Raw genomic sequence first — 50,177 nt, 5'->3', positions numbered from 1 at the left:
CACCCCCACCACCCGCCAACCCACATACCGGTTTGTTTCACTGGTCTTCCGTGGTGTGCTTTACCTAACACCCACAGCTGCGCGGGCCCCGGCATTTCCCCGGGGCCCCCTCTCTGCTCGCTTCCTCCGCCTCGCTCAGCTCCGGTTCAGCTCGAACCAGACCACCTTGCCGGTGCTCAGCCGCGTGGCGCCCCAGCGCCGGGCAAGGCGATTCACCAGATACAGGCCGCGCCCGCCCTCGTCGGTGGCCCGGGCCTGCCGCAGCCGGGGCAGCTGCGGCACGTCGTCCCCGACCTCGCAGCGCAGCACGTCGGTCCGCAGCAACCGCAGGGTGACCGGCCGGGTGGCGTAGCGCACCGCGTTCGTGACGACCTCGCTGACCAGCAGCTCGACCGAGTCGGTCATGTCCTCCAGACCCCAGCGGGACAGCGCCCGGCGCGCCAGCCGACGGGCCCGCCCGGGTGCCGCGTCCTCCGGTTCGAGGAACCAATACGCCACGTCGCTGGGCGCGATCCCGTCGAACCGGGCGGCGAGCAGCGCGATGTCGTCGTCCCGGTCGCCCGGGCCGAGCATGTCGAGCACCTCGTCGCACAGGGCCTCGAGGGGCGGCGGATGGTCGGGGCCGGTGAGCTGGGCGGTCGCGGCCAGCTTCTCCCGCAGCTGCTCTATACCGGTCGCCACGTCCCGCAGCCGGGACTCGACCAGGCCGTCGGTGTACAGCAGCAGCGTCCCCCCGGCCGGGGCGTCGAGCTCCACCGCCTCGAAGTCGACCCCGCCGACGCCGATCGGCGCGCCCGGCGGCACCCGCAGCACCTCGGCGTGGCCGCCCAGGTGCAGCAGAATGGGCGGGGGATGGCCCGCGTTGGCGATGGTGATGCGGTGCGAGACCGGGTCGTAGACCGCGTACAGGCAGGTCGCCATGCGGTCCGTGCCCAGCCGCTGGGCCTGCTCGTCGAGGTGGTGCAGGACCTCCTGCGGGGGCAGGTCGAGACCGGCCAGGGTCTGGGCCGTCGTGCGCAGCTGTCCCATGATGGCCGCCGACGTCATGGAGTGCCCCATGACGTCGCCCACCACCAGCGCCACCCGGCTGCCGGGCAGCGGGATGGCGTCGTACCAGTCGCCGCCGACCCGCGCGGTCTCGGCCGCGGGCAGATACCGGGACGCCAGCCGTACGCCCGTGGGACGCGGCAGGGTCTCCGGCAGCATCGTGCGCTGCAACTCGTCGGCGATGTACGCCTCACGGTCGTACAGCACCGCCTTGTCGATGCCCAGGGCGCTGTGGGTGGCGAGCTGGGCGGCCACCAGCAGGTCGTCGTTCTCGAAGGGGATGCGTTCCGGGCGGCGCAGGAACACCGCGGCGCCGATCACCCGGCGCCGACCCCGCAACGGGGCCAGGACGGCCCGCTGGCCGTCCGGGATGACCAAGGTGCTGTCCTCGCCCAGGAGTTCGGGCAGCGCGGCGCGTGCGGCCGGGGCGTCGGCGAACACCGGACGCACCCCGCGCAACACCTCCGCGAGCGCCCCGCCGGGCCGCACCTCGCACAGTTCCGCGACCGCGGCCGACAACTCGGCGGTCAGCTCCCCCGGCTCCGGCGGCGGCAGGGCCAGCGCGGCGAAGCCGGTCTCGGTGTCCCGTTCCTCCGGGATGCGGTCGGTGCGCCGCAGCCGCAGCATGATGCGGTCCGCCGCGGGCCGCTCGTCGCCGACCGGCAGCGGGTCGCGCAGATAGACGAGGATCGCGTCGGAGAAGGTCGGCACGGTGGCCCGGCACAGCCCCATCACGATCTCGTCGAGGTCCAGGCCACGGGCGATCCGCCGGGTCGCGGCGCCCACGAAGCGCAGCCGGTCGCCGTCCCGCCGCATGGGCGTGGGCCGACCGGGTGTCACCGCGCTCCCGCCGCGCCGGTCCTGCGGGCCGGCAGCGCGCTCCGGGCGCGCTTCGGCGCCGCCCGGCTGGGCGGGGATGGACTCGGGCGCGGGACGCGGCCGATGCTCGCCCACGCTGGGCTTGGCTCGCGCGGGGGGCGCGCCCGTCGCTTCGTCGGACGCCGACGGCTGGGAGTGCTCGGTGTCGGAACCGGCCTCCGGACCGGCCGGGTCCTTTCCAGCGTTCCCCGCGTTCCCTGCGGCTCCCTGGCCGCCGCCCTGGCTGCCCTGGCCGCCCATGTCGCCCTTTCCGCCTTTGCCGCCCTTTCCGCGCGTCGTCGTGCCCGAGGTGTCGGGTGGTAAGGCGGACGCGCCCGGCGCGGGCGCCGGGGTATGCAGGAGTGCCCCACGGGGATCCGTGGGGTCGACGCCCTGGGGGCGTTCGTAGGAGGTGGGCTGCTCCGTCACGCGTGTCGAATCCGTCCGTCCGGGGCTGCGCGCCGCGCGCGCAGTTGGTCCCGCAGGAAACCCGATACCCGGAATACGTGTCCCCGGAACGGAATTCCCGCGTGGTCAGAGGTTGTTCCTGTGTCACGGGTGGACCTGACGCGACCCTGGGGGCCGACGTCGAACATCCCGCCGGTGTTGCCGTCGTGCCCCTCGCTCACGTCCTGCCGCCCCTCGGTGACGTTCGGTCAGACCCGGCGTCTGCTCCGGGAGTTACTACCTGCGTGCCTTGCGGAGGACGATCCTACGTTTGTTGCCCGGGGGCGCATCAAGGGTCTCACGTGGACAGGTGCGCGGGGGTGCGGTCCCAGTCCTCCGGCAGCAACGGTACGGCCCAGGACGGATCCGGGCGCCAGTGCTGCCAGCTCTCGTTGTACGGAGGCCCCCAGGCGCGGATCACTTCGACCGCTTTGCGGCCCGCTTCCCGCACCTGCGCGGCCACCGTCGCCTCCATCAGTCCGTCCTGCTGGGCCTGCGCGAACTCGTCCTCGTCGCGCCAGCCCCAACTGCGGTCCGGATAGACGCAGATGTCCAGGAAGTGGTCCTCGGAGTCCACCCCGCCGTCCCAACGGGCCAGCGGTTCCTCCAGGTTGACGTACCAGTTCTTGAACTGCCAGCCCGGCTCCCAGAACAGCCACACCGACCAGGGCTCACCGGGCCGGGCCAGCTTCAGCACGCCGGTGCCGAACCAGTGGCCGCGCCGCACGGTCCGCGGCTTGGTGTATCGGGTGCGCAGCGGTTCCTGGTGCGGTGAGGTGCCGTCCGCGAGCACCGGCTTGACGCACTCCGTGCCCGGTGCCAGCCACACGGCGAGCAGCTCCTCGTCGTCCCGCACGACGGTGACCGGGCGGGCGATGTGGACATGCGCGCCGCCGTTCTCCCGGTAGCGCCACAGGATCCGGTCCCCGGGCTGCCAGAAAGCGGCCGTACCGCCCGTTCCTCCGCGTCTCACCGCTCCACCGTCTGCCATGCACAGATATTAGGTGCCATGGCCATACGACGCTGCGGCGCGCGTCACGGTTCTCACGTCGGGGCGCGAAGGTTTCGGCCGCGGTTACGGGTGCGTCATCCGCAGGACATCCAACGCCTCGTCGAGCTGCTGAACCGTCAGATCCCCGCGCTCCACGTACCCGCTCTCGAGCACGACCTGCCGGATCGTCTTCCGCTCCGACAGCGCCTTTTTGGCCACCTTCGCGGCCTCCTCGTACCCGATGTACTTGTTCAGCGGGGTGACGACGGACGGCGAGGACTCGGCGTACTCGCGGGCGCGCTCGCGGTGCGCGACGATGCCGTCGACCGTCCGGTCGGCGAGCAGCCGGGACACGTTGGCGAGCAGCCGGATCGACTCCAGCACGTTCTTCGCGATCACCGGCAGCATGACGTTGAGCTCGAAGTTGCCGGCCGCGCCCGCCGTGGCCACCGTCGCGTCGTTCCCGACGACCTGCGCGGCGACCATCAGGACGGCCTCCGGGATCACCGGGTTGACCTTGCCGGGCATGATCGAGGAGCCGGGCTGGAGATCGGGCAGGCTGATTTCGGCCAGTCCGGTGCGCGGTCCGGAGGCCATCCAGCGCAGATCGTTCGCGATCTTGGTCAGTCCGACGGCGATCGTCCGCAGCTGCCCGCTGGTCTCGACGATGCCGTCCCGCGCGCCCTGCGCCTCGAAGTGGTCGCGCGCCTCGGTCAGCGGCAGCCCGGTGGCCCGCGCGACCTCCTCGATGACGGCGGCGGAGAAACCGGGCGGCGTGTTGATGCCGGTGCCGACGGCGGTACCGCCCAGCGGCAGCTCGGCGAGCCGGGGGAGGGAGGCGGTCAGCCGCTCGACGCCGTACCGCACCTGGGCCGCGTATCCGCCGAACTCCTGGCCCAGGGTGACGGGCGTGGCGTCCATCAGATGGGTGCGCCCCGACTTCACGACGTCGGCGAACTCCGCCGCCTTGCGCTCCAGGGACGCGGCCAGATGCTCCAGCGCGGGGATCAGATCGCGTGTGACGGCGGCGGTGGCCGCGATGTGGATCGAGGAGGGGAAGACGTCGTTGGAGGACTGGGAGGCGTTGACGTGGTCGTTGGGGTGCACGTCCCGGCCCAGGCGCTCACCGGCCAGCGTGGCCACGACCTCGTTGGCGTTCATGTTGGACGACGTACCGGACCCGGTCTGGAACACGTCCACCGGGAAGTGCTCGTCCCACCGCCCCTCGGCGACCTCGGCGGCGGCCTCCTGGATGGCGTCCGCGATGTCCTTGTCGACCACCCCGAGCTGCGCGTTCACCTTCGCCGCGGCGCCCTTGACGCGCGCCAGGGCCTCGATGTGCGCGCGCTCCAGACGCTGCCCCGAGACCGGGAAGTTCTCCACGGCCCGCTGCGTCTGGGCCCGCCACTTGGCCTCCGCGGGAACGCGTACCTCGCCCATGGAGTCGTGCTCGATCCGGTATTCGCTCATGTCCCGTTCAGCGATCGCGGCGGCCGGAATGTTCCGGGATCCGGGCGGGTCAGCCGCACGAGTGACGCCCTGTGACCCAGGTCTCATCACGGCCGTGCAGCAGAAGCGGGCGTGTTCACGTCGAGGGGGTGACAGGAAGGGAGGAGCGTGTGGAGACGGACTTCCAGGAATTCGTGGCCGCTCGATCGACCGCGTTATTCCGGGGCGCGCTGGTCCTCACGGGAAACCGTGAGGCGGCGGAGGACCTGGTCCAGGAGACCCTGGAGAAGGCATGCCGCAAGTGGCGCATCATCGCAGCGAAGGACGCTCCGGACGCCTACGTCCGGCGGATCATGGTGAACCTGGCCAATGACCGCTGGCGGAGATTCCGCCGACTGACCACGACTCACCACCCCGAGGACGGCGACACCCCCGCCCCGGGAGACGAGTACGGGCAGGTCGACAGCAGGGACCAGTTGGTGCGCGCGTTGCAGCAACTGCCCATGCGGATGCGGACCGTGGTGGTACTGCGATACTTCGACGACCTCTCGGACAGCGAGATAGCGGCCGACCTCGGCATCACGCCGAGCACGGTCCGCTCCCAGCTGGCCCGGGGCATCGAGAAGCTCAGAAGTCAGTTCCCCGCACTCTCCGGCCCTTCACCGCAGCGGCACACGGAAGGAATCCGATGACCTCGTACGGCGATGCGCGGCCTTCCAGCTGCACACCTTTCGAAGAGGAACTGACAAACGCCATGAACCGATTCGCGAACTCCGCCGAGACCCCCGAATTCGACGCGCCGCAGATCCTGCGCCGCACCCGTCAGCGTCGGACCATCGGCATCGCTGCCGTCGCCGCCGCCCTCATCGCGGCGGGCGGTGGGACGGCCCTTGCCACCTCGGTCGCGAGCAAGAGCAGCTCGACCCCCGCGGCGACCAGCACGCCCGCCGCCAACGACGCCACCACCATCCTGTACGTCAACGGCAGCGTGACCATCCCGGTCGACTTCGCGGGCATGGACATGGTGCTCGCCAAGCCGCTCCTCGAGAAGACCCAGACGAAGCTCGGCATCGTCACCAAGAAGGCAGTCAAGGGCTGCAAGCCGGGCTCGGTGATCGAGGTGTCCCCGCACGCCCCGAAGACCGTCAAGAAGGGCGACGCGATCAACTTCGTCGTCTGCTCCGGCTGATCAGGTACTGATCCGACAGAACGCCCGCCCCTGCGTCAATCAGGGGCGGGCGTCCGTCACAGGATCGCACGCATCACACCAGACCCGGCCCCCGCACCGGAATCGACGTGAACGTCGGCGCGGGTGCCGGGTCCTGGAAGAAGTCGTTGCCCTTGTCGTCGACGACGACGAAGGCCGGGAAGTCCTCGACCTCGATCTTCCAGACGGCCTCCATGCCGAGCTCCTCGTACTCGACGACCTCGACCTTCTTGATGCAGTCCTGGGCGAGCCGGGCGGCGGGGCCGCCGATGGAGCCGAGGTAGAAGCCGCCGTGCGCATCGCACGCGTCGGTGACCTGCTTGCTGCGGTTGCCCTTGGCGAGCATCACCTTGGAGCCGCCCGCGGCCTGGAACTGCTCCACGTAGGAGTCCATACGGCCGGCGGTCGTCGGCCCGAAGGAGCCGGACGCGTAGCCCTCAGGGGTCTTCGCCGGACCGGCGTAGTACACCGGGTGGTCCTTCAGGTACTGCGGCATCTCCTCGCCCGCGTCGAGCCGTTCCTTGATCTTGGCATGCGCGATGTCGCGGGCCACGACCAGCGGGCCGGTGAGCGAGAGCCGCGTCTTGACCGGGTACTTCGTCAGCTCGGCGAGGATCGACTCCATCGGCTGGTTCAGGTCGATCTTCACGACGTCCGACGCCTCGTCGAGGTGCTCGTCCGTCGTCTCCGGCAGGAAGCGCGCCGGGTCGGTCTCCAACTGCTCCAGGAAGACCCCCTCGGCGGTGATCTTCGCGACGGCCTGGCGGTCGGCGGAGCAGGAGACGGCGATGGCGACCGGGCAGGACGCGCCGTGCCGCGGGAGACGCACCACGCGCACGTCGTGGCAGAAGTACTTGCCGCCGAACTGCGCGCCGATGCCGATCTTCTGCGTCAGCTCGAAGACCTTCTCCTCCAGCTCCTTGTCCCGGAAGCCGTGCCCGAGCGGTGAGCCCTCGGCCGGGATCTCGTCCAGGTAGTGCGCGGAGGCGTACTTCGCGGTCTTCAGCGCGTACTCGGCGGACGTGCCGCCGACCACGATCGCCAGGTGGTACGGCGGACAGGCGGCCGTGCCCAGCGAACGGATCTTCTCCTCCAGGAACTTCATCATGGAGGCCTCGTTCAGGACGGCCTTCGTCTCCTGGTAGAGGAACGACTTGTTGGCGGAGCCGCCGCCCTTCGCCATGAACAGGAACTTGTACGCGCCGCCGTCGGTGGCGTACAGCTCGATCTGCGCCGGGAGGTTGGAGCCGGTGTTCTTCTCGTCCCACATGGTCAGCGGGGCCATCTGCGAGTAGCGCAGGTTCAGGTTCAGGTAGGCGTCGTAGATGCCGCGGCTCAGGGCCGACTCGTCGCCGCCCTCGGTGAGCACGTTCTGCCCGCGCTTGCCCATGACGATCGCGGTGCCGGTGTCCTGACACATCGGCAGCACGCCGGCGGCCGCGATGTTCGCGTTCTTCAGCAGGTCGAGGGCCACGAACTTGTCGTTGGCCGAGGCCTCGGGGTCGTCGATGATGCGCCGCAGCTGCGCGAGGTGCGCGGGCCGCAGGTAGTGCTGGATGTCGTGGATCGCCTCCTCGGCGAGCTTGCGCAGCGCCTCCGGCTCCACCTTGAGGAACGTCCGCCCGTCGGCCTCGAAGGTGGAGACACCCTCGGAGGTCACCAGCCGGTAGGGGGTGGTGTCCTCTCCCATGGGGAGCAGATCGGTGTACGCGAACTCAGGCATCTCGCCCATTCCTCACTCGACAGACAGCGGCCGCCTCCATTGGCGGGCGCTCACCAGCGTAGGACCTGCTTCGGACGGCGAGCTTGTGAGGTATGGCTCAGTTCGACCGCGGACCATCCCTGCGGGGGCTATCGCGATCTATCGTGTTTGGGTACGCTGCTCCCGTGGACCTTCAGAAGCAGACCGCTGCCGCCCCCACACCGACGGCCGAGTTGCGCGCCTCGGACGCCGACCGTGACCGTATCGCCGACATGCTCCGCGAGGCGCTCGCGGAGGGCCGGCTCACCGCCGACGAGCATGCCGAGCGCGTCGAGGGCGTCCTGGCCGCCAAGACCGTCGGCGAGCTGGAGGTCTTCGTCCGGGACCTGCCCGCAGCCCACGAGCGGCGTGCGGCCCCCGGCCCCGGCCCCTCCTTCGCCTCCGCGCCCAGCCGGCCCACCCCCGGCGAGATACCCGCCGACCCCGACGACACCGTGGTCGCGGTCTTCAGCAGCGCCGTCCGCAGGGGTCGCTGGCGCGCGGGCCGCCGCCTCCACGCGTACGCGATCTTCGGCAGCGTCGAGATCGACCTCACCGAGGCGCTGTTCGAGTACCGGCAGGTCGTGATCAAGGCCTTCTCGGTCTTCGGCAGCGTGGAGGTCCGCGTTCCGGAGAACGTCTCGCTGCGGGGCACCGGCGGCGCGGTGCTCGGGAGCTTCGAGGTCGTCTCGCTCGATTCCCCGGAGCACGACGCCCCGGTGGTCTACGTCGACGGCTGGGCGGTGCTGGGCAGCATCGAGGGCCGACCGAAGCGCGGAAAGCTCGTCGCGGACATTCTCGATCGGGTTCAGCACAAGGTCGACAAGAGTTTGCGCAAACACCTGGACCGTTGACGGTAGTGAAGAGTGCGGGAGAGCCGGCGTGGCCGCGGCGGTTCGGAACTCAGTGCATAGGCACGCGCACAGCGGGTAGGCCTTGCTGCATCGTCTCTCGCTCGCGAAGCCGTCGTCAGGAGTAGACCCGTGCTGCAACCGCCGCATTCGTCCCTGCAGGTCGCCGCTGTACCGGCCCAGCGGGTGCCAGGTCGCGACAGGGACCAAGACGCTCCCTGGCATACCGAGGCGGTGTGCCGGCGCGACGAGGCAGGCCTGTTCTTCGCCCCCTCCAAGGAGCCCACAGCCGCCCGGCTCTCCCGCGAGGAAGCGGCGAAGCGGGTCTGTGCGCGCTGCCCCGTGATGGTGGAGTGCCGCGAACACGCGCTCCTGCAACCCGAGCCCTACGGCGTCTGGGGCGGCCTCACCGCCGCCGAGCGCCGAGTGGTCCTCGCCCGACGCCGCCGGCGCGACGTGGAACTCCAGAAGGCGGCCCGCACGACGGGCCGCATAGCGGCGGCGGGCTGACCGCCCCGGCGAAAAGGCCCCACCGCAAAGGCCCCACAGAAAAGGGGCGCCCCCTCCGCACCGGGGGCGCCCTGCTTCTTGTGGCTTGTGCAGCGGGGGCGCGCTACTTCGCCCGGTCGAAATCGACCGCGCTGTACGCCCGCAGCTTGCTCAGTCGATGCTCTGAGTCGATCCGCCGGACCGTCCCGGACTTCGACCGCATCACGATCGAGTCGGTGGTCGCGGTCTCCGACCGGTACCGCACCCCGCGCAGCAGCTCGCCGTCGGTGATCCCGGTGGCGACGAAGAACACGTTCTCCCCGGTCACCAGGTCCTCGGTGGCCAGCACCCGGCCGAGATCGTGCCCGGCGTCGATCGCCCGCTGCCGCTCCTCGTCGTCCTTGGGCCACAGCTTGCCCTGGATGACACCGCCCAGACACCGCACGGCGCAGGCCGAGATGATGCCCTCGGGCGTGCCGCCGATGCCGAGCAGCAGGTCGACGCCGGTGCCCTCGCGCAGGGCCAGGATCGAGCCGGCCACGTCACCGTCGGAGATCAGCTTGATCCGCGCACCGGTCGCCCGGATCTCCTCGATGATGCCCTCGTGCCGCGGCCGGTCCAGGATGACGACGGTGACGTCCTCGGGCGTGGCCCGCTTGGCCTTGGCGACGCGCCGGATGTTCACCGACACGGGAGCGTCGATGTCGACGAAGTCGGCGGCCTCGGGCCCGGTGACCAGCTTGTCCATGTAGAACACGGCCGACGGGTCGAACATCGCGCCCCGCTCGGTGGCCGCGAGGACGGCGATCGCGTTCGGCATGCCCTTTGCCGTCAGCGTGGTGCCGTCGATCGGGTCGACCGCGATGTCGACCTCGGGCCCGGTGCCGTCACCGACGCGCTCGCCGTTGAAGAGCATCGGGGCTTCGTCCTTCTCGCCCTCGCCGATGACGACCACGCCGTTCATCGACACGGTGGAGACGAGGGTCCGCATGGCGCGCACCGCGGCGCCGTCGGCGCCGTTCTTGTCACCGCGTCCCACCCAGCGGCCCGCGGCCATGGCGGCGGCTTCGGTCACCCGGACCAGTTCGAGGGCGAGGTTGCGGTCGGGGGCCTCGGAGGGAACATCGAGTTCGGACGGCAGTTGATGATGCTCGGTCATCGGAGCGCACCTTTCTGACTGATACGACGACGGCCGGATGAGGGTTCGATCCCGACTCTATCGTCAGTCCGACAAAATGAGCAGGGGACCCCACGGATGAGCGCACCGGGCACCTGCGACGATAGGGGGCGTGGCAGGTGTGAAAGGCAAGCAGAAGACGGCCCGGGACATGATCCTCTCCCTGGGCGTGATCATGATCGCGGCGGGAGTCATATACCTCTTCGTCCCGCACGACGATCGCGCTCCCGACGTCAAAAAGGTCGACTACCGCATCGAGCTCCTCACGGCGCGCCGTGCGGCGTCGTACCCGGTGGCCGCGCCCGAGGGCCTGCCCGACACCTGGAAGGCGACCTCGGTGCGCTTCAAGGGCGACGACTTCGACGCCTGGCACCTCGGTTTCCACGCCCCCGACGGGGAGTACGTGACGATCGAGCAGTCCACTCAGAAGCGCTCGCAGTTCATCGACCAGGCCAGCCAGGGCTCGACCGAGACCAAGGTCACCGAGCAGATCGGCGGCCGCACCTGGACCCGTTACACAGGCGGCCGCTACGACGCGCTCGTCCTGCAGGACGCCGAGGGCTCCACCACGGTGGTGGCGGGCACGGGCTCCTTCGAACAGCTGACGACGATGGCCGGCGCGCTGAAGCTGGCGTGAGCGTCGTGGCGCGCAGGTCGTGAGTGAGGCCCCCGGCGGGATCGCCGGGGGTCTCACTCGTGCGGCAGATGCGTCAGACGGTGGTGATGACGTCGTCGTACGCCAGGCGCGGGGAGCGCGGGTACGAGGCGGCCTCGCCCGGCTTGCCGATGTTGACGACCATCAGCGGGGTGTGGTCGTCGTCCAGGAACTCCTTGCGGACGCCCTCGAAGTCCAGACCGGTCATCGGACCTGCGGCGAGGCCCGCGGCGCGGACGCCGATGATGAAGTACGCGGCCTGGAGGGCGGCGTTGACCTTGGCGGAGCCCTCGCGGGCGGCGCGCTCGCCGAAGAACAGGTCCTTGGCCTGGGGGAAGGCCGGGAACAGGGTCGGCAGCTCCTCGTGGAACTCGTTGTCCGCGGAGAGGATCGCGACCAGCGGGGCGGTGGCGGTCTTGGCCTGGTTGCCCTCGGCCATGTGCTGCACCAGACGCTCGCGGGCCTCGGCGGAGCGGACCAGGGTGATGCGCAGCGGCGTCTGGTTGAACGCCGTCGGCCCGTACTTGACCAGGTCGTAGATCGCCTGGATCTGCTCGTCGGTCACCGGCTCGTCGGTGAAGGTGTTCGCGGTGCGGGCCTCGCGGAACAGCAGGTCCTGGGCGCCGGCGTCAAGAACGAGAGACATGCGTGGACTTCCTCTGGTGCGCGTCCGGATCCGGGCTGCCGGACCGGCTGACGTCCACGACGGTACGCGAGAGATGTTCAAAGTTCAACAAAACTCAGGTGTGCAGTGATCGCCCTCACAGCTGACGTCCCGCGCGCCTACTTGTCCCCGCTCTCCCCGCCCTCCCCTTCGGTCTCCTCCTCCGCGAGCGCCGCGTCCAGCCGGGCCCGCGCGCCCTCCAGCCAGCGTCGGCACACCTTGGCCAGCTCCTCACCGCGCTCCCAGAGGGCGAGGGACTCCTCCAGGGTCGTGCCCCCCGCCTCCAGTCGCCGTACGACCTCGATCAGCTCGTCACGCGCCTGCTCGTACCCGAGGGTTTCCTCGACCTTGCCCGTCATGCACCCCGTCCTAGTTGTCGTCGCCCTGGTTGGTCGTCAGCCCTGGTGGTTGCCGGCCCTGGTGGTCGTCAGCTCGGGTGGCCGTCAGCCGTGAATGTCACTGTCGACCCGAACAGTGAACTCGCCCTCGGCGACCCGCGCGCGCAGCGTCTCGTCCGCCGCCACCTCACCCGGATCCCGGACCACGTGCCCGTCGGCCTTCTGGAGCACCGCGTACCCCCGCTTCAGCGTCGCGGCCGGCGAGAGGGCCACCACGCGTGCGTGCGTGTGCGTCAGCTCCGAGTCGGCGCGGTCCAGGAGGTGCCCGACCGTGCGCCGGGAACGGCCGAGGAGCGAGGCGATGTGATCGGCCCGTTCGTCGATCATCCGGTGCGGATCCTGTATCGCGGGCCGCGCGAGGGCATGGGCGAGCCCGCGCTCCTCCCGTTCCACGAACGCCTCCGCGCACCGGCGCGCACGCCCGCGCAGCATCCGCACCCGCTCCAGCTCCTCGCCGACGTCCGGCACCACCTTCTTCGCGGCGTCGGTCGGCGTCGAGGCGCGCAGGTCGGCCACATGGTCGAGCAGCGGGTTGTCCGGCTCGTGCCCGATCGCCGAGACGACCGGCGTACGGCAGGCCGCGACGGCCCGGACCAACTGCTCGTCGGAGAACGGCAGCAGATCCTCCACGCTTCCGCCGCCCCGCGCGACGATGATCACGTCCACCGCCTCCAGGGCGTCCAGCTCCTTCACCGCCTGGACCACCTGCGTCACCGCGTGCACGCCCTGGACGGCCACGTTGCGCACCTCGAAGCGAACGGCGGGCCAGCGGTGCCGGGCGTTCTCCAGGACGTCCCGCTCGGCCGCGGAGGCCCGCCCGCACACCAGCCCGATGAGCTGCGGCAGGAAGGGCAGCGGCTTCTTGCGCGCAGGTGAGAAGAGCCCCTCCGCGGCCAGCGACTTCTTCAGCTGCTCCAGCCGCGCCAGCAGCTCGCCGACGCCGACCGGCTTTATCTCCACGGCCCGCAGCGACAGCTGCCCGCGCGGCGCGTACCACTCCGGCTTCGCGTGGACGACGACCCGCGCGCCCTCGCCCACGACGTCCGCGACCGCGTCGAACACCTGGCGGTAGCAGGTCACGCCCACGGAGATGTCGTGGGACGGGTCCCGCAGCGTCAGGAACACGACGCCGGCGCCCGGGCGCCGCGACAACTGGGTGATCTGCCCCTCGACCCACACCGCGCCGAGCCGGTCGATCCAGCTTCCGATGAGCCGCGAGACCTCGCCGACGGGCAACGGGGCGTCCGCGGACGTGTTCACAGCCATGCGAACGAGAGTATCGGCCCGCACTGACAACGCCGGTGAGGATGATCAGCCCGTCCGGGAGTCCGGGGGCGCAGCCCCCGGTGCACGCATCGCAAGGGCCGCGAGCGCCCTTACGATGGGACGCATGACTGCTTCGCCAGCCCGCCGCCGTGTCCTGCTCGCCGCTCCCCGGGGCTACTGCGCGGGCGTCGACCGTGCCGTGATCGCCGTCGAGAAGGCCCTGGAGCAGTACGGGGCCCCGGTCTACGTCCGGCACGAGATCGTCCACAACAAGTACGTCGTGCAGACCCTGGAGAAGAAGGGCGCCGTCTTCGTCGAGCGGACGGAGGAGGTCCCGCCCGGCAACATCGTGATGTTCTCGGCGCACGGCGTCGCCCCGGTCGTCCACGAGGAGGCCGCGCGCGGGCAGCTCGCCACGATCGACGCGACCTGTCCGCTGGTCACCAAGGTCCACAAGGAAGCCGTCCGCTTCGCAGGCGAGGACTACGACATCCTGCTGATCGGGCACGAGGGCCACGAGGAGGTCATCGGCACCTCCGGCGAGGCGCCCGACCACATCCAGCTCGTCGACGGCCCCGCGGACGTCGCCAAGGTCGAGGTCCGCGACCCGTCGAAGATCGTGTGGCTCTCCCAGACCACCCTCTCGGTCGACGAGACCATGGAGACGGTCGACGCCCTCAAGGAGAAGTTCCCGCAGCTCATCTCCCCGCCCAGCGACGACATCTGCTACGCCACGCAGAACCGTCAGCTCGCGGTGAAGCAGATGGGCGCGGAGGCGGAGCTGGTGATCGTGGTCGGCTCCCGCAACTCCTCCAACTCCAAGCGGCTCGTCGAGGTCGCCAAGCTGGCCGGCTCCCGCGAGGCCTACCTGGTGGACTTCGCGAGCGAGATCGACGAGGCCTGGCTGGAGGGCGTCACCACGGTGGGCGTCACCTCCGGGGCCTCCGTCCCGGAGATCCTCGTCGAGGAGGTCCTGGCCTGGCTCACCGAGCGCGGTTACGGGGACGTCGAGCTGGTCAAGGCCGCCGAGGAGCACATCACCTTCTCGCTGCCCAAGGAACTCCGCCGTGACCTGCGCGAAGAGGCTGCGGCGCTGGTCGCCGAGCGCGGCGGGAGCGGCGCCGCGGGTGCCTCGGCGCAGTGACTGTCAGTCGGTCGTCGTAACGTAGGGCCATGCAGATCTTCGGCGTGGACATCGGTGGATCCGGGATCAAGGGCGCCCCTGTGGACCTGGACAAAGGCGACCTGGCTCAGGAGCGCCTGAAAGTGCTCACCCCGCATCCGGCGACGCCCGAGAGCGTCGCCGACGGGGTGAAGCAGGTCGTGGACCACTTCGGCTGGACCGGCCCTGTGGGCCTGACCTTCCCCGGCGTGGTCACCGGCGGATCCACCATCCGTACGGCGGCCAACGTCGACAAGAGCTGGATCGACACGGACGCGCGCGCGTTGTTCGGCGAGCGCTTGGGCGACCTGCCGGTGACGATGGTCAACGACGCGGACGCGGCGGGTGTCGCCGAGATGGCCTTCGGCGCCGGCCGCGACCGCAGCGGCACGGTGATCCTGCTGACGTTCGGCACGGGCATCGGCAGCGCCCTCTTCGTGGACGGCGTGCTCATCCCCAACACCGAGCTGGGCCACCTGGAACTGCACGGCCACGACGCCGAGAAGCGCGCCAGCAGCAAGGCCAAGGAGGACGGCGAGCTGACGTGGGAGCACTGGGCGCACCGCGTCCAGAAGTACCTCGAACACGTCGAGATGCTCTTCTCGCCCGAACTGTTCATCATCGGCGGCGGCGTCAGCCGCAAGTCGGAGAAGTTCCTGCACTTCATCGAGGGCATCAAGGCAGAGATCGTCCCGGCCCAGCTGCAGAACAACGCGGGGATCGTGGGAGCGGCGATGCACGCGGCGAAGGGGAGCTAGGGGGCTTCTGATGGATCTCCGTGGGAGAAGGAGCGGCGTTCGGTGCGTGCTCTCGCCCGGTGCGGCGAGAGTGCGTGCCGGGCGTCGCGACGCCGCGGAGATCCATCAGAAGCCCCCTAGTGCCGCGGCCGAGCCCGCGCGGCCTGTCGGCGGGCCGCCGCTCGGCGCAGGCCGCGCGCCAGGATGGTCAGCGCGGCCAGGAGCGTTCCCCCGTACAGCCAGCCGACCTGGGTGGCCAGCGCCGTCACCAGTCCCATCAGCCGGGCCCCGAACCCGTGCCCGCCCTCGGCCACGGGCAGCAGTCCGACGGCGAAGGCGATCGGCACGACCACGGGTGCGGAGAGCAGGTCGCCGCCGCGCACCCACAGGCCGGTCAGCAGGCAGGCCGGCAGGAACAGCACGCTGTACACCGTCAGCGAGGCCCCGAACAGCAGCTGGTCCAGGCAGCCGAGCAGGAACATCAGCGCAGCGCTGAAGAGCCCGGCGCCGAGCCCGGTGAGCCGCGGATTGGGCACGCGCCGCCCGGCAAGCAGCACCAGGGGCCTTACGGGGGCGGGACCACTACGAGGCGCGGCAGGACGCGGCTGCCGTTCGCGCCCCCGCTCCTCCCGCCCACCGCCCTGAGGCGGAAGGGGCGGGACGGATGGGACGGACGGAAGAGGCGGCAGCGGGTCGCGTCGGGTGGCGCCTCGGCTCGGCGGACGGGTCCAGTGTTGCTCCACTGGACCAACTTAGGTCGTTTTATGTGCCGAATCGGGTGTCGGACACGCCGGGGGGCCGGGCTTGGCCATCCGTTCGACAGCTGCGCCGGGCCGCGCGCGGGCACGCCGTAAACTGGTGGACCGGTCGGCCCTCCGCCCCCTGGCCCTCGCCTCGAGGGAACCGGCCCCCTGGCCCTCTCACTACGGGAAGTCGCAACGTGTCGCTCACGATCGGAATCGTCGGCCTGCCGAATGTCGGCAAGTCGACCCTGTTCAACGCCCTGACCAAGAACGACGTGCTGGCGGCCAACTACCCGTTCGCCACGATCGAGCCGAACGTCGGGGTGGTCGGCGTCCCCGACGCGCGCCTCACGAAACTGGCCGAGATCTTCTCCTCCCAGCGCATCCTCCCGGCGACCGTCGACTTCGTCGACATCGCGGGCATCGTGCGCGGCGCGAGCGAGGGCGAGGGCCTGGGCAACAAGTTCCTCGCGAACATCCGGGAGTCCGACGCGATCTGCCAGGTCATCCGCGCCTTCAAGGATGAGAACGTCGTCCACGTCGACGGCAAGGTCTCGCCGAAGGACGACATCGAGACGATCAACACCGAGCTGATCCTCGCGGACCTCCAGACGATCGAGAAGGTCCTGCCCCGTCTCCAGAAGGAGTCGCGGATCAAGAAGGACGTCGTCCCGAAGGTCGCGGCCGTCAAGGCGGCGAAGGAGATCCTGGAGAAGGGCGACACCCTGTTCTCGGCGGGCATCGCCCAGGGCTCCGGCAAGGAGGAGCTCCTGCACGACCTGCACCTCCTGACCACCAAGCCGTTCCTCTACGTCTTCAACGTCGACGAGGACGAACTGGTCGACGAGGACTTCAAGACCGAGCAGCGCGCCCTGGTCGCCCCCGCCGAGGCGATCTTCCTCAACGCCAAGCTGGAGCAGGACCTCGCCGAGCTGGACGAGGAGGACGCGATGGAACTCCTGGAGTCGGTCGGCGCGGAGGAGCCCGGCCTGGCCACCCTCGCCCGCGTCGGCTTCAACACCCTCGGCCTCCAGACCTACCTCACGGCCGGCCCCAAGGAATCCCGCGCCTGGACCATCAAGAAGGGCGCCACCGCCCCCGAGGCCGCCGGCGTCATCCACACCGACTTCCAGAAGGGCTTCATCAAGGCGGAGGTCATCTCCTTCGCCGACCTGGTGGAAACCGGCTCGGTCGCGGAGGCCCGCGCGAAGGGCAAGGCCCGCATGGAGGGCAAGGAGTACGTGATGCAGGACGGGGACGTGGTGGAGTTCCGCTTCAACGTCTGATCGCGTACCTGGAGGCGGCCTGACCTGCGGCGATGCAGGTCAGGCCGTTGTGCTGTCCGCAGTAGTCCGCAGAACCTGGAGCGGCTACGTGTCGTAGACCGTGGAACGGTGTCCGACGTGTACGACCCACACCACCAGCTCCCCGTTGTCGATCGTGTAGACGACACGGTAGTCGCCGACCCGTAGGCGGCGGCGCTCGGGCTGGGATACGAGTGCGGTGGTGTTGAAGCCGAAGGGGTCGCTCTCCAGCTCTGTCAGTTTGGCCAGGATGCGAAGCGCCATGTCACGCGGGATCTTGCGCAGCTCCGCCTGGGCCTCGGGCCGGAACACCGTGCGGTAGTCACTCACTGCGTGCCAGCGTCTCCCTCATCACGTCCTCGATCGGGACGCCGACGGCCGGGTTTGCCATGCGCTCGTCGATGATGCGGTTGATCTCGCGCTCTTCCCACTCCTGGTACTTGCGCAGTACCTCGATCGAGACCACTGCGGCTACCTGCTTGCCGCGGCGGGTGATGACAGTGGGCACGTCGTCGCGGTCGGCCCGTTCGACGACTTCGGCCAAGTGAGCGCGTACGTCGCGGATGGACTCCATGGGCAGCGGCTGAGTCATGACCCCAGGGTACCGAGTGTGCCATGTGTACACAATGTCTGCGGTCCCGGTCGGTGCCAGGGGCACCGGTGGCAGTATGCGGGGACACAGCGAGAGGGGCCGGGGCGGGATGGGGCGCAGTGAGCGGGAGGCGGTTGCCGCGGGAGCGCGGCTGTACGAGGCGGCGCAGGCGGTGGCCGGTGACCACGGGCGGGCTGTCGAGGTAGTTCGGGCGGCGCTGAAGCCGATCTGCGATATGGCGGCGGAACAGGCGCTCGACGCCATCCCAGTGGCCCGGCTGAAGGAGATTACCGAGGGGCGGCTGAGGCTCGGGGAGGTCGAGAGGAGCGGGCTGCGGTCGGTCCGGCAGGTGCTTGACGCCGGGTCCTACCGTTTGCGGCAGATTCCCGGCGTGGGACAGCGGACCGCTGATCAAGTCATCGCGGCGGCACGCCAGATAGCCGACGCCGTTCGGGAGACCATTGCCGTCCACATCGACGTGGATCGGCCGGAGCCGCGAACCACCGCACTCGTCATGGCCCTGCATGTGCTGGTGGAAGCGGGCCCCGATGCGCGGCGAGCCGCCGACACGGCCGTGGCTCTCACGGAGCGGCTCGGTCCGCTGCTGGCCGAGGCCAAGCCGGCCGCCGGGCGGCTGCGGATGCTGCTGGTGGGGCAGCCCAAACGAGTTCGGGCGCTGGAGGCCGTCGCAGAGGTCCGCAGGCTGACCGAGGAAGCAACGCGGGGCGGTGTGCCGGAGCTGCTCGCACAGGCGTCGGTCGATCTGCTGCGCGGCACCCCTACCGAGGTTGCGGCCTGGGTCGACTTCGAGCTGCGTTCCGCCGAGTACTACAGCCTGCTCGCGGAGATCTCCGGCCGCAGACCTGATGCGGCCGCCGCCGAGGGGTTCCTGCCCGACGAAGTTGCCGAGCGGGTCCGCGACCAGATGCTTGATGACACTCACCGGCGGGTGTCGCTGCGGGGCTATCAAGCCTTCGGGGCTCGCTTCGCCCTGGCGCAACGCAAGGTGATCCTCGGCGACGAGATGGGGCTCGGCAAGACCATTCAGGCCATCGCCGCTCTGGCTCATCTCGCCGCCGAGGGGAATAGCCACTTCATGGTCGTCTGTCCGGCCAGCGTCCTGATCAACTGGACACGGGAGATCGAGGCCCGCAGCAAGCTGCGCGTGATGCCTCTTCACGGCCCCGACAGGCAGGAAGCGTTCGCCGACTGGAAGGGCCGGGGCGGCGTAGGTGTGACCACCTTCGACGCCTTGCGTGGTTTCCCGGCCCCCGAAGGCGGCGAGGTGGGGATGCTGGTCGTGGACGAGGCACACTACGTGAAGAATCCGAAGACCCGTCGCTCCCAGGCCGTGACCGAATGGTCCGGGCACTGCGAACGCGTTCTCTTCATGACCGGCACGCCCATGGAGAACCGAGTGGCCGAGTTTCGCAGCCTTGTGCAGATTCTCCAGCCGCACCTGGCAGGGGCTGTCGGTGACCGTGACGGAGTGGCCGGTTCCAAGGCATTTCGGAAGGCCGTCGCCCCGGTCTATCTGCGCCGAAACCAGCAGGACGTTCTGACGGAACTGCCCGCGCTCCAGCACACGGACGAGTGGGAGGAGCTGAGCGCGTCGGACGAAGACGCCTACCGCGAGGCCGTGCGCGCCGGCAACTTCATGGCGATGCGCAGAGCGGCGTACGCGCGCCCCGAGAAGTCGGCCAAGCTGAACCGGCTGCGCGAGATCGTCGAGGACGCCGCCGAGAACGGGTTGAAGGTGGTGGTGTTCTCCAACTTCAGAGACGTCCTTGGAACGGTGAAGGGCACGCTGGACGGCGCGTGGAGCGATGGCGGCGGTCAGGTGTTCGGTCCGATCTCGGGAAGCGTGCCGCCCGCGCGCCGTCAGCAGCTTGTGGACGAGTTCGCCGCCGTGCCGGGGCACGCGGTGCTGGTGGCGCAGATCGAGGCGGCGGGAGTGGGGCTCAACATGCAGGCCGCGTCCGTCGTGATCATCTGTGAGCCTCAGATCAAACCGACCATCGAGCACCAGGCGGTGGCGCGGGCCCACCGCATGGGGCAGGTGCGCTCGGTACGGGTGCACCGGCTGCTCGCCACCCGCGGGGTGGACGAGCGGATGGTGGAGACGCTGAAGAACAAGACCCGTCTGTTCGACGCGTACGCACGTCGCAGCGCGGTCGCCGAGTCGACGCCGGACGCGGTTGACGTTTCGGATACGTCGATGGCCCGCCAGATCGTCGAGGAAGAGCAGGCGCGGCTGGGAGCGGTCCGTAAAGAGTCCGCAGGACACCCGTAAGCGACCGTCGGGACCCAACGGACGTCAACGGGGAAATGCCTGGTTTCAGGGCGTTGCGTGCGGCTCCGTCGCAGGTCAGGGCCGGGGCTCGGACATTCCGCTTCAACGTGTGATCGTGCGGTTGCTGTGCGCTAGATGATTTGTCAAGCGTGCAGGTCAGAGGGGGTCGGGCTCTGGCGAGCTCGACCCCCTCTGCGTTCCCGTGCCGACTTGGTCCTGACTCCTAGTGGCTCCGCTGCGGGGTGAGCTTGTCGAGATCCAGGCTGATCTCGAAAGGCACAGGACGCTTCAGGGGGCCCCGGAAGATGCCGGCGGGTGCGTAGACGCCGGTCGGTTCGTCGAGTTCGTAGACATGGACGACGGGGGTGCCGCTCTCTTCCTCGACGCACCAATAGTGCGGGATCTTGGCCTCTGCGTACTTGTGCAGCTTCACTGTGCGGTCACGATGGGCGGTCTCCGGTGAGACGACCTCGACGACGAGCCGGACCTCTTCCGGCGCACACCACGTGCTGTCCGGGTCGTAGGGGGCGGTCGTCACGAGCAGATCCGGCTCCGGCCGGTTGCGCTCGTCAAGGCGATCGTCATTTCCCTTTCGATCTCGAACCCGACGGGCGCGGTCGCCATGAGTGTGGTGGTGAGGGAAGTGAGGAACCGGCCGTGCCAGGACCGCTGGGGCGACATCGTGAAGACGAGGGCTCCGTCGATCAGCTCGGTGTGGCGGGGTGCCTCGGGGAGGCGGTCCAGGTCCTCCGCGAACCAGCCTTCCGCGCGCGGCGGGCGCATCCAGTCGGGCAGTGCGGTCACGACTCAACGGTAGCGACTCGACGAGGCCCGGGCCACGAGATCGCCAAGGGGGCGACCACCCTTCCTGAGGGCGGGCCCCTTTCCTCGGGAGGTCGTGACACCGCCGAAGCCGGTCACTGTGAGGTCGTGGCCGATACCGGTGTCGCGGCTCGCGAAGGTCACCCAGCGGCCGACTGCGGCGTCCCACCGCTGCGCCTCGAATGACTTCACGCCGCCGGCACCCCGGATTCGATGGCCCCCGCAGCGCCACCGAGCCCACCCAACCCGCTCAGGGTGGCGCTCACCGGGCAGATCGCGACGGAGCGGTGCACGCCGACGACGACCGCGATCGCCGTTTACCGCACCGGTGATCAGGAGGAACGCGTTACCGCCGGCGGCGGGTGGACGTAACGGCGTCCACCCGCCGCCGGCCGTGGCCGACATCCTTCGCGGGCGGGTGTCGTAGCCTGTTGCCCATGTTGCGCCGTCTTTTGGCTCTGCCGTGGATATACACGGCGTACGACATCGCCGTCGCGGCGCTCGTGGTTGTCCTGGCATCGAGCGCCGACGATGGGGCCGCCCTGTTCTTCGGCTGGGCGATGGCCCTGGCGCTGATGTTCCGGCGGCAGCGGCCGATGACCGTGATGGGCGTGGTCTCGGGGCTCGCGTTGGTGCAGTACGTGCTGCTGAACGGGTCGGACGTGTACGACGCGGCGTTGCTCATCGCGATGGTCTCGGTGGTCACCCATGCCCAGTCGATGCGGCATGCCTACTGGGCGGGTGCGATCGTCCTGCTGGGTGTGGCCGTGGCCTTCGGTGGGATCCTTCCTTTCGGTGAGGAGTCCGGCGAGGGTCTCGGCGACATCGTCGCGATCGGTGGTGTCTGCGCGGCCATCTGGCTCACCGCCATGGTGCTGCGGACCCGCCGGCTGTATGTGGCCACTCTGGAGGACCGGGCGGCCACGGCCGAACGGGAGCGGGAACACCTCGTGCAGCTCGCCGCCGCCGAGGAACGCGCGGAGATCGCCAGGGAGTTGCACGACGTGGTGGCCCACAGTCTCGCGGTGATGATTCTGCAGGCTGACGGGGCCGGCTATGTCCTCAAGTCGGACCCGGACAAGGCGGGCTCGGCGCTGAAGGCGATCGGCGACACCGGGCGGGACGCGCTGGACGACATGCACCGGATCGTGCGGGTCCTGCGCGGTGGACGGGCCTCCGGGCAGGGCGAGGCATCGGACGCGGACGTCGCTCGCCGCCGGGTCTCGCTGGACGACCTGGAGACGGTGGCTGAGCGTGCCCGCGCCGCGGGGCTGAAGGTGACCTTGGAGATCGAGGGTGACCGGGGCGGGCTGTCGACAGCGGACGAACTGACCGTGCTACGGGTCGTCCAGGAGAGCCTGACCAATGTGCTTCGGCATGCCGGCCCCGGCGCGGAAGTCACCATCACACTGCAGTTCGACAAGGACGTGGTGCGGATCGAGGTGGCGGACGACGGAGCCGGCAAACTCGTCGGCTCGGGCTCCGGCTCCGGTCCCGTGGTGGGCAGCAGGGCCGGCGGCAATGGTCTTGTGGGAATGCGGGAGCGACTGGAGGTGTCCGGCGGCAGTTTCGCCGCCGGACCGCGCCTGGGCACGGGATGGCAGGTCGCTGCGAAACTGCCGGTGAGGACGATGGGGGTAGTCGGATGAGTGAGCCGATCCGGGTGGTCGTGGTGGACGACCAGCCGCTGATCCGGGCGGGATTCGCGATGGTGCTCGCCGCGCAGAGCGACATCGAGGTCGTGGGGGAGGCGGAGAACGGCGCGGACGCCCTGGCGTTGCTGGCGCACACCAAGGCCGATGTCGTCATCATGGACATCCGCATGCCCGTGCTGGACGGGGTGGAGGCGACCCGGCGACTGAGTCAACTCTCCGGATCGCCACGGGTGTTGGTGCTCACCACGTTCGACACCGATGAGGATGCCTTCGCCGCGCTGCAGGCCGGGGCGAGCGGTTTCCTGTTGAAGAACACCCCGCCCGAGGAGGTCGTGGGGGCGATCCGCGTGGTGGCGGCCGGTGAGTCCGTCGTGGCCCCGCGCGTCACGCGCCAGCTCCTGGACCGGTTCGCGGGCAAGCTGGCAGCCACGCCCCGCCAGAACGAGCGCCTGGAGATGCTGACCGGACGCGAACAGGAGGTGCTCGAGCTGATCGCCGAGGGCCTGTCCAACAGCGAGGTCGCCGCCCGCCTGTTCATCGCCGAGGCGACCGTGAAGACCCACTTCGGGAAGATCCTCACCAAGCTGGATCTGCGCGACCGGGTGCAGGCCGTCATCTTCGCCTACGACTCGGGGCTCGTGACGCCCGCGGGCTGACCGGCCCTCACCTGCTGGAAGAGGCCGGACTGCGACTGTGGTCGTAGTCCCCACCTCCCCTTCCGGTCGCAATCGCCCGGCCCGGAGATCAGGTTCTGAACCGATGTGACGCGAAGCCCGGTCTTCGAGAATAAATCCTGCTGGTCGACACAAGTCGAGAAACAGCATCGGCAGAAATTCTCGGAGGGCATCATGTCGGTTTCCACTGTTCCCACGTCCAACCGGACGAAGAAGGCCGTCCTGTCCGGCGCTATAGCGGCGGTGATTCTCGTGGCGGCCGCGGTCGCCGGAAACTACTGGTGGACGGAGCACAACAGGCCCAGCCAGGCGTCCAAGGCCGACTGCGCGCTGGCGCAGCAACTCGTCGACGCCGCGAAGGAAATCCCCAGCGACAAGGCAGGCGTCGCGAAGTGGGAGAAGACTGTGCAGAAGGGCAGGGCGCAGCTCAAGGACGGATACCTCGCCTCCAGCATCTCGAATTTCCACGGCATGGCGGCCGCGAAGGCGAAGGGCGAGGGGGCGCCGACCGAGAAGATGTTGACGGAAACGTCGGACAAGGCCAACGAGCACTGCGCGGACGCCGTTGTCGTGATCACATTCCCTCCGCTTTCCTCCTGACTTTTCGCGGAGAAGGGAATTCATCTCATGGCTATGGCGCAGGGAACGGAAATGCCGGCGACCGATGGTGAGAACATCGCCTCGGCCGTGGCACTGGTCAAGCACTATCGACAAGGGGAGGCGCACGTCAGGGCCCTGGACGGGGTGACGGTCGGTTTCACCCGCGCGCGATTCACCGCGGTCTCCGGTCCCTCGGGCTCGGGCAAGTCGACACTGATGCACTGCCTGGCCGGTCTCGACTCGGCCACCTCGGGTCAGGTGGTCCTGGACGGAACGGAGTTGACCGGCCTGTCCGACCGGGCGCTGACCCGGGTACGACGGGACAAGGTCGGTTTCCTCTTCCAGTCGTTCAACCTGCTGCCTCAGCTGTCGGCCCTGGAGAACATCGCGCTGCCGGTCACCATGGCCGGCCGACGCCTGGACCACGACCTGCTCGACCACCTCGTGGGCGTCCTGGGCATCGGCGACCGGCTGGCGCACCGGCCCGGCGAACTGTCCGGCGGCCAGCAGCAACGCGTGGCGCTGGCCCGGGCCCTGGTGGCCCGGCCCGCCGTGATCTTTGCCGACGAGCCCACCGGAAACCTGGACTCGCGGTCGGGCACGGAGGTACTGGACCTCCTGCGCCGCTCCGTGCGCGACCTGGGCCAGACCGTCGTCATGGTGACGCACGACCCGCATGCCGCCGCCTACGCCGACCGTGTCGTCGTCCTCGCCGACGGACGCATCGTCAACGACGTCGACACCGCGTCCGGCGCCGATGTCACCCGGGCCGTGCAGGTCGTGGGGAGGGCCGGATGAACCCGTCCTGGCGCGCGAGCGTCCTCGGATCGCAGCTGGCCGAGCTGATCCGGCGGCCCGGCCGGCTGCTGACGACCGGCCTGTCGGTGCTGGTGGCAGCCTTCGTCGTCTTCGGCACGGTGATGGCCCAGCAGATCACCGTGAACACCGTCCTCGACCGCTTCCGCGGCACTCCCACGGCGGCGAGCCTGGTCGCGACCCCCGGCGCGGAGTCGGGCGCCCTCAGCGCCGCCACGCTGCGGCGGATCCGCGCGCTGCCCGGTGTGGCCGAGGCCATCGGCCGAGTGGAGTCCGGCGCACCGCTCGCGGGTTCATCCGAGCGCTGGCTGGATCTGCGCTCCGACCCCGGCACCGGACCGCTGTCCCAGGTGCGGCTCGTCAAGGGAAGCTATCCCGACCGCCGCGGTGAGATCGCGGTCAACCGGCGGGCCGCGGAGGAACTGGAGCTCGCCCCCGGCAGCCGCACGACCCTGCTGGTCCCCGACCGCAAGAACCCGGAGAAGACCGTCAAGGCCGTCGTCACCGTCACCGGGGTGGTGAAGAGCACGGCCACCGCCGAGCAGCAGAGCGGCGGTTACACCACCGACGCGTACATCGAGACGCTCACGGATCTGCCGGGCTTTCAGCGCGTGGACATCCGCGCCGAGGACCGTGTCCCGGAGGGCGAGCTGTCGCAGCGGGTGAGTGCCGTACTCGACGAGGCGGCCGCGGGCGCGTCGCTCGCGTCCGGCAGCGCCGTGCGGGCCCGGGAAGCGAAGGAGACCCTGGAAGGGGACCTCCTGGAGGTCTTCCTGCTCATCTCCGTCTTTCTGGCCGTCGCCGTGGCGGCCGCGGCGCTGGTCGCCACCTCGGCCTTCCGGATCGTCTTCGCGCAGCGGCTGCGACAGTTGGCGCTCCTGCGTGCCATCGGAGCCCCGCAGGGCCGGCTGGTGACGGCTCTCGCCGTCGAGGGCGCCCTGGTGGGCGCGGTCACCGGTTCGTTCGGTGTGCTGACGGCGCTGGGCGCCGGACACCTCACCCCGCCGGCCGCCCGCCTCCTCGCGGGAGCGGAGCTGTCGGGGCCGGGCTTCCCCGTGGCGGCCGCGGTGCTGGTGATCGTGGGAGCCGTGCTGGTCACGGTCTGCGCGGTGCTCGCCCCCGCCGTGTCCGCGGCCCGTGTGTCACCGCTTCAGGCACTGCGCGCCGCGAGCACCGTCACGGGCGAACGCGGTGTCGGGCCCGCCCGGCTCGCCGCCGGAGTCCTCCTCGCCCTCGCGGGCGCGGGGCTCGTCGCTCTCCTCCTCGGCGATCTGCCCGGGCCAGGCCGGCAGGGCTACGACCGCGACTCCGCGATGATGGTCACCGTCGCCTCGGCGGCCTTGGCCTTCCTGGCGCTCATCGCCCTCGGCCCGCTCCTGGTCCGCCCCGTCCTGACCGTCGCCGGATGGCCGCTGCGCAGGCTGGGCACCACCGGCAGACTGGCCGTCAGCGGAGTCGGCGGCGCCCCGAGACGTGCCGCGGCCGTCTCCGTCGTCGTCGCCCTCGGCGTCGCCCTGGTCTCCGGCGCCCTCGTCAGCCTCGCCGGTCTGGCGGGCTACATGGAACGCTCCGACGCGCTCCAGGCCCCCGCCGACTTCCGGGTCGCGGGCGGCAGCAAGGGCCTGGACGCCGCCGCCGTACGCGAGTTCGCCGCCGCACCCCAGCTCACCCATGTCACCCCCTACCGCACCCTGCCGGTCACCATCGGCCCCGAAGGGGCGCGCAAGGAGGTCGACGTGACGGACCTGGATCCGGGCGCCCTGCCCACCGGCAAGAACATCGACACCGTCACCGGGACCCTCGACGACCTGGGCCGGGGCAGCGCGGTCGTCGCATCCGACGTCGCCGACCTCCTCGGCGTGACGGCGGGCGACACCTTCACCCTCCCCTCCCGCCGAGGCGACATCCGGCTGACCGTCGCCGCCACGCTGCCCGGCAAGGCCCCGCTCCAGGCAGGTGTACTCGTCGTACCCGCCGATCTCGACCGGATGGGCGCAGGCCGGAACGCGAGCGCCATCCTCGCCGACGCGGACGACGAGGGCCTCGCCGCCCGCGGCAAGGCGCACCGGGCGCTGGAGAGCACGATCCGTGACCACGTCGCCGACCCGGCCGGCGTCTCCATCAGCGTCCTGGCGGAATACCGGGACAGCAGCGACGAGACGATCCGGATCACGCGCACCACCGCACTCGGGCTGGTCGCCCTGACCGTCCTCATCGCCGTCGTGGGCGTCACCACGACCACCAGCCTGACCGCGATCGAACGCACCCGGGAGTTCGGGCTGCTGCGGGCACTCGGGATGGGCGGCGGCGCACTGCGCCGGAGCATCACCATGGAAGCCGGTCTCTACGGCGCCCTCGGCGGTGTCCTCGGCCTGGCCCTCGGCGTCCCCTACGCCTGGCTGCTCATCCGCATCGCCGTCGCCGAGGCACCCCTGCGGCTGCCCGCCGGGCAACTGCTGGCGGTCTTCACCGGCCTGGCCCTCCTCACCGCCCTCGCCGGCCTCCTCCCGGCCCGCCGCGCGACGCGCATCACACCGATGGCGGCTCTCGGCGACAACGAATGAACCTGATCGACCCGAAACAGCTTTGAAGTCCTGAAGCAGAAGGCAGAAGGCAGAAGGCAGAAGGCAGAAGGCAGAAGGCAGAAGGCAGAAGGCAGAAGGCAGAAGGCAGAAGGCGGGAGACGACGATGGACAGCGTCACCCTGTTTCCTGGTGACGCCCGTTGTGGGTCAGTCGGCGGCGGCGGCCGGGGACGGCCGGACCGTGGGGCGGTCCGGGCCGGCGGAGCGTTGGTCCCGGCGAGCGCGGCAGCCGCCGCGGACGGAACGGGGCGGGTGGACGCCCGTGGACCTCACCCTTCGCGTGGCGAACGGGCTGCCGTCGTCATCGGGCCCGCGCATCCGGTGGGCCGGCAACGCTCGGGGTCTACCCCAGGATGCAGGAGCGGATCCTTCTCCGGGGCGACGCCGCCTCCCGCCCCGGTCAGGGAGGCTGCTCAGCAGACCAGCAGGAAGAGGAAAGGCCGTATGGAAGCGATCAAGTCGCCCGACTGGAACATCGTGGGAATCCTGGGGGCCGCTCGGGGCGCGCGGGGAGACGCCGAGGGGGCCATCGGCACCGAGCATCTCCTGGCCGGCATCACCACGGCCCGGGGGCCGGCGCGCGAAGCACTCGTGGAGGAAGGGGCGACCAAGACCACGCTGCTGGCGGTGTTGCGGGACAGGATGCACAGGAACGGCGCGTGGACCGTGGGCGACGACGCGGAGGGAAGCGTTGCCTCGCAGGACATCCTGGGGGACGACGGTGATCGGCGCACCCGCTTCACGGGCGCTGCGGCCAGAGCGCTCACCGCCGCGATGGGGCACGCGCAGCGGGAAGACACGGCGAAGTTCGGCGGCGAGCATCTGCTGAGGGGACTGCTGGAGGAGGACAACCGCGCTGTGGAGCTGCTGGGCGCCTGCGGTATCTCACCGCAGGCCGTACGCACCCGCCTCGACGGTGGCTCCGGGAGTCGGGAGGATGGTCTCAACCCTCTGCTGCACGCCACCCGCGACGTTCTCCTCGGCCGTGGCCACTATCGTCGGATGTCCCTCTGGATGCGGTGGCTGACCAGGCTCAGTGGGGTCAACTGGGCGTCTTTGCCTGCCAGTTGGGTCAAACTGGAGACCTATGAGCAGGCGCGCCGTCTCGGCAACGGCGTGGTGGGCACCGAGCACGTACTGCTCGCGATCCTGGCCACCCACGAGGTCGCGCTCCAGTACCCGCATCTGTCGGGGACGAGCGCCCCCGATCAGGACACCCGGTACGCGGGCGGCGGGCGACTGGCACGCCTGGGCATCGACTACGCCTCGGTTCACCGTGCACTGACCGCCGGTGACCGCGTTCGCCTGACGGCCGACGCCCGGACCGTCGAGCAGTACCTCGACGAGGCCGCGGGCCTGAACCTGGTGAGTACGGCCGATCCGGGCACTGGCCCCCTGGTCGAGGCCCTCCTGAGAGACGAGACCCGCGCGCGGCAGCTGACCGACGCGCTGAGCGGCACTTCCGGCGACTGACAGGGCATGCGGTCCTGGGTCCCCCCGGCGGCTCGACGGGTTCTTCCGCGGGTGAGCGCTGGTCGACGTTCGGGGTGCGATCAGCCTTGGCTGCGGGCCCTGCGGCGGGCGTCGCGCAGTGCTCGCAGGGTGCTCGTCAGGGGTGGGCGTGCGGAGCCGTGGAGGAGGGCGGCGCCTCGGGTCAGGGCTGCGGATGCGGTCAGGAGTTCGATGTCGATCACTGCGGCCAGCAGGGCTCGGTGCTGGGGGGCGACCAGGGTGGGGAGTTCGCGGGCCGATTCCAGGTCCCTGCGGGCGGCCTCGACCTCGTGGGTCACCAGAGCGCCGACGGACGCTGACTGCACGCCTGCCGTCAGGTCCGCCATCGTCACCGAGAAGCGGTCCAGGGTTTCGGTCGGGATGCCCAGGTGGCCTTCCCGCAGGTCCTCGGCGAGGTCGTTGACGAAGTCCAGCCGTTGGCTGCCGTCGATGAACGTGCGGCACAGGGCCCGGTAGCGGTCGGCGTCGGTCTCCGGTTCCAGCAGTACGGCGATCAGCCTGAAGGCGGGCAGCGAGTAGGCGTCCAGGTAGGCCTGGTAGTCGGACTCGGTGGTGAAGCCCTTGAAGTCGAGGTCGGTGTCGGCCGTGGACAGGTACTCCTCCAGTGCCGGCCGTAGGCGCGGGTGACCGGTGAGGGTGTGCAGCAGGGTGCGGATCAGGGGGGTGTCGGTCTCGCCCGTCTCCAGCGCCTTGCGCAGCTGCTGTTCCCAGGACGCCCAGGCCGCGATCCGCTGTGGCTTCGGGCCGGTGTCCAGGAGGTTGTCGCCGTGGTGCATCACGGCCGTCGCGGCCACCACGTGGGGCAGCACGGGCGGTGGCAGCAGCAGTCGGGCCGCCAGGTAGGTGCTGCGGCGATAGCGTGCGACGAGTCGCCGCTGGGCCGTGTAGTCGCGGCGCAGCTGCGGATCCCTGATGCCGGCCGCGTCCAGGCTCTGCTTCCACATGTTCAACTCCGTACACCTGTCTGCTGGTCAGTCGAAGGGCTTGGGTTCCGTGATCCAGCCCGCGGCCAGTACCAGTCGGGAGTGGCGGTGCAGGGCGAGGAAGCCGAAGGGGCGGTCGAAGCGGGCTCGGAGTCTGGTGGTGGTCCAGCGGAGCCGGGGTATCGCACCGGCCCCGACGGGGGCGAAGGCCGTCACCGCGGACGCTCGGAAGCCCTTCGCTCCGAACTCGGCCGTCGCGGACTGCTGAGCGGAACCCACGGCCAGCGGGAGCGCGCTGATACCGGGGAAGCGACCCTCGTCGGTGTCCCGGGCGGTCGTGAGGCCGAACAGTTCGTGGTGCGCGAGCAGATCGTGGTCGGCGGTGACGTCGAACGCCGCCGTCGCGACGTCCAGCGTCGGCGGGTCGGGCGTCGCGGAGCGCACCTTCTGGATGCGCAGGCCGGGACCGACGTCCCCGTAGGGGAGCAGGGTGCCGGGCACGACCGGGTGCCGGCCGGCGAGGAGGTTCACCCCCGCGCCCAGCACCTGCCCCGGCGTCATCTGTTCCTCGCCGAGGAGCAGATGGACGTCGATGCCGTCGGCGCCGAACACCTTCAGCTCGGTGAGGTGTCCGTCGGGCGTGTCCGCGACGCCGATGCGGTCCAGCAGGAGGGTCGCGCGCCGCAGCGCGAGCAGCGGCCGGTCGGTCCAGCCGGGCCAGTGCGGGCTGTACAGGGGGACCTCGTCGAAGGGGCGGAGCCACTTCGTCCGCAGGGTCAGTGCGCTCGCCAGCACCATCTCGGTGTCGTCGGTCAACGTGACCGGCATCCGCTCGATCAGCCCGCCGGTCCGCTTCGCCGCCCAGGCGTCCAGGGCCTTCCGGTCGGCGGCCGGGTCGGCCGTCAGCACGCCGTGCGCCTCGGCCGGCAGCCCCGCCTCCCAGGCCTCGCGCAGTTCCAGGGTGCGCCTGGTCCACAGTCCCAGGGCCGTGTCGAGACCGCGCATCTTCTCCATCGTGGCGAGCAACCCCCGTGCCGCGTGGGCGGCTTCGTCGGCCGGCACTCCGAGGGCCTCCGCCAGCTCCTCGCGTGCGGGGCCCGTCGCGCCGTCCGCGAGGAACGCCAGCAGCGGCCATGCCCCCGCGGCCGAGAAGACCGAGCCTCCGTCGACGACCCCGGCCCAACGGCAGGTCAGCGCGTTGACCGCCTGGATCGTTGCCTTCGTGATCGCCATTTCACCCCCGCTCGTACCGCGCTTACGATGCGCCCAGTCGTACACCAGTTCAGCGCACCTGTCGGAACCCCCTGTCAGACTGACCCGAGCGCCTGAACGACCGCTTGACCGACTGCCTCGAAGACGCCTCGACAACTGCCTGAACCCGTCTGAACCAGGAGCACGGTACTCGTGTCCATACCCCCGCCTCCCGGGCCCCACCAGCCCCAGGACCCGTACCAGCCTCCGCAGCCGCAGAGCCCGTACCCGGGAAGCCCGTATCCGCAGGACCCGTACGCCCAGGGGCCGTACCCGCAAGCCCCCTACGGGGCTCCGTACGGCGGTGCGCACTACCCGGGCTGGGGGCAGGGGTACAACCCCTACGGGCTGCCCGCGCCGATCAACGGCGTGGCCATCGCCTCCCTGGTCCTCGGCATCCTCTGTTTCCTGCCGGCCGTCGGCCTGGTTCTCGGGATCGTCGCGCTGGTGCAGATCAAGAGGAAGGGCGAGCGCGGCAAGGGGATGGCGATCGCGGGCTCGATCCTGTCCTCCGTCGGACTCGCGCTGTGGGTGCTGGCGCTGGCCACGGGCGGCGCCTCCGAATTCTGGGAGGGGTTCAAGGAGGGCGCGAGCGGCAACTCCAGCTTCTCGCTCGCCAAGGGCGACTGCTTCGACGTGCCGGGCAAGACCTTCGACGAGGACGTCTACGACGTCGACAAGGTGCCCTGCTCCGGTGAGCACGACGCCGAGGTGTTCGCGTCCGTCCCGCTGACCGGCAGCGACTACCCGGGCGACGGCCACGTCACGGACGTGGCCGACGACAAGTGCTACGACCTCCATGACACCTACGCGATGGACCCCTGGGCGCTGACCGACGAGGTCGACGTCTACTACCTCACGCCCACCTCCGAGAGCTGGGAGTGGGGCGACCGCGAGATCACCTGCGTCTTCGCGAGTGCGGACGAGAAGGGGACCCTGACCGGCTCGCTGCGCGCCGACGAGACGACCCTGGACGCCGACCAGTTGGCCTTCCTGAAAGCGATGGCCGCCGTCGACGACGTGCTCTTCGAGGAGCCGGAGGAACTCGCCGAGGAGGACCTGGGCGGCAACCGGACCTGGGCCGGGGCCACCGGGGACGTCACCGGCGCGCAGGCAGCCGTGCTGGGCGCGCACACCTGGTCCGCGGCGGCCCGGGAACCCGTCGCCGCCCTGGTGAAGGATATGCAGGCCGCGACCAAGGAGTGGGCCGCGGCGGAGAAGGCCACCGACGTCGACGGCTTCTACGAGCACTACGACGCCGCCTACGAGTACGTCGACGGCGACGCCACGGTCACGGCACGCAAGGCTCTGGGCCTGGCCACCACGCCGCCCACCTACGACGAGGGCCAGGACGGCGGGAGCGGTGACACGGGCGGGGGCGGCAGCGACAGCGGCCTGGAGGTGTGATCGGGTCAGCAGTGGGGAGAAAGTGGGGAGAAAGTGGGGAGAAAGTGCCTGGCTGATGCGTTTCCCAGACGTATGTCATCACATCGAGTGATTCTCTGGCCTTTGCTTGCACGGCACAACCCACGGTTGCCAGGCTGTAGCTGTCTGTACAACCTGATGGGAGTGGCCAGTGACATTCGGTGAGCAGCCGGCGTATCTGCGTGTCGCGGGTGATCTCCGCAAGAAGATCGCCGACGGGTCGCTGCCACCGCACACCCGCCTGCCCTCGCAGGCGAGAATCCGCGAGGAGTACGGGGTCTCCGACACCGTGGCCCTCGAGGCGCGCAAGGTGCTGATGGCCGAGGGGCTGGTCGAGGGCCGTTCCGGTTCGGGAACGTATGTGCGTGAGCGTCCCGTGCCGCGCCGGATCTCCCGCTCCGGCTATCGCCCCGTCAGCGGGGCCACGCCGTTCCGTCAGGAGCAGGCGGAGGCGCACACGCGGGGGACCTGGGAGTCCAGCAGCGAGCAGGTCGAGGCGAGCGTGGCGGTCGCCGAGCGGCTCGGGATCCAGTCGGGCGACCGCGTGATGTGCACGAAGTACCTCTTCCGGGAGGCCGGCGAGGTGATGATGCTGTCCACCTCGTGGGAGCCCCTCGCCGTCACCGGCCGTACGCCCGTGATGCTGCCCGAGGAGGGTCCGCTCGGCGGCATGGGCGTCGTCGAGCGGATGCGGGCGATCGACGTCATCGTCGACAACGTCACCGAGGAGGTGGGCGCCCGTCCCGGCCTCGCCGAGGAACTGCTCGCCCTCGGCGGCGTTCCGGGGCATGTCGTCCTGGTCGTCCAGCGCACGTACTACGCCTCGGGCCGGCCGGTCGAGACGGCCGACGTGGTGATTCCGGCGGACCGCTACCGGGTCGCGTACCACCTGCCGGTGAAGTAGCCCCGCCGGGGCGGGCGTAGAAGACGGAGCCGGCGGAGCGGGCGGAGGGGACGGAGCGGGGGAGGAGGCGGAGCGGGGGAGGCGAGGGAGCGGGCAGGGGCGGTAGCGCATTCGCTCGGACGGCGCACACCCTTCCGGCAGTTGCCCCTGGTATCCGCGTGCCGTGGGTCCGTTCGCGGGCCGTCGGGATCCGGTCGTTTCCGGTCGTTCTCGCAGGTCGCTCGCTACGCGCCAAGAACCCCGCCAACCGGACGCATTGTGGCGCGCGCACGGCGCGTTCGGCCCCGTGCGCCCCCTGCGTCTTGGCTGGTTGCGTACCTCTTTGTGCAAAGTCGTGTTCGGTGCGTAAAGGTAAGGCGTACGCTCGGGCATATGCGGATTGCGGTTTCCTTGGAAGGCGGGGCGCGAGGCGTGCCGCGGACGGGATCCGGGCGGGCCGGGGCGAGAAGGGGGCGTGGGGCGTGATGAACGACAGCACCATCTCTCTGCCCTGGCACGTCATACGGCAGGACGACAACGGCAACCGGTACCGCGTGGGCCGGTACGCGACGCGGGCCGAGGCCCAGAAGATCGCGGACAGCCTCGACGCCCGCGGTCACAAGCAGCTCTACTGGGTCGAGCGCGTGGGCCAGGGCCAGTCCTCGGTGCAGCCGCAGGCGCAACCCCAGGCGCAGGCCCAGGCGCAGAACGGGGTGGACGGCACCCGGAGCTGACACGTCCCGGTCCCGTAGGCTCCGGCGCATGACGGAACGGATCGTGGTGGTCGGAGCCGCCCTGCTCGACGGCGGCCGCCTGCTCGCCGCGCGCCGCAGCGCGCCCCCGGAACTCGCCGGGCGCTGGGAACTGCCCGGCGGCAAGGTCGAGAAGGGCGAGGCTCCCGAGGCGGCCCTCGTGCGCGAACTCCGCGAGGAACTCGGCGTCGAGGCGGAGACCGTCGAGCGCGTCCCCGGGGAATGGCCCCTCAGGTCGCCGTACGTCCTCCAGGTGTGGACCGCCCGCCTGCGCTCCGGCTCCCCTGCCGCCCAACCCCTCCAGGACCACGACGCGCTGCGCTGGCTCACCCCGGACGACGTCTGGGACGTCGACTGGCTGGACCAGGACGTCCCCGCGGTGCGCGAAACCCTCACAAGGCTCCCCACCGAAACCCCCTGAACCGCGGCCGCCCCACCCGTGCCGCCCCCGCCCCCGGCCCTCTGGTCCCTCGGGCCGGTCCTCGGCTGCCGCCCCATCCCGCCGATCCGGCCACCCCCGGGGCGCGCGGGGCGGTCTCTCTCCGCCCCGGGGGCGCGTTGATCGGGAGGCGGGGTGGGGGGTACGCCGTTCGTGCCACTGTGCGCCCTGTCGTGCGGTACTGGCTCGTGGATATCGGGTATGTGCTCACTAACCCCATGAAATCGGACAGGGGTGTACTCGCTGGCCTGGGAAGTGATCGGCGTGATCGACACCGAAGGCGACCGCGCCGAGTGGACGTTTCCCGCGGAGCCCGGTGCCGTGCGCACCGCCCGCAGCGCCGTCCGCGACCAGTTGCGAGGCTGGGGCCTCGACAGTCTGGGCGATATCACGGCTCTGCTGGTCAGCGAGCTGGTCACCAATGCGCTGCGGCACGCGACGGGCCCCATCGGGGTCCGGCTGGTGCGCCCCGCGGGCATGGCCGGCGTGCTGTTGGTCGAGGTCTCCGACCCGCTGCCGGACCCGCCCCGCGAGCGCGTCGCCCGGCCCGAGGACGAGAGCGGACGCGGGCTGCAGCTCGTGGCCTCCTCCTCGCGCCGCTGGGGCACCCGGCCCGGGGACACCGGCAAGACGGTGTGGTTCGAACTCGCGGTGCCGGGTTGACGGGGCGTGACGCGGGGATGAGCCCGGTACAGCGGGGGTGGCGGTGTCGTCCGTCCGGTTCCGGTCGCCGACCGGTTGCGGAAGGGGTGATTCGACGGCGTGTCCGCTGGTTAGAAGACTGGAAGTGTTGTCGCGGAACGGGCCAAAAAACGCCTGGACCGTGCTGTGATCGTGAACACCGTGTCGTGCGGCCCCGTAGTGCTGGATACTGCGGGCAGCCGCCGCCGGTGACCGGTGCCGGACGCGGTGAGCTGGAGGGGACGGTTCGCGTGAGCGAGATACCAGCGAAGGCCACGGAGTCCGAGGACCCGTCGGGCGGCGCGAGGGCGAAGAGCCCTGGCTTGCTCGCCCCGGACGCTGTGCTCGCCGCGGACGCCGTGCACGGCCCGGCCGACAGCGCGGCCGGCCATCCGGCCGACAGCGTGGGCGAGGCGGCGGCGCACGGTGACGCCATGTGGCAGAGCAGTCCGCCCGGTTCGATCTACGACTACATCAAGGTCGCCTCGTTCTCGATCGGCCCCGACGGCCTCGTCGACCAGTGGAGTCTGCGCGCCGAGCAGATCTTCGGGATCTCCGCCGACAAGGCCGTCGGCATGGACCCCATCGACGCCTTCGTCGACCCGGACCTGCGCGAACGCGGCCAGCGCAAGATGGCCGAGATCCTGGACGGCCGCGAGTGGACCGGCGTGGTCCCGTTCCGGATGCCGGACCCGGTGCCCGGCGGCGGACGCGGTGAGCCGGGCCTCGCCGAGGTGTACGTCATGCCGACGCAGAGCCTGGACGGCGAGAAGGCCGCCGTGTGCATCGTCGTCGACGTCCGCACGCTCCGCAGTATCGAGACCGACCTCGCCGCCTCGCAGGCCATTTTCGGCCAATCCCCGTTCGGATTCCTGCTGATCGACCCCGACCTGCGGATCCGCCGCGCCAACCAGCAGTTCTCCACCGCCTTCGGCGGCACCCCCGACGACCACCGCGGCAAGGGCGTCCACGACTATCTGTCCCGGCCCGAGGCCGAACGGGTCAGCGCGACCCTGCGCCGGGTCCTGCAGACCGGCGAGTCCATCACGGACATGCACGTCACCGGCTTCGTGCCGGGCTCCGAAGAGCGACGGCACTGGTCCATCAACCTCTACCGCGTGCACAGCGGCAGCGGCCGTCCCATCGGCGTCGCCTGGCTCGGCACCGACATCACCGCCCGGCGCGCCGCCGCCCGGGAGGCCGCGGCCGCACGGCGCAATCTCGCCCTTCTGAACGAGGCGGGCGCCCGCATAGGGAACTCGCTCGACCTGGAGACGACCGCGCGCGAGCTCCTCGACGTCGTCGTGCCCGGCTTCTGCGACCTCGCCACCGTGGACCTCTACCAAGGACTCCTGGCCGGCGACGAGACCCCGCCCGGCCTCGCCGACGGCAGCGCGGAACTGCGCCGGGTCGCCTTCTCCTCCGCCGTCTCCGACGCCCCCTTCGCCGGCAGCGGCCCGCCCGTCGCCGTCGGCGCGGTCCACCACTTCCCGTTCAACTCGCCCTGCGCGGACGCTCTGCGCACCGCCCGCCCGCAGCTCATCCCCGGCGAGGAGGGCGGCCTCGTGCAGTCCACCCTGGCCGTCCCGATGGTCGCCCACGACACGGTCGTCGGCCTCGCGCAGTTCTCGCGGACGAAGGGCAGCGAGCTGTTCGGGGACCGGGACCTCGATCTGGCCGTGGAGCTGGCCGCCCGCGCCGCCGTCTGCATCGACAACGCGCGGCTGTACCGGCGGGAGCACGAGCGGGCTTTGATACTGCAACGGTCGCTGCTGCCGCCCGGCGACCCGGTCGCCTCCGGACTGGACATCGCCTGTCGCTACCTCCCCGGCAACGCCTCGACCGGTCGCCCCAGCGAGGTCGGCGGCGACTGGTTCGACGTCATCGAACTCCCCGGGCACCGGACCGCGTTGGTGGTCGGCGACGTGATGGGGCGCGGACTGCGGGCCGCCGTCGCCATGGGCGAACTGCGGACCGCCGTGCGCACCTTGGCGCTGCTCGACCTCGAACCCGCCGAGGTGCTCTCCGCGTTGGACGAGATCGCGCGCGGCCTCGGCACCCCCGGCGGCGTCCAGCAGGCCACCCGCGCCGCCCGCCGCCCCCGCGAGGCCGACCTGTCCGAGGTGTACCTCGCGACGTGCGTGTACGCGGTCTACGACTCGGTCACCCGGCGCTGCACCTTCGCCAACGCGGGCCATCTGCCCCCGGTCCTCGTCGAACCCGGCGAACCGGCGCTGATGCTGGACGTGCCGCCGGGCATGCCGCTCGGCGTGGGCGGCGAACCCTTCGAGGAGGTGGAGGTCGAACTCCCCGAAGGCGCGCTGCTGGCCCTCTACACGGATGGTCTGGTCGAATCGCGCGACCACCCGCTGGACGAGGGGCTCAACGCGTTCGTCAACGCCCTGACGGACCCCTCCAGCCCGCTGGAGGACGTCTGCGACCACGTCCTGAACACCCTCGACACCCACCACGGCGAGGACGACCTCGCCCTGCTGATGGCACGTGTGCAGGGGCTGCCCGCCGACTCGGTCGGCGACTGGACCCTGCCGCGCGAGCCGCGCAGCGTGGGCCGGGCGAGAGAGCACGCGCGCCGGCAACTGCTGTCCTGGGACCTGGAACCCCTGGTCGACACGACGGAACTGCTGGTCAGCGAGCTGGTCACGAACGCCCTGCGGTACGGCGAGGGCGAGATCAGGCTCCGGCTGCTGCTGGACCGCACGCTGGTCTGCGAGGTCTGGGACTCCGGCCTCGTCCAGCCCCGTCGCCGCCGCGCCCGGGACACCGACGAGGGCGGCCGCGGCCTTCAGCTCGTCGGCCTTCTCTCGGCCGCCTGGGGCTCGCGCCGTACCCCGCGCGGCAAGACGGTGTGGTTCGAACTGCCGCTGCCGGACGGCGAGACGGGCCTGGCGGACCCGGCGGAGGCCTTGCTGAGCCTGTTCTGACGCACGATCAGCCAGAGGCGGGTCCGGCGAAGCCCGCCGGTGTCCCGCTTCCGGGATCCTCGGCCGGGACGATGCCGCCGAGGACGGCTCCGCCGGCGCCGGCCGCGCCGGGCCCCGCGTACGGGTTCCCGTGCGCCCGCACGTCGAGCTCGGCCAGCTCCCGTGCCTCCAGGGCGAGAACGTCGGCGGTCGGGCGGTCCGCCGGGTCCCCCGTGGCGAGCAGCCGTTCCGCCTCCGCCAGCCGGGTGCGTGCGGTCGCGCCGACCGCTCCGCGGTGCGTCGCGACGAAGTCGACCGCGGCGGCGACGGCGACGCGGGCGATGAGCAGCGCGGCGGCCGGCAACACCCCGGCCCGCCCCGAGGCGACCGGTGCGGTCGCCCGCACGATCCGCCGCAGCACCCCGACCGGGTCATGGAGCTGCCCGCCGGTCCACTCCTGCCGCACGGACGCGAGCACGGCATCGGCATGCGCGAGCCGCGAGTGCAGCTCGCCCGGGGGCGGGGGCCCGGCGCCCCCGGGCGCCCCTTCGCGTTCCTGTCCCCGCTCCCGGTCCCGCTCCCGGTCCCGCTCCCGCTCCCGCTCCCGGTCCTGCGCCCGGATCCAGGAGAGCTCTGACTCCGCGCCGGTCAGGGCGGCCGACACCGTCTGGTCGGCCGTTCGCAGTTCCGCGGCCAGTCGGTCGACTCCCTCGACGAGGACGGCCGCCTGGTCGACCGCGCCCTCGGCGGCACGCAGATGCCGGGCCGCCCGCTCGGGTCGCCCCGAGTCGGCCGACTGGCGGGCCTCGTTCAGCAGGGAGGTGGCGAACACCAGTCGGTCCTTGGCCTGTTCGACGTTCCCGGTGACGGAGGCCGTGGCGGTGGGAGCGTACCGGGTCCGGAGCCCGGCGAGAACGGCCTCCGAGGCCCCCGCACGCCCCGCCAGCTCCCGGAAGCGGCCCTCGGCGACCCCCAGGGCCTCACCCAACCCCCCGTGCTCCAGACCGCGCAGCCGCTCGAAGTCGCCGGCCACCGCGTCCAGCCGTCGCCCCGCCTCCTCGCACCGCCCGACGATCCCGGCGAGCGCGTGTCCCCGGGCCGCCGCCTCCGCGGGCACCCCCTCGTCGTAGCGCTGCCGCATCCGGAACGCGGCGGCGAGTTCGTGCTCCGCCTCGCGGACGGCCCGGCGGAAGGACGCCACGGCCTCCGCACCGAACAGCGCGTCGGCGAAGCCGAGTTCGGCACGTGCCGCCCGCATCCGGTTGTCGGCGGCGACGAGCGCCGCACAGGCCTGCTCGTCGGGGGCGGCGAGTGGCGGCGACGACGTCCGCGGCGGCGGGCTGCCGGCCCCGCCGGGGGTCGTGCGCTCGCGGGTGCGCCGGACCCGGCGTATGTACCCGTACCCGGCGACCGCGCCCGCCGCGGCGACGGCCGCCAGCGGCAGCACCAGATCGACGGTGGACTTCTCGTCGTCCTGGGCCACGGCGGCGCTCGCGGCGGGCTTCGGCTCCTTGATCGCAACCGGAGCGTTGCCACCGGACGTCATCCCTGGCAACACCAGCCACACGACCCCGACCGCACCGCCCAGCACGGCATGCGCCACCCGCACGGATATGTGCGATGCGGAACGCCGCGGCCGGCCTCGGAGCAAGGAAGAGGTCACATTTGGGAGCGTATGGCCGCGAATACGGCCACGCGACCGGGATACACCCGAGACGGGGGCGGTGGGGCGGAACAACACGGGAGGGGGAACCGCGGTGGAACGCGCGCTGGAGCACACGGGGAAGGAAGCAGGGAAGGAAGCAGGGAAGGAAGCAGGGGCGGAGACGGAGGCGGCGGCCGAAGGGGTGTCCGAAGGGGTGCCCGAGGGGGCGGTCGAGACGGCGGTCGAGACGGCGGTCGAGGGGGAGACGCCACCCGCAGTCGATGACACGGCCGATCACGCAGCCGAGGCGGGTACGCCGGCGGCGGCCGAAGACCCCGCCGATGACGCGGCCGAGGCGGCGGTGGTCCCCCCGCGCAGGCGTCGTCGCCGTCGGCTGCTGCTCCGCGTCGCCCTCGGCCTCGTCCTGCTCCTCGTCGTGCCGGTTCTCGCGGCCCTGGCCGCCCTCCGCGTGAACTACCTGGGCGACCCGGCCGATGGCACGTACACCCGCGGCAAGGACGCCATCTGGCTGGGCCACGCCTGGGTCGACGGCCGTAAGAAGGACGCCGACGTCAAGGCGCTGGCCGACCGGCTGCGGGACACCGGGATGCGGGACCTCTACGTCCACGCGGGCCCGCTGGAGCACGACGGCACGCTGCCCGAGTCCGCGTACGCCAACGCGCGTTGGTTCATCGCGGCCGTCCACCGGGAGGCGCCGAAGCTCCGCGTCCAGGCCTGGCTCGGCGACGTCCTCGCCAGTGAGAGCCCGAACGGCATGCGGCTGGAGCGGGCGGCGACACGGGCCGCCGTCGTCCGGTCGACCCGCGAGATCCTCGCCGTCGGGTTCCAGGGGGCCCACTTCGACCTGGAGCCCCTGCACTCCGACGACGCCGACTACCTCACGCTCCTGGACGCCCTGCGCGCCGTCACCCGTGCGCACGACGCCCAGCTCTCCGTCGCCGCCCACCAGATCGATCCGGTGCCCGGCTTCCACTCCTTCTGGGGCGCGACCACCGGTCACCCCAAGTGGTGGTCGCAGAAGTTCTTCGGCCAGGTCGCCCGTCGCGTCGACCAGATCGCCGTGATGTCGTACGACACCATGCAGCCGTTGGAGGGCACGTACGGCGGTTACGTCGCCCAGCAGACCTCGCTCGCCCTGGAGGTCACCCCGGCCGGCACCGACCTGCTGATGGGCCTGCCCTTCTACCGCGAGAACCGGTTCGGCCACTGGGCGCACGCCGAGACGGTCGCCGCCGCCGTCCGGGGCGTCCGGCTGGGGCTGTCCCGGACCGACGCGGACCGCGCGAACTTCGGCGTCGCGGCGTACGTCGACTTCGCGGCGACCGAGCAGGACTGGACGTCGTACCGGGAGGGCTGGGTCCGGTAGGACCCAACTCTTCCTCGTCCGCGGGCCATCGTCGGGTCAAATCCCTTGCGCGTGCCGGAGCCGCTGGGATCCTGAGCGCATGTACGGGGCACTGGTGGGGACGATGGTCGTCTGTGTGACGGTCATGGCGGCGCTCGGCATCGCGGCCGTCACGCGGGAGTGGATGCCGCCGCTGCGCCGACGCTCCGTGCTGCGGCCGAGACTGTGGGGCATCGGCGCCCTGATGAGCGCCCTGGGCCTGAGCCTCTTCGTGTTCCTGGGCCCGCTGGCCCCCGGCGGGCCGGCGGTGAACTTCTTCATTCCGCTCGTCGGAATGGCCGTCAACCTCGCCGGGCTCGGCGTCCAGTCGCTCGCGCGGCGTCCCGGACGCACGCCCCCGCTGCCCCCGACGACTACGACGACCGCCTCCTGATCTTCGACCCCAGCCACACCAGTGGGTCGTACTTGCGGTCGACCGCCCTCTCCTTCAAGGGGATCAGTGCGTTGTCCGTGATCTTGATGCCCTCGGGGCAGACCTCCGTGCAGCACTTGGTGATGTTGCAGTAGCCGAGGCCGTGTTCGTCCTGGGCGGTGCGTTTGCGGTCCAGGCCGCTCTCCTCGGCCCCGTCCAGCGGGTGCATGTCGAGCTCGGCGACCCGCATGAGGAAGCGCGGGCCCGCGAACGCCGGCTTGTTCTCCTCGTGGTCGCGGACGACATGGCAGGTGTCCTGACACAGGAAGCACTCGATGCACTTGCGGAACTCCTGCGGACGGTCCACGTCCTCCTGGAACATCCGGTACTCGCCGGGCCCGACCCCCTCCGGCGGCACGAACGACGGGACCTCCCTGGCCTTCTGGTAGTTGAAGCCGACGTCCGTGACCAGATCACGGATCACCGGGAAGGCGCGCAGCGGAGTGACGGTGATCGTCTCCGCCCGGTCGAACACCGACATGCGCGTCATGCACATCAGCCGGGGCCGACCGTTGATCTCCGCCGAACATGAACCGCACTTGCCCGCCTTGCAGTTCCAGCGGACGGCGAGGTCGGGCGCCTGCGTGGACTGGAGGCGATGGATGATGTCCAGCACCACCTCACCGTCGTTGACGTCGACCGCGAAGTCCTTGAGGCCACCGCCGTCGACGTCGCCCCGCCAGACCCGGAAGCGGGCCTCGTAGCTGCTCACTCGTACAGCTCCTCTTCGGTGAGGTACTTGACCAGCTCCTCTTTCTCGAAGAGGGCGAGCAGGTCGGGGCGGATGGGTTCGGTGGTCTCTCGGGTGAGGGCGATCTGGCCGCGGACGGGGTCCGTCGCCGCCAGGCCGCCGGTCGCGTCGACGAGCGCGCACAGCAGGTTGACGTTGCGCCAGCCGCGGTCCATCGTCGGGTGGTCCTCGCGGGTGTGGCCGCCGCGCGACTCCGTGCGTTCCAGGGCGGCGCGGGCCACGCACTCGCTGACCAGGAGCATGTTGCGCAGGTCGAGGGCGAGGTGCCAGCCCGGGTTGAACTGGCGGTGGCCTTCGACGCCCGCCCGCCGCGCCCGTACGCGTAGTTCGGCCAGTTTCTCCAGGGCGTGCCCCATCTCGCCCTCCCGGCGGATGATGCCGACCAGGTCGTTCATGGTCTGCTGGAGTTCCTGGTGGAGGGTGTAGGGGTTCTCCGGCGGTTCTGCGGCGGGCTCCTCGCCCTCGGCGGAGAACGGGCGCAGGGCCTCCGCGGCCGCCGCGTCGATCTGGGCGTCGTCCACCGTGGGGCGCGCTCCGGCGAGGTCCGCCGTGTGCTGTGCCGCGTGCAGTCCGGCGCGGCGGCCGAAGACCAGCAGGTCGGACAGGGAGTTTCCGCCGAGCCGGTTGGAGCCGTGCATGCCGCCGGCCACCTCGCCGGCCGCGAACAGCCCCGGTACCCCGCGGGCGGCGGCCGTGTCGGAGTCGACGGCGATGCCGCCCATCACGTAGTGGCAGGTCGGCCCGACCTCCATGGCCTCCGCGGTGATGTCGACGTCCGCCAGTTCCTTGAACTGGTGGTACATGGAGGGGAGCCGGCGCTTGATCCGCTCGGCGGGCATCCGGGTCGACACGTCGAGGAAGACCCCGCCGTGCGGGGAGCCGCGGCCCGCCTTCACCTCGGAGTTGATGGCGCGGGCCACCTCGTCACGGGGGAGCAGCTCGGGGGGACGCCGGTTGTGGTCCGGGTCCTCGTACCAGCGGTCGCCCTCCTCCTCGGACTCGGCGTACTTCTCCTTGAAGACGTCCGGGACGTAGTCGAACATGAAGCGTTTGCCGTCGGAGTTCCTCAGCACCCCGCCGTCGCCGCGTACGGACTCGGTGACGAGGATGCCCTTCACCGACGGCGGCCAGACCATGCCCGTCGGGTGGAACTGCACGAACTCCATGTTCAGCAGGGGCGCGCCGGCCAGGAGGGCCAGGGCGTGGCCGTCGCCCGTGTACTCCCACGAGTTCGACGTGACCTTGAAGGACTTGCCGATGCCGCCGGTCGCGATCACCACGGAGGGCGCCTGGAGGACGAAGAAGCGGCCCGTCTCGCGCTCGTAGGCGAAGACGCCGGACACGCGGCTGCCGCCCGCGGCGGAGCCGCTGTCAGACACAGTGAGGATCCGGGTGACCGTGCACTCCTGGAAGACCTTCAGCCGGGACTCGTAGTCGCCCGTCTCGCGGAAATCCTCCTGTTGGAGGGCGACGATCTTCTGCTGGAGCGTGCGGATCAGCTCCAGGCCCGTGCGGTCGCCGACGTGGGCGAGGCGCGGGTACTCGTGGCCGCCGAAGTTGCGCTGGGAGATGCGGCCGTCCTTGGTGCGGTCGAAGAGGGCGCCCCAGGTCTCCAGCTCCCACACCCGGTCCGGGGCCTCCTGGGCGTGCAGCTCGGCCATCCGCCACTGGTTGAGGAACTTGCCGCCGCGCAGGGTGTCGCGGAAGTGGACCTGCCAGTTGTCGTGCTCGTTGGCGTTGGCCATCGCCGCCGCGATGCCGCCCTCGGCCATCACGGTGTGCGCCTTGCCGAACAGGGATTTGCAGATGACGGCCGTGCGGGCGCCGCGCTCCCGGGCCTCGATGGCGGCACGCAGCCCGGCGCCTCCCGCGCCGACCACGACGACGTCCCACTCCTGGCGGTCGACCACGGACATCAGAAGGCCCCACTCATCTCGCGCAGCTCGCGCATCTAGAAAAACCTCGGATCGTCGAAGACACCGGACGCGACCAGGTACACGTAGAAGTCGGCGAGCGCCACGCTCACCAGGGACGCCCAGGCGAGCTGCATGTGACGGGCGTTCAGCTTCCCGACGAACTGCCAGGCCCGGTAGCGCACGGGGTGCTTGGAGAAGTGCTTCAGCTTGCCGCCGACGATGTGCCGGCAGGAGTGGCAGGAGATCGTGTACGCCCAGATCAGCGTGATGTTGAGCAGGAATACGAGGGTGCCCAGCCCCATGTGGCCCCAGTTGTAGTGCTCGTCGCGGAAGGAGAGCACGGTGTCGTACGTCAGGATCCCGGCGACCAGGATCGCGGCGTAGAAGAAGTACCGGTGGATGTTCTGCAGGATCAGCGGGAAGCGGGTCTCACCGGTGTACTTCGCGTGCGGCTCGGCCACCGCGCAGGCCGGGGGTGAGGCCCAGAAGCCCCGGTAGTAGGCCTTGCGGTAGTAGTAGCAGGTCAGGCGGAAGCCGAGCGGGAAGATCAGGATGATGATCGCGGGGGAGATGCCCCACCAGCCGCCGAGCAGGTCCGCGTTGGGGCCGTGCCGCATCGTCTCGCAGTTGTCCGCCAGACAGGGCGAGTAGAACGGCGAGACGTACGGCGCCGCGTAGTAGTCCGCGTTCGCGAAGGCCCGCCAGGTCGAGTAGACGATGAACGCCAGCAGACCGGCGGCGGTGGCGGCGGGGGCCAGCCACCAGCGGTCGGTCCGCAGATGGGGCGCGGCGATCGCGGCGCGGTCGGCGCCGCGTACGCCGCTTCGGGGATGGGGGTCGGTGGGTGGGGGTTCCGTACCAGTGGCCAACTCAGGACTCCGGTCGGGTCAGGGTGCGTGTCGGTCCCGGGCGCCGAGTCCCTCGTCGTCGGTGTCGATCCACAGGGAGTCGTCGTACGGGGTGTCGGGGATGGTGACCAGCTCGGGTTTGCGCGGTGCGCGGGGTTGGGCCGCGGCCTCGCGCAGCAGGGCGACGCTCTCCTTGAGATGAGCGGCGTCGGTGCGGACGCGGCGCATCTCCAGGCCGCCGCTGCCGAGCTGCTGTTCCAGGCGGCCGACGGACCGGTACAGGTCGTCGAGACAGCGCTGGACCGTTGTCAGGTCGTCGTGCACGGACATGACATGACCTCGCTTCCGTGGGCGGTGCCCTGGACGGCAACGTTCATGCGCCTGCGAGTGTTGCGCGTCACACCGGTGAATGTGAAGGCGTGTGCAGCGATTGGCGGGTGCGTTGCTCCGCACGGGTGGCCTTGGACGCGCCCGCCGCCGTGTCGCTCCCGGCAGGCGAATCCTTTCGTCTTCAGTTCCTCTTCAGAGAGCCGTAGATCTGATCAACTCCAAAATACCGCCAAACGTGATCAAAACGCACCCGCGTCACCGGAGGTACCAGAGATGTCCCACGACGGCGTCGGTCCGCGCGCGGTGCTGCGCTCGGTCGCCTTCCTCACCGCGGGTGTGCTCGCGGTGCCCCTGCTGTCCGGCTGCGGCTCCGCCGACGAGGCCGGCAAGCCGCTCGCCCGCCAGGACATCGCGCCGGCCGCCCGCGCCCGGATCGCCGAGGGCGGCACCCTGCGCTGGGCGGTGGACGCCGTGCCGGACACCTTCAACACCTTCCAGGCGGACGCCGACGCGACCACGACCCGGGTCGCCCAGGCCGTGCTGCCGACGATGTACCGCATCGACGCGAACGGGCGGCCGCAGCGCGACGCCGACTACCTGGAGTCCGCGAAGGTCGTCGACGCCGAGCCCAAACAGGTCGTGCTGTACAAGCTGAACCAGCAGGCCGTCTGGAGCGACGGCCGGGAGATCGGCGCCGCCGACTTCGCCGCCCAGTGGCGCGCGCTGGCGGGCAAGGACACCGCGTACTGGACCGCCCGCAACGCCGGCTACGACCGCATCGAGAAGATCGAGCGCGGCGAGAACGACCTGGAGGTCCGGGTCACCTTCAGCCGGCGCTACGCGGACTGGCGGTCGCTGTTCTCCCCGCTGTACCCGAAGGACGTCATGGGCACGCCCGACGCCTTCAACGACGGGGCGCGGCCCACCCTGAAGGTGACCGCCGGCCCGTTCCTCGTGAAGCGGATCGACCGCAAGAAGAACGAGGTGCGCCTCACCCGCAACCCGCGCTGGTGGGGCCGCCCGGCCAAGCTGTCCGAGCTGGTGCTGACGGCCGTCCCGAGGGACGAGCGGGTGTCCGCGCTGGCCGACGGGAAGATCGATCTGGCCGAGGTCGACCCGGTCGCAGCACAGCGCGTCGACGGCGCGGCGAACGGCGCGGCCGGACCGCTCGCCGGCCCCGGCTCCGGGCGCACCGCGGCGGAGGCGCTGCGGTCCTGGGCGCTCGCCCACGGCTTGGCCGAGGACGCGGCCGACGACGACGACGAGGGCGAGGGCGAGGACGAGGACGAGGCCCGCACGAAGCTGCGCAGCGCGATCGCGCAGTGGGAGCAGCAGCAGAAGGCGCTGCGCGGGTTCGAGGTGCGCAGATCGCTGGAGCCCGCCTACACCCAGCTGGCGCTGAACGGCGCGAACGGGCCGCTGGCGGACGAGCGGGTGCGCCGCGCCGTGGCCCGGGCGCTGGACCGCAAGGAACTGGCCCGGCTCGTGCTGAAGCCGCTGGGGCTGCCCGCGCAGCCCGTGGGCAGCCATCTGGCCCTGGCCGGACAGGACGTCTACGCCGACAACAGCGGGGCGCTCGGCGGCCAGGACACCTCCGAGGCGCAGGCGCTGCTCGCGGACGCGGGCTGGGTGGCCGGCGGCCCCGTCAAGGAGAAGGGCGGCAAGGCGGCCGGCGCGGCGGGCAAGAAGGCCGACGACGACTCCGCGGGCGGCGACGACGGCACCTACATCGTCGGCGAGGACGACAAGGCGCCGGCCGAGACCGGCCGCGAGGAGAAGCACCACGCGGCCAAGGACGAGAGCGCGCAGAACAGCGCGCACAAGAGCGAGAGCGGCGGGCGGCAGCTCGCCCAGGACGGCAAGCAGTACAAGCAGCCGAACCAGGGCGGCGCCCCCGGCGCCTACGCCCCGAAGGGCACCGCGGCCCCGGACGCGACCCCCGCGTCGGCCGGCACCGCCGCGCCCGCCGTGGCTCCGGCGAAGGCGCTGGCCAAGGACGGCAAGGCGCTGAACCTGCGGTTCGTGCTGCCGTCCGGCCCGGGCTCGGAGTCCCTGGCGGCGGTCGCCGGGCGGATCACGAAGATGCTGGCCAAGGTCGGCATCGGCACGGAGATCACCAAGGTCTCCGACGAGAGCTACTTCAAGGACCACATCGCCTCCGGCCAGTACGACCTCGCCCTGTACTCCTGGCCCGCGTCCGCCTTCCCCGCCACCGACGCCCGGCCGATCTACGCCAAGCCCGTCCCGGCCGCCGACGGCTCGCTGAGCGTCGAGCAGAACTACACGCGGGTCGGCACCGACCAGGTCGACCAGCTCTTCGACCAGGCGATCGGCACCCTGGACGCGAGCGAGGCGCGGTCCCTGCTGCGCAAGGCCGACTCCCGGATCTGGGCCGCTGCCGGATCGATTCCGCTCTATCAGCGGCCCCAGCTCACGGCCGTCCGCAAGAACGTGGCGAACGCCGGCGCCTTCGGCTTCGAGACCCCCGTCTACCAGGACATGGGCTTCCTGAAGAAGGGCGCGAGCGGCGCGAAGGGCGCCTCGACCCCCGCCCCGAACTCCTCCGTGAGCCCCTCCGTGAGCCCCTCCGAGGACTGAGCCGGAACCGGCCGAGTGGCCCTGCGGAGGCTGTCCGTCGCGGGGCCACGTACCATGGGGTGAGGCCGTGGCGTGTCAAGCCCGGCAGGGCCCGCGTAACACAGACGTACGCAGCAGGGCCGTCCTCACACTCCGGGAGAACGCCGCTATATGGCCACGCGCCACGACATCCGCAATGTCGCCATCGTCGCTCACGTCGACCACGGCAAGACGACCTTGGTCGACGCCATGCTCAAGCAGGCCGGTGCCTTCGCAGCGCACGCCGCGGAGTCGCTCGACGACCGCATGATGGACTCGAACGACCTGGAGCGTGAGAAGGGCATCACGATCCTGGCCAAGAACACGGCCGTGAAGTACCACCCCAAGGACGGCGGCGAGGTCGTCACCATCAACATCATCGACACCCCCGGCCACGCCGACTTCGGCGGCGAGGTCGAGCGCGGTCTGTCGATGGTGGACGCGGTGGTGCTGCTCGTCGACGCCTCCGAGGGTCCGCTGCCCCAGACCCGCTTCGTGCTGCGCAAGGCGCTGCAGGCCCGCCTGCCCGTCATCCTGTGCATCAACAAGACGGACCGCCCCGACTCGCGCATCGACGAGGTCGTCAACGAGGCCTACGACCTCTTCCTCGACCTCGACGCCGACGAGGACCAGATCGAGTTCCCCATCGTCTACGCGTGTGCGCGTGACGGTGTGGCCTCGCTCACCAAGCCGGAGAACGGCACGGTCCCGCAGGACAGCGACAGCCTGGAGCCGTTCTTCTCCACGATCCTGTCGCACGTCCCGGCTCCGGAGTACGACACCGAGGCCCCCCTCCAGGCGCACGTCACCAACCTGGACGCCGACAACTTCCTCGGCCGGATCGCGCTGCTGCGCGTCGAGCAGGGCGAGCTGCGCAAGGGTCAGACCGTCACGTGGATCAAGCGCGACGGCACCATGTCCAACGTGCGCATCACCGAGCTGCTGATGACCGAGGCGCTCACCCGCAAGCCCGCCGAGAAGGCGGGCCCCGGTGACATCTGTGCCGTCGCCGGTATCCCGGACATCATGATCGGCGAGACCCTCGCCGACCCCGAGAACCCGATCGCGCTGCCGCTCATCACGGTCGACGAGCCGGCGATCTCGATGACCATCGGCACGAACACCTCGCCGATGGTCGGCCGCGGCGCCACCGGCAAGGGCGCGGACAACAAGGCCGCGGTCAAGGACCGCAAGGTCACCGCCCGCCAGGTCAAGGACCGCCTCGACCGCGAGCTGGTCGGCAACGTCTCGCTGCGCGTGCTCGACACCGAGCGGCCGGACGCCTGGGAGGTCCAGGGCCGTGGTGAGCTCGCGCTCGCCATCCTGGTCGAGCAGATGCGCCGCGAGGGCTTCGAGCTGACCATCGGCAAGCCGCAGGTCGTCACGAAGGAAGTCGAGGGCAAGACCTACGAGCCCGTCGAGCGCATGACGATCGACGTGCCCGAGGAGCACATGGGCCCGGTGACGCAGCTCATGGGCGTCCGCAAGGGCCGTATGGACAACATGTCGAACCACGGCTCCGGCTGGGTCCGCATGGAGTTCGTCGTTCCCTCCCGCGGCCTCATCGGCTTCCGTACCGAGTTCCTCACCGGTACGCGCGGCACCGGCATCGCGCACTCCATCCACGAGGGCCACGAGCCCTGGTTCGGCACGCTGACGACCCGTAACAACGGCTCGCTGGTCGCCGACCGCTCCGGCGCCGTCACCGCGTTCGCGATGACGAACCTCCAGGAGCGCGGCGTCCTGTTCACCGACCCCGGCACCGAGGTGTACGAGGGCATGATCGTCGGCGAGAACTCGCGCTCCGACGACATGGACGTGAACATCACCAAGGAGAAGAAGCTCACGAACATGCGGTCGTCCTCGGCCGACTCGTTCGAGGCGATCGTCCCGCCGCGCAAGCTGTCGCTGGAGCAGTCCCTGGAGTTCTGCCGCGACGACGAGTGCGTCGAGGTGACCCCGGAGGCGGTCCGCATCCGCAAGGTGGTGCTGGACCAGCGTGACCGCGCCCGCACCGCGAGCCGCGCCAAGCACGGCTGATGCGCTGATCCTCGGCCGTTGAGCCCGGGCGCCCCCGGCACGGGGGCGCCCGGGCTTTTTCGGTCCCGCCCCGGCCTCTTCCCGACGCCGTCTAGTGCCGCGGCAGGCAACGTTTGCCCGTCAAGGAGCGGCGTCCGGTGCGTGCTCTCGGTGTGCCGGCCGGAAGTCCTCGTACTGGACGTAC

At 70.8% G+C, this 50,177-nt stretch carries 43 protein-coding genes and 1 pseudogene; 25 read left to right on the top strand and 19 right to left on the bottom strand.

Translation table 11 applies throughout. From position 1 onward, the window contains the following. Nucleotides 1–135 precede the first annotated feature (135 nt). The 3 genes from AB0J04_RS09250 to AB0J04_RS09240 form a co-directional block, all read right to left on the bottom strand. On the bottom strand, nucleotides 136–2,334 hold the full coding sequence (locus tag AB0J04_RS09250) for a SpoIIE family protein phosphatase (RefSeq protein WP_363167725.1): 2,199 nt from the start codon (nucleotides 2,332–2,334) through the stop codon (nucleotides 136–138). A 316-nt stretch (nucleotides 2,335–2,650) separates the two neighbouring features. Continuing rightward, nucleotides 2,651–3,343 carry a DUF402 domain-containing protein gene (locus AB0J04_RS09245; RefSeq protein WP_363167724.1) on the bottom strand — a complete coding sequence of 231 codons (693 nt, stop codon included), beginning with the start codon at nucleotides 3,341–3,343 and terminating at the stop codon, nucleotides 2,651–2,653. An 84-nt stretch (nucleotides 3,344–3,427) separates the two neighbouring features. Next, nucleotides 3,428–4,813, bottom strand: coding sequence for a class II fumarate hydratase (locus tag AB0J04_RS09240; RefSeq protein WP_363167723.1), 1,386 nt, complete (start codon nucleotides 4,811–4,813; stop codon nucleotides 3,428–3,430). A 149-nt stretch (nucleotides 4,814–4,962) separates the two neighbouring features. On the opposite strand from AB0J04_RS09240, the gene AB0J04_RS09235 reads away from it, so the two are divergent. Together AB0J04_RS09235 and AB0J04_RS09230 are read left to right on the top strand one after the other, a co-directional pair. After that, complete coding sequence (locus AB0J04_RS09235) at nucleotides 4,963–5,484, top strand: SigE family RNA polymerase sigma factor (protein ID WP_363167722.1); 522 nt, start codon at nucleotides 4,963–4,965, stop codon at nucleotides 5,482–5,484. Between the two features lie 62 nt (nucleotides 5,485–5,546). Then, nucleotides 5,547–5,981 carry a PASTA domain-containing protein gene (locus tag AB0J04_RS09230; protein ID WP_363167721.1) on the top strand — a complete coding sequence of 145 codons (435 nt, stop codon included), beginning with the start codon at nucleotides 5,547–5,549 and terminating at the stop codon, nucleotides 5,979–5,981. Between the two features lie 73 nt (nucleotides 5,982–6,054). Here AB0J04_RS09230 and AB0J04_RS09225 read toward each other — a convergent pair whose 3' ends face one another. Next, complete coding sequence (locus tag AB0J04_RS09225) at nucleotides 6,055–7,722, bottom strand: fumarate hydratase (RefSeq protein WP_363167720.1); 1,668 nt, start codon at nucleotides 7,720–7,722, stop codon at nucleotides 6,055–6,057. 164 nt (nucleotides 7,723–7,886) lie between these two features. Here AB0J04_RS09225 and AB0J04_RS09220 point away from each other — a divergent pair, with 164 nt between their 5' ends. Continuing rightward, nucleotides 7,887–8,594 (top strand): DUF1707 domain-containing protein, encoded by a 708-nt coding sequence (locus AB0J04_RS09220; RefSeq protein WP_363167719.1) that lies wholly within the window; start codon nucleotides 7,887–7,889, stop codon nucleotides 8,592–8,594. 129 nt (nucleotides 8,595–8,723) lie between these two features. Next, a complete protein-coding gene (locus AB0J04_RS09215) occupies nucleotides 8,724–9,101 on the top strand; it encodes a WhiB family transcriptional regulator (RefSeq protein ID WP_363167718.1) in 378 nt (125 codons plus the stop codon). Nucleotides 9,102–9,204: 103 nt separating this feature from the next. Here AB0J04_RS09215 and glpX read toward each other — a convergent pair whose 3' ends face one another. Then, a complete protein-coding gene (gene glpX, locus AB0J04_RS09210; RefSeq protein ID WP_363167717.1) occupies nucleotides 9,205–10,239 on the bottom strand; it encodes a class II fructose-bisphosphatase in 1,035 nt (344 codons plus the stop codon). A gap of 130 nt (nucleotides 10,240–10,369) precedes the next feature. On the opposite strand from glpX, the gene AB0J04_RS09205 reads away from it, so the two are divergent. After that, nucleotides 10,370–10,894, top strand: coding sequence for a DUF4245 domain-containing protein (locus AB0J04_RS09205; RefSeq protein WP_363167716.1), 525 nt, complete (start codon nucleotides 10,370–10,372; stop codon nucleotides 10,892–10,894). 73 nt (nucleotides 10,895–10,967) lie between these two features. Here AB0J04_RS09205 and AB0J04_RS09200 read toward each other — a convergent pair whose 3' ends face one another. From AB0J04_RS09200 to xseA, 3 genes are all read right to left on the bottom strand, one after another. Further along, nucleotides 10,968–11,558 (bottom strand): malonic semialdehyde reductase, encoded by a 591-nt coding sequence (locus AB0J04_RS09200; protein ID WP_363167715.1) that lies wholly within the window; start codon nucleotides 11,556–11,558, stop codon nucleotides 10,968–10,970. A 137-nt stretch (nucleotides 11,559–11,695) separates the two neighbouring features. Then, nucleotides 11,696–11,935 carry an exodeoxyribonuclease VII small subunit gene (locus AB0J04_RS09195; protein WP_363167714.1) on the bottom strand — a complete coding sequence of 80 codons (240 nt, stop codon included), beginning with the start codon at nucleotides 11,933–11,935 and terminating at the stop codon, nucleotides 11,696–11,698. 84 nt (nucleotides 11,936–12,019) lie between these two features. Beyond that, nucleotides 12,020–13,240 carry an exodeoxyribonuclease VII large subunit gene (xseA, locus tag AB0J04_RS09190; protein WP_363167713.1) on the bottom strand — a complete coding sequence of 407 codons (1,221 nt, stop codon included), beginning with the start codon at nucleotides 13,238–13,240 and terminating at the stop codon, nucleotides 12,020–12,022. Nucleotides 13,241–13,355: 115 nt separating this feature from the next. On the opposite strand from xseA, the gene AB0J04_RS09185 reads away from it, so the two are divergent. Both AB0J04_RS09185 and ppgK read left to right on the top strand, forming a co-directional pair. Next, on the top strand, nucleotides 13,356–14,384 hold the full coding sequence (locus tag AB0J04_RS09185; protein ID WP_363167712.1) for a 4-hydroxy-3-methylbut-2-enyl diphosphate reductase: 1,029 nt from the start codon (nucleotides 13,356–13,358) through the stop codon (nucleotides 14,382–14,384). Nucleotides 14,385–14,413: 29 nt separating this feature from the next. Further along, nucleotides 14,414–15,160 carry a polyphosphate--glucose phosphotransferase gene (ppgK, locus tag AB0J04_RS09180; RefSeq protein WP_363167711.1) on the top strand — a complete coding sequence of 249 codons (747 nt, stop codon included), beginning with the start codon at nucleotides 14,414–14,416 and terminating at the stop codon, nucleotides 15,158–15,160. A 116-nt stretch (nucleotides 15,161–15,276) separates the two neighbouring features. Here ppgK and AB0J04_RS09175 read toward each other — a convergent pair whose 3' ends face one another. Next, the gene (locus AB0J04_RS09175) at nucleotides 15,277–15,882 is read right to left on the bottom strand and encodes a DUF6542 domain-containing protein (RefSeq protein ID WP_363167710.1); all 606 of its coding nucleotides are present in this window, start codon (nucleotides 15,880–15,882) and stop codon (nucleotides 15,277–15,279) included. Nucleotides 15,883–16,079: 197 nt separating this feature from the next. Here AB0J04_RS09175 and ychF point away from each other — a divergent pair, with 197 nt between their 5' ends. Next, nucleotides 16,080–17,168 (top strand): redox-regulated ATPase YchF, encoded by a 1,089-nt coding sequence (ychF, locus tag AB0J04_RS09170; protein ID WP_363167709.1) that lies wholly within the window; start codon nucleotides 16,080–16,082, stop codon nucleotides 17,166–17,168. An 84-nt stretch (nucleotides 17,169–17,252) separates the two neighbouring features. On the opposite strand, the gene AB0J04_RS09165 is transcribed toward ychF, so the two are convergent. Further along, nucleotides 17,253–17,516, bottom strand: a complete 264-nt coding sequence (locus tag AB0J04_RS09165) for a type II toxin-antitoxin system RelE/ParE family toxin (RefSeq protein ID WP_030207783.1) — start codon at nucleotides 17,514–17,516, stop codon at nucleotides 17,253–17,255. Continuing rightward, nucleotides 17,509–17,778, bottom strand: coding sequence for a type II toxin-antitoxin system Phd/YefM family antitoxin (locus AB0J04_RS09160; protein ID WP_363167708.1), 270 nt, complete (start codon nucleotides 17,776–17,778; stop codon nucleotides 17,509–17,511). Before AB0J04_RS09160 ends, AB0J04_RS09165 begins: the two co-directional genes overlap by 8 nt. Before the next feature lie 109 nt (nucleotides 17,779–17,887). Between AB0J04_RS09160 and AB0J04_RS09155 the strand changes: the two genes are divergently transcribed. Continuing rightward, nucleotides 17,888–20,071 (top strand): DEAD/DEAH box helicase, encoded by a 2,184-nt coding sequence (locus AB0J04_RS09155; RefSeq protein ID WP_363167707.1) that lies wholly within the window; start codon nucleotides 17,888–17,890, stop codon nucleotides 20,069–20,071. Between the two features lie 223 nt (nucleotides 20,072–20,294). On the opposite strand, the pseudogene AB0J04_RS09150 reads toward AB0J04_RS09155, so the two are convergent. Then, nucleotides 20,295–20,875, bottom strand: a pseudogene (locus AB0J04_RS09150) (Uma2 family endonuclease). 455 nt (nucleotides 20,876–21,330) lie between these two features. Between AB0J04_RS09150 and AB0J04_RS09145 the strand changes: the two are divergent. The 6 genes from AB0J04_RS09145 to AB0J04_RS09120 all read left to right on the top strand — a co-directional run bounded on the left by AB0J04_RS09145 (nucleotide 21,331) and on the right by AB0J04_RS09120 (nucleotide 28,695). Beyond that, a complete protein-coding gene (locus AB0J04_RS09145) occupies nucleotides 21,331–22,542 on the top strand; it encodes a histidine kinase (RefSeq protein ID WP_363167706.1) in 1,212 nt (403 codons plus the stop codon). Continuing rightward, nucleotides 22,539–23,204: a response regulator transcription factor gene (locus AB0J04_RS09140; RefSeq protein WP_363167705.1), complete on the top strand. Its 666-nt coding sequence runs from the start codon at nucleotides 22,539–22,541 to the stop codon at nucleotides 23,202–23,204. Before AB0J04_RS09145 ends, AB0J04_RS09140 begins: the two co-directional genes overlap by 4 nt. A 105-nt stretch (nucleotides 23,205–23,309) precedes the next feature. Beyond that, nucleotides 23,310–23,822, top strand: coding sequence for a hypothetical protein (locus tag AB0J04_RS09135; protein WP_363167704.1), 513 nt, complete (start codon nucleotides 23,310–23,312; stop codon nucleotides 23,820–23,822). A gap of 51 nt (nucleotides 23,823–23,873) precedes the next feature. Next, nucleotides 23,874–24,620, top strand: a complete 747-nt coding sequence (locus AB0J04_RS09130) for an ABC transporter ATP-binding protein (protein ID WP_363167703.1) — start codon at nucleotides 23,874–23,876, stop codon at nucleotides 24,618–24,620. After that, on the top strand, nucleotides 24,617–27,202 hold the full coding sequence (locus tag AB0J04_RS09125; protein ID WP_363167702.1) for an FtsX-like permease family protein: 2,586 nt from the start codon (nucleotides 24,617–24,619) through the stop codon (nucleotides 27,200–27,202). The genes AB0J04_RS09130 and AB0J04_RS09125 overlap by 4 nt, the downstream gene beginning before the upstream one ends. Nucleotides 27,203–27,666: 464 nt before the next feature. Next, a complete protein-coding gene (locus AB0J04_RS09120) occupies nucleotides 27,667–28,695 on the top strand; it encodes a Clp protease N-terminal domain-containing protein (protein WP_363167701.1) in 1,029 nt (342 codons plus the stop codon). 80 nt (nucleotides 28,696–28,775) lie between these two features. Here AB0J04_RS09120 and AB0J04_RS09115 read toward each other — a convergent pair whose 3' ends face one another. Then, complete coding sequence (locus AB0J04_RS09115) at nucleotides 28,776–29,678, bottom strand: squalene/phytoene synthase family protein (protein WP_363167700.1); 903 nt, start codon at nucleotides 29,676–29,678, stop codon at nucleotides 28,776–28,778. Between the two features lie 27 nt (nucleotides 29,679–29,705). Next, on the bottom strand, nucleotides 29,706–30,890 hold the full coding sequence (locus AB0J04_RS09110; protein WP_363167699.1) for a serpin family protein: 1,185 nt from the start codon (nucleotides 30,888–30,890) through the stop codon (nucleotides 29,706–29,708). A 171-nt stretch (nucleotides 30,891–31,061) separates the two neighbouring features. On the opposite strand from AB0J04_RS09110, the gene AB0J04_RS09105 reads away from it, so the two are divergent. From AB0J04_RS09105 to AB0J04_RS09080, 6 genes are all read left to right on the top strand, one after another. Next, on the top strand, nucleotides 31,062–32,315 hold the full coding sequence (locus AB0J04_RS09105) for a DUF4190 domain-containing protein (protein ID WP_363167698.1): 1,254 nt from the start codon (nucleotides 31,062–31,064) through the stop codon (nucleotides 32,313–32,315). Nucleotides 32,316–32,484: 169 nt separating this feature from the next. Then, the gene (locus AB0J04_RS09100; RefSeq protein WP_363167697.1) at nucleotides 32,485–33,237 is read left to right on the top strand and encodes a GntR family transcriptional regulator; all 753 of its coding nucleotides are present in this window, start codon (nucleotides 32,485–32,487) and stop codon (nucleotides 33,235–33,237) included. Nucleotides 33,238–33,701: 464 nt separating this feature from the next. Continuing rightward, nucleotides 33,702–33,950: an SPOR domain-containing protein gene (locus AB0J04_RS09095; protein ID WP_363167696.1), complete on the top strand. Its 249-nt coding sequence runs from the start codon at nucleotides 33,702–33,704 to the stop codon at nucleotides 33,948–33,950. A 28-nt stretch (nucleotides 33,951–33,978) separates the two neighbouring features. Continuing rightward, the gene (locus AB0J04_RS09090; protein ID WP_363167695.1) at nucleotides 33,979–34,389 is read left to right on the top strand and encodes an NUDIX domain-containing protein; all 411 of its coding nucleotides are present in this window, start codon (nucleotides 33,979–33,981) and stop codon (nucleotides 34,387–34,389) included. 252 nt (nucleotides 34,390–34,641) lie between these two features. Next, nucleotides 34,642–35,070, top strand: a complete 429-nt coding sequence (locus AB0J04_RS09085) for an ATP-binding protein (RefSeq protein ID WP_363167694.1) — start codon at nucleotides 34,642–34,644, stop codon at nucleotides 35,068–35,070. 269 nt (nucleotides 35,071–35,339) lie between these two features. After that, nucleotides 35,340–38,030, top strand: a complete 2,691-nt coding sequence (locus AB0J04_RS09080) for a SpoIIE family protein phosphatase (protein WP_363167693.1) — start codon at nucleotides 35,340–35,342, stop codon at nucleotides 38,028–38,030. Between the two features lie 7 nt (nucleotides 38,031–38,037). On the opposite strand, the gene AB0J04_RS09075 is transcribed toward AB0J04_RS09080, so the two are convergent. Beyond that, on the bottom strand, nucleotides 38,038–39,672 hold the full coding sequence (locus AB0J04_RS09075) for a hypothetical protein (RefSeq protein ID WP_363167692.1): 1,635 nt from the start codon (nucleotides 39,670–39,672) through the stop codon (nucleotides 38,038–38,040). 94 nt (nucleotides 39,673–39,766) lie between these two features. Here AB0J04_RS09075 and AB0J04_RS09070 point away from each other — a divergent pair, with 94 nt between their 5' ends. Beyond that, nucleotides 39,767–41,041 (top strand): hypothetical protein, encoded by a 1,275-nt coding sequence (locus AB0J04_RS09070; RefSeq protein WP_363167691.1) that lies wholly within the window; start codon nucleotides 39,767–39,769, stop codon nucleotides 41,039–41,041. Nucleotides 41,042–41,120: 79 nt separating this feature from the next. Then, on the top strand, nucleotides 41,121–41,453 hold the full coding sequence (locus tag AB0J04_RS09065) for a hypothetical protein (protein ID WP_363167690.1): 333 nt from the start codon (nucleotides 41,121–41,123) through the stop codon (nucleotides 41,451–41,453). Here the strand turns inward: AB0J04_RS09065 and AB0J04_RS09060 are convergent. From AB0J04_RS09060 to AB0J04_RS09045, 4 genes are read right to left on the bottom strand one after another with little or no spacing between them, the layout of a single operon-like run. Further along, nucleotides 41,434–42,204: a succinate dehydrogenase/fumarate reductase iron-sulfur subunit gene (locus AB0J04_RS09060; RefSeq protein WP_363167689.1), complete on the bottom strand. Its 771-nt coding sequence runs from the start codon at nucleotides 42,202–42,204 to the stop codon at nucleotides 41,434–41,436. The two genes, AB0J04_RS09065 and AB0J04_RS09060, sit on opposite strands and share 20 nt — an antisense overlap. After that, nucleotides 42,201–44,159: a fumarate reductase/succinate dehydrogenase flavoprotein subunit gene (locus AB0J04_RS09055; RefSeq protein WP_363167688.1), complete on the bottom strand. Its 1,959-nt coding sequence runs from the start codon at nucleotides 44,157–44,159 to the stop codon at nucleotides 42,201–42,203. The genes AB0J04_RS09060 and AB0J04_RS09055 overlap by 4 nt, the downstream gene beginning before the upstream one ends. Before the next feature lie 35 nt (nucleotides 44,160–44,194). Then, nucleotides 44,195–45,028: a hypothetical protein gene (locus AB0J04_RS09050; RefSeq protein ID WP_363167687.1), complete on the bottom strand. Its 834-nt coding sequence runs from the start codon at nucleotides 45,026–45,028 to the stop codon at nucleotides 44,195–44,197. 18 nt (nucleotides 45,029–45,046) lie between these two features. After that, the gene (locus tag AB0J04_RS09045) at nucleotides 45,047–45,337 is read right to left on the bottom strand and encodes a hypothetical protein (protein WP_363167686.1); all 291 of its coding nucleotides are present in this window, start codon (nucleotides 45,335–45,337) and stop codon (nucleotides 45,047–45,049) included. Nucleotides 45,338–45,610: 273 nt separating this feature from the next. Here AB0J04_RS09045 and AB0J04_RS09040 point away from each other — a divergent pair, with 273 nt between their 5' ends. Beyond that, nucleotides 45,611–47,935, top strand: coding sequence for an ABC transporter family substrate-binding protein (locus AB0J04_RS09040; protein WP_363167685.1), 2,325 nt, complete (start codon nucleotides 45,611–45,613; stop codon nucleotides 47,933–47,935). 150 nt (nucleotides 47,936–48,085) lie between these two features. After that, entirely contained in the window at nucleotides 48,086–49,993 is a 1,908-nt protein-coding gene (gene typA / locus AB0J04_RS09035; RefSeq protein ID WP_363167684.1) for a translational GTPase TypA, read from the top strand. The last annotated feature ends 184 nt before the right edge of the window (nucleotides 49,994–50,177 follow it).

Source organism: Streptomyces sp. NPDC050263, from assembly GCF_040655955.1.
GTDB lineage: Bacteria > Actinomycetota > Actinomycetes > Streptomycetales > Streptomycetaceae > Streptomyces.
Note: the sequence above shows the minus strand (reverse complement) of the source record. Positions and strands in the feature narration are given on the sequence as shown.

What these genes read in the sequence shown, in the direction of transcription:
- AB0J04_RS09145 (WP_363167706.1), top strand. Translation starts at nt 21,331, where the DNA reads ATGTTGCGCCGTCTTTTGGCTCTGCCGTGGATATACACGGCGTACGAC.
- AB0J04_RS09095 (WP_363167696.1), top strand. Translation starts at nt 33,702, where the DNA reads ATGAACGACAGCACCATCTCTCTGCCCTGGCACGTCATACGGCAGGAC.
- AB0J04_RS09185 (WP_363167712.1), top strand. Translation starts at nt 13,356, where the DNA reads ATGGGACGCATGACTGCTTCGCCAGCCCGCCGCCGTGTCCTGCTCGCC.
- AB0J04_RS09225 (WP_363167720.1), bottom strand. Translation starts at nt 7,722, where the DNA reads ATGCCTGAGTTCGCGTACACCGATCTGCTCCCCATGGGAGAGGACACC.
- AB0J04_RS09120 (WP_363167701.1), top strand. Translation starts at nt 27,667, where the DNA reads ATGGAAGCGATCAAGTCGCCCGACTGGAACATCGTGGGAATCCTGGGG.
- AB0J04_RS09040 (WP_363167685.1), top strand. Translation starts at nt 45,611, where the DNA reads ATGTCCCACGACGGCGTCGGTCCGCGCGCGGTGCTGCGCTCGGTCGCC.
- AB0J04_RS09160 (WP_363167708.1), bottom strand. Translation starts at nt 17,778, where the DNA reads ATGACTCAGCCGCTGCCCATGGAGTCCATCCGCGACGTACGCGCTCAC.
- AB0J04_RS09245 (WP_363167724.1), bottom strand. Translation starts at nt 3,343, where the DNA reads ATGGCAGACGGTGGAGCGGTGAGACGCGGAGGAACGGGCGGTACGGCC.
- AB0J04_RS09195 (WP_363167714.1), bottom strand. Translation starts at nt 11,935, where the DNA reads ATGACGGGCAAGGTCGAGGAAACCCTCGGGTACGAGCAGGCGCGTGAC.
- typA (WP_363167684.1), top strand. Translation starts at nt 48,086, where the DNA reads ATGGCCACGCGCCACGACATCCGCAATGTCGCCATCGTCGCTCACGTC.
- AB0J04_RS09115 (WP_363167700.1), bottom strand. Translation starts at nt 29,678, where the DNA reads ATGTGGAAGCAGAGCCTGGACGCGGCCGGCATCAGGGATCCGCAGCTG.
- AB0J04_RS09230 (WP_363167721.1), top strand. Translation starts at nt 5,547, where the DNA reads ATGAACCGATTCGCGAACTCCGCCGAGACCCCCGAATTCGACGCGCCG.
- AB0J04_RS09125 (WP_363167702.1), top strand. Translation starts at nt 24,617, where the DNA reads ATGAACCCGTCCTGGCGCGCGAGCGTCCTCGGATCGCAGCTGGCCGAG.
- AB0J04_RS09090 (WP_363167695.1), top strand. Translation starts at nt 33,979, where the DNA reads ATGACGGAACGGATCGTGGTGGTCGGAGCCGCCCTGCTCGACGGCGGC.
- AB0J04_RS09200 (WP_363167715.1), bottom strand. Translation starts at nt 11,558, where the DNA reads ATGTCTCTCGTTCTTGACGCCGGCGCCCAGGACCTGCTGTTCCGCGAG.
- AB0J04_RS09055 (WP_363167688.1), bottom strand. Translation starts at nt 44,159, where the DNA reads ATGTCCGTGGTCGACCGCCAGGAGTGGGACGTCGTCGTGGTCGGCGCG.
- AB0J04_RS09240 (WP_363167723.1), bottom strand. Translation starts at nt 4,813, where the DNA reads ATGAGCGAATACCGGATCGAGCACGACTCCATGGGCGAGGTACGCGTT.
- AB0J04_RS09065 (WP_363167690.1), top strand. Translation starts at nt 41,121, where the DNA reads ATGTACGGGGCACTGGTGGGGACGATGGTCGTCTGTGTGACGGTCATG.
- AB0J04_RS09130 (WP_363167703.1), top strand. Translation starts at nt 23,874, where the DNA reads ATGCCGGCGACCGATGGTGAGAACATCGCCTCGGCCGTGGCACTGGTC.
- AB0J04_RS09110 (WP_363167699.1), bottom strand. Translation starts at nt 30,890, where the DNA reads ATGGCGATCACGAAGGCAACGATCCAGGCGGTCAACGCGCTGACCTGC.
- AB0J04_RS09045 (WP_363167686.1), bottom strand. Translation starts at nt 45,337, where the DNA reads ATGTCCGTGCACGACGACCTGACAACGGTCCAGCGCTGTCTCGACGAC.
- glpX (WP_363167717.1), bottom strand. Translation starts at nt 10,239, where the DNA reads ATGACCGAGCATCATCAACTGCCGTCCGAACTCGATGTTCCCTCCGAG.
- xseA (WP_363167713.1), bottom strand. Translation starts at nt 13,240, where the DNA reads ATGGCTGTGAACACGTCCGCGGACGCCCCGTTGCCCGTCGGCGAGGTC.
- AB0J04_RS09155 (WP_363167707.1), top strand. Translation starts at nt 17,888, where the DNA reads ATGGGGCGCAGTGAGCGGGAGGCGGTTGCCGCGGGAGCGCGGCTGTAC.
- AB0J04_RS09140 (WP_363167705.1), top strand. Translation starts at nt 22,539, where the DNA reads ATGAGTGAGCCGATCCGGGTGGTCGTGGTGGACGACCAGCCGCTGATC.
- ppgK (WP_363167711.1), top strand. Translation starts at nt 14,414, where the DNA reads ATGCAGATCTTCGGCGTGGACATCGGTGGATCCGGGATCAAGGGCGCC.